The following is a 50,220-nucleotide window of genomic DNA, read 5'->3' on the forward strand; positions in this document are numbered from 1 at the left end:
GCTCCGGTTGGTGTCACGACTTTACGACTCCGGACGGCAGATCGACGCGCCAGCAGCGCTGAAGACCCAAGAACAGCACTATCAGGGGAATGATCGACAGCAGTGCCCGGTGATCACGAGGGTGCAGAGGGCGGGTCGAACCCTGTTGCAGCAGGGTGAACGGACAAACGCGAGTCACGTTCGTTTCGAAACCTGCGGGGACTTGTCTGTCCCATGTGGACATTTTGGTTCGACTGCATGTCCAGGCCACTGCTTCCGAAGTTCACGGAAGAAGTTGACTCAATCGTCTCAAAAGGACTTCGGAGTCGACGTCGGCGTGGGAGCATCTCGAATCATGGGCGAATCCTCCGACTCGGTCGCCGCACTGCTTCGAGACCTGGACTGCTTGCGTGTCGAGCTCGTGTACTGGGATGACGTGAGCGGTGCGGATCGTGTGCTCGACTTCATGACCGCGGCCGTCGCCGCGGACGAGGTGATGAGCGCACAGCGACGGGAGGACGACGAGGCGGCGCGCTTCCACGCGGGCGTGCTGCGGCGCCACGTCAAGTCGGCGTGCCTGCCGAGGCTCGACCTCAGACGATGAGCGTCGGGAAACACGTCACCGGACGCCTGGAGCTGACGGTCGCGCGCAGGCGCGTGCCTTCACGGCGCCGTCCCTGCTGCCCGCAGTCATGTTCTTCGTGCTGGCCGAACGCCCGATGGTCAGTGGTCTCACCGGTTCGATGACGGCCTGATATCGCCGCTGTCCCGGATCGCCGGAGAGCACGAGGATGTCACCGGCTCCCCAGGGGCGATGACGAAGTTGCGCACACCGCGGCGGGACAGGCTGTTCCCGCGTCGGCTGCAGGGCCGTTGAAACAGGGTGTTGCCTTGACGTCCGGTTTCAGCGGAGTCGCATTCTTGTTTCAAATTCGAAGAGCTGCGGTTTCTGGTCTGCGCGGACGAGGTCGTGGAGCAGTTGTGGCTCGCCCACCCGGTGTGAAGCGCTCTCATGTCCCGGCCAACGCTCGCGGCTCGGCGCCTGGCAAGCGCTTTGCCGAACTGGCTGAGTATTTTTCGGAGAAGATTGGCGAGTCATTTCGCGCGGCTGTGTTCGGTGTTATCTTCCGCCGCGTGAACCGCTTCGCCCTCGACGTCGCGGATTCTGTCGAATGAGTGCGGAAGGAAGAGTTGATGACCAAATTCGCGCGTTCTTTGGTTGTTGCGGTGGCGGCCGTGCTGGCGGTTTCGCTCGGCGCGAGCACCGCGCTCGCCGCGACCTGGACGTCCTCCGATCAGTGGGGAAGCTGGTCGAACGGCGGGTACACCGTGCGGAACAACGTGTGGGGCGGTGGTCGCGGACCCCAGACGATCTGGGCGAACTCCTACAGCAACTGGGGGGTCCGGTCGAACCAGCCGAACACCGGCGGGGTGAAGTCCTACCCGCACTCGGAGAAAATGGTGAACCGCAGGCTCAGCGCGCTCGGGAGACTGACGAGCAACTTCAACGTCTCGTACCCGAACGCAGGTTCCTACACGACGGCATATGACATCTGGGCCAACAACAACGCCTACGAAATCATGCTGTGGATGAACAAGGTGGGCAACGTCGGGCCGATCGGCTCCTTTCAGACGTCGGTGTCGGTGGGTGGCCACAGCTGGAACGTCTACCGCGGCTCGAACGGCGCGAACGCGGTGTTCTCGTTCGTTCGCACGTCCAACACCGGATCGGGCTCCGTCGACATCAAGGCGGTCATGAACTGGGTGCGCAGTCGCGGCTGGTTCGGTGACGTGACCGTCGGTGCCGTGCAGTTCGGCTACGAGATCACCTCGTCCAGTGGCGGTCTCAACTTCACCACCAACAGCTATTCGGTTTCCGCCGGCTGACCACCGGCAAGGGGAAGCGCCGTCCGCCGGGTTGTCCGGCGGACGGCGCTTCGTCTGCTCGATGCCGGGATTGGCGTACCGATGGCCGACGCCCGGCGACCTGGTGCGGGTGGTCGTTCGGCGGGCGGTGCCCAGGGTGCCGGTCGTGGTCGGCGCAGGACGGCGTACCCGGCGACGACGCGCGGCATTGCGGTTCGGACGTGTTCTGCTCGCGGCGGGTCATCGCCGCGGACTTTCCCTTGGGCGGTGATCTGACGTGGTGCGGGAGACCTGCGGGTGGAGACGCGGCCGGTGCCCGAGCCGGGACCGGGCGAGGTCGCCGTGTCGGTGCACTGCGGAGGAGTCGGCGGTTCGGACCTGCGCTGCGGTGGTGCGGTGGGCGGCTTCCGGCTGCGGGACTGACGGACGCGACACTGGGCGCGGGGGAGTGGGCGCACTGGCACAGCGCCGCGGGTGACACCTTCACGGCGGTGCAGCAGTGGTTGTGAGGTTGTCTGCGTCTCACGCTGGGTGTCTGGCTTGCTCTCGATGTTCTCGCACGATTCGCGGGGTTCGTCCTGTGCGCCCAGGCCGCCGGCATGGCCGTGTTCCGGCTCAGGCGGGCTGTCCCCTGCCTGATGGTGGCACTGGGAACTGCGCTGTGCTCGTTCACGGTTTCGGAGCCCGATGGAGCGTCGACCACCCGTGTTGCCCGCGGCGGTGAGTACTGGCCTCGACCGCGATACCTGCTCGGACCGGCTGACGTTCGCCTGTGCGTGTTCCGGATGCGGGCGCTATCCCCATTGTGCGGAAACCCTTCCGTCAGGTTCTGGGTTAAATCAAGGTGAAGACCCCTCCTCACCAGCGCATTGGCGCCTTTATCGTCATGCCTGCCTGATCTCAGGCAGGGCGAGCGGTTGGCCGTTGGCGCGAACATGCGGTTCCGCTGATGGAACGGTGCGCCAGATACCGAACCATTGGCCGCTTGCGGGCGGCCTGGGTGAGTCGAACCGAACCGTCCGCGGGTGCGGAGCCACAGTGTTTACGCGTCATGTGTTGACGCTGTGAACGTTCCCAACCTAGCTTGAGCGTGTCCGCAAGGTTGCTCTGAAGGGGTGAACGATGCCTGGTCTGAAAGGGCCTGCGATTGCGGACCGTAGTGACGCGAGCGAGAACGCCACAATGCGGAACCGACAGCCCTGTTCGGGGGTTGTGGCTCGGCCCAACTGCTTCACGGTGAGTGACGAGGAGTGGTCATGACAAATCCCGCAACCAAGTGGGAAGAGCCAGTCGACGTTGAGTCCGCGCGAACGCTGCGCGTGGCCGGCGAGCACGAGCGGCGGCTCGCGGAGTTCCGCGCCAAGGTGCGCGCGGTCGGCGAGCGGTGGGAGGGCACCCGGCCGACCGGGTTGACCGAGGTGCTGTGCGCGGCCGCGGCCGACGACCCCGAGCTCTCCCGGCTCGCCCTCGTGGGCGGTCAGCTGCTCGAGGACTTCATGGAGGGGCTCATTCGCAACACCGCCGGGGCCTCTGGCGATCTCGCTGCCGACCTGATCGACGGCAGGCGGCTGCCGCAAGACGTGCTCGCCCGGCTCGCGGAAGAGTACGTCGTGGTGGTGGTCCGCGCGGCACGGCATGACGAGGGCTGGCCGGACCTCGCCGACCGTGGTGTGTTGTGGACCAAGAGGTCCGGTGCGCTGGTGCTGCTGGTGCCCGACGGCGACGCCGGAGCCACCGGTTTGCTCGACCAGATCACCGACGAGCTGACTGCCGCCGAGGGCTGGGTCGCCACGGCGAGAGGCTCGGTGGTCGGGCTCGCCAGCGCCTATGAGGAGGCGGCCGAAGTGTTGCGTCTCGTCGCCGCAGGATGCCGCCCTTTCGGGGTCTACCGGACGGCGGACGTGCTGGTTGAATACGCGATCATCAGGAACGGCTCGGTCGCCGCCAGGCTGGCGGAGGTGATCCGGCCACTGCGGGACAATCCGCTGCTGTGGCAGACCCTGGTCGCGCTCGTCCGCACGGACTTCAACCGCAACCAGGCGGCCCGCGACCTGTTCATCCACCGCAGCACGATGGACTACCGGCTGCAGCGCATCGCCAAGATCACCGGGTGTGATCCTGTCAGCGGTCGTGGTGGCCAGCTGCTGAGCGCGGCGCTGATCGCCGATGCGGTGGCGTGACCGCCGCGCGGCCGCCGACTCAGCGGTCCGATGTGGACGATGCGTCTCTCCTCTCGTGTGTCGGTTTGCCCCTGCTGGCGGCGTACAACAGCTGGCTGAGCAGTACTGGCAGCATCACCGCCGTCACGAGGACTCCTGCGAATGTCATGCCTTGACGGTAGTTCTGAGCGGTCGCGTCTGGAATGCGAGTATTGAGGAAAACCTTCTGTCGTGGGCACCGGCATCCTTTGCGGACGGATGGCTCAGTGATCTTCCGCAGGCCTCCGGCCGCTGCGTCGTGGTGACCTGGCACACCCTGACATCGGGTGGATTTTCGCCCCGGAACGAGCGCGAGAGGGAGCATCTTGAGCACGGCAGGGTCATTGCGTTCGGTCGACAGCAGGTCTCCTGCGGTGACCAGGGCCGTCGCGCTGATGGAGGAGCTGGCGAGACAGCGCAGGCCGGTCGGGATCGCCGAGCTGGCGCGTTCGCTGGACCTGGCGAAGTCGACGGTCGCGAACCTCTGCACCGCGCTCGAGGGAACCCACATGATCCGCCGGGTCGACGGTGGCTGGGCGCTCGGCTACAAGGCGGTCGAACTGGGACAGGCCTTTCTGGCCGGTACCGACGTCGTCGAGGAGTTCCGCCGCACGGCGGGCACCCTGCCCCTCGGGGCGCAGGAGACGATGCTGCTGGCCGTGCTGGAGGGAGTGGAGGTCGTCTACCTCGCCAGGCACGACGGCACCCAGCCCGTTCGGCTCGCGAGCGACATCGGCAGGCGCATGCCCGCCGTCGTCACCGCCTTGGGCAAAGCCATGTTGGCGAGCCTGCCCGATGACGAGTTGAAGAAGCGGCTCGGCCTGGTGGACGAGCTGCCGGTGATCACGGCGAAGTCGCACCGCACGCTGGACGAGCTGCGCCGTGACCTCGACAGGACCAGGGAACGCGGCTACGCGCTCGATGACGAGCAGAACACCGAGGGCATCACGTGTGTGAGCGTGGCGTTGCCGGGATGTCCGACCACTCCGACGGCGGTCAGTGCCACCCTGTTGACCGCGCGGATGACGTCGGAGTTGTGCGAGGGCCTCATCACGGACCTCACCGTGCTGGCCCGCGAGCTGTCCCGCACCGCCTCCCTCTAGCGCCTTTCGCTTCGAACAACACATGGGGACGAACCGTCGGTGCATGCCACATGTGCCGCGTTGCGCCCGATCGCATCGGCCTGCTCGTTGGTCTGAACGGACTAAGATCACCTTGGTGGAGGAGAGCTGAACGTCGTGTCAGCCGCGCAACGAGAACGCAGTGCGAGCCGGTCAGAGGAGCGGCATGACGGAGGTTGGACCGGTTCGAGACCTGAAGTCCGGGCGGCTACCTGGCAGACGAGCTCAGGTGGAGCTGGTTCAGGCCAGGGTGCGCGAGACGGCCGCGGGCCGGCCGGGGGCGTTGATCGTGCGCGGCGGGGCGGGCATCGGGAAGTCGGCGTTCCTCGCCGAGTTGTGCGAGGTGCTGCGGGACGAGGCCGAGGTGCTCAGCGCGGTCTGCGGAGATGACCGTGCTTCCTTCTCGGTCGCCCGTGCACTGTTCGGTGCGGCGGCCGACGAGGTGCTGGCAGCAGGTCAGGACGAGCACGTCCGGCAGCGGCAGCTGCTGAAGCTCGCAGTCGGACGGGCGGGCGAACGGCCGTTGGTGCTCGTGATCGACGACGTCCACCGGTGCGACAGGGCGACCGCCCGTTGGCTCGGTCTGCTGGCGCGGCGGGCGAGCGGTGGGCGGGTCTTCGTCGTGCTCGCCAACCGGTGCGTCGACCGTGCGGCGGCGGACGCGCTGTTCGGCGAGCTGACCGGCGCGCTCGACACCACGACGATCGAGCTCGGGCCGTTGGCGGAAGCCGACGTGCGGGAGCTGATCCGGCGGCAGTTCGGCGCCGAGCCGCACGAGGAGTTCCTGCGGGCATCTGTGGAGCTCTGCAACGGCATCCCCGGCACGACGCTCGCGTGCCTGACTCGGCTCGCCGACCAGGGCGGACGGCCCGACGAGGAGTGGGCCGGCCGGTTGCGCGCGGAGGCGACTGCGGAGTCGGTCACGTCGTGGTCGGCCTGGCTGGGCCGGCAGGAGGAGCCGGTACTGCGCCTCGCGACCGCGGTGGCGATCCTCGGCACGGACGGGGCGGACGCCGCCGGAGCGCTGTTCGAGCTGCCCGCGGCCGCCGTCGACTCGGCGCGCACGACACTGCGGCTCGCGGGTGTTCTCACCGAGCGCGGGAGCTTCTGCTCGGAGCCGTTGCGAGCGCACCTGCTCGCGGCGTTCGGCCAGGAGGAGCTGGCCGACCTGCGGGTCAGGGCGGCACGGTTGCTCAGCGACGAGGGACGACCCGCGCGGGAGGTCGCCGAGCAGATCGCCGCGCTGCCGGTGGTCGCCGAACCGTGGATGGCCGCCACGCTGAGGGAGGCAGCGCGGGAGTGCGATGACGCGCCCGGTGACGCCGAGCACTACCTGCGCCGCGCGCTCGAGGTGATACCCGATCACGTGGGCATGAGGCTGGAGCTCGCGAACCTGCTCCTCGACGTGGACGCTGAGGGCGCGAGCAGGATCTACTCGGAGGTGCTGCGCGACCTCACCGCGGTCGACGAACGTGCCTTCGCCGTGACCAGGCAGGGCGCGGCGGCATTGCGGACGGCGCACGTGTCCGAGGCGTTCGGCAACCTGGTCGACGAGTGGCTCTCGTTGCCCGTCAGCGCGGATCCGCAGCTGCGCGCGGTGATCGAGGTGCTCCTGTTGATGGTGGGGCTGGCCGGTGCCACCACGGTGGCCACCGCGCTCCGCCACGCCGAGCAGATGGTGCCGCCCGCCGACATCAGGACGCGGTTCGAGCGGCGCCTGGTCCAACAGCTGGGCCGCGCCGAGCTGTACCGGGGCGAGTCGGTCGAGCGGGCGCTCGAGCTGACGAGGTTGTCGATACCCCAGCCTGGTGCGGTGCACGACTGGTGGGACACGTTGTCCGCCAAGGTGTTGCACTTCGCCGGCTACCCGGAGGAAGCGGCCGCCGTCGTCGATCAGGTCCTCGCCTCTGCCTCTGCCCGCGGTGACGAGTCCAGCCACGCGGTCGCGCTGTCGGCCAGAGCCGCGTGGCGGTTGGACCTCGGCGACCTGCCCGGCGCGGCCGCGGACGCGGAAGCGGTGGTCGCCCACCCGCTGGGCGGCGCGCAGACCGCAGCGGGGCGATGGGCGCGGATGATGCTTGCCGCGGTGTGCGCGCAGAACGGCGATCACGCCGGCGTGCGGGAGTTTCTCGGTGAGCTGCCTCATCTGCGTGAGCCGGAGGTGCGTGCGCTGCGGTTGACGGCGACGGCTTGCCTGCTGCACGGCTCCGGCGAGCCCGACCAGGCGCTGACCGCGTTGCTGGAATGCGGTGAGGAGCTCGACGCCATGGGCATCCGCAACCCGGTGCTCGTGCCGTGGTGGCTCGACGCCGTCGCGGTGCTGGTCGAGCTCGGGCGTCTGGACGAGGCAGCCGATCTCGCCACGTTCGGCGAGGCGGGGGCGGCGTGCTGGGACACCCCGGCCTCGCGCGGGTATGCCGCTTTGGCCCGTGGACTCGTCACCGGCGACGCGGAGGGGCTGGCCGACGCCTCGCGGCGTCTGGAGCTGGCGGGCTACCGCCTCCGCGAGGCACAGGCGCTGACCGCACTCGGTCTCACGCTGCTTCGGCAGGGCGACGACAGGGGCGCTCGCGGTCACCTGCGCAAGGCCGTCGGGCTGGCGGTCCGCTGCGGTTCCTCCAGCGCGGTGGCCGCCGCCCGCGCCGCGCTCGTGCGCGCGGGCGGCCGGATGAGCGAACTGTCCACGAGAGACGTGCTGACCGGCGGCGAGCGACGGGTCGCGGAGCTCGCCGTCCAGGGCCTGACGAACCGGCAGATCGCCGATGGTCTCTTCGTGACCGTGCGGACCGTGGAGAGCCATCTTTCCAACGTCTACCGCAAACTCGGCGTGCAGACCCGCGCGGACCTCGCCGCGCGGTTGGGCTGAGGTCACCGTCGTGTCCGCGGAGCTGCTCGACCGCACCGCCGAACTGGCCGCGCTGGGCCGCGCGGTGGGCGCACTCGCCGCCGGCGAGCCGGCGCTCGTGGAGATCAGCGGCGGTAGCGGCACGGGCCGCAGCGCCTTGCTCGCCCGCGCGGTCGAGCTGGCCCGCGGGGCGGGGGCGCTGGTGCTGGCGGCGAACGGGCTGCCGCTCGTGCCCGGCCAGGGCCCCCGGATCGTCGGAGAGGTGATGGCGCAGGTCGCCTGGTCCTCGCCGAAATGTGCGGAGGCCGCGTCGACCGGTTGCGTGGTGGCGATCGGGCCGCCATCGGGCGTCCTGGTGACCGCGGAACCCTCCCCGCCGCTGCCCGGCTCTGACACCACGCCCGGCGAGGCCCTCATGGCGGTGCTCGACCTGGCGAGGGCAAGGCCAGTGCTGCTCGCGGTCGACGACGCTGATGGTTACGACGACCTCTCACGGGTGTGGCTCGCTCGCCTCGGCGAGCGAGCCGGCGGCAGGCCGATCGGGATCGTCGTCGTCACAGGGCCGGCTCGACGGTTGCTGGCGGGTGCGGAGGTGTTGACCGCGCGCCCCCTGTCACCTGCTGCGGTGGCAGAACTCGCACGGCGAAGACGGACGGTGCGCGGAGACGTTGCCGATGTGCTGCACAGGTGCACCGGCGGGTTGCCGTCGGTGTTGCACGCGGTGCTGGACGGGATCGGCCCCGAGGCCGACGCCGAGGAGGTCGCCGAGTCGGCGGCGGAGGCGTTCGTCGGCATTGTGGTGCGGGCGGTGGCGGCGCTGCCCGCGGAGGCGGCCGGGTTGCTGCGGGCGATCGCGCTGTGCGGGCCGGGGTTGGACTTCGAGCTGACCTGCGCGGTGGCCGGCCTGCCGGGCCTCGGATCCCGCTGGGCGCTCGACCTGCTCGCCGGGGCCGGCCTGGTCAGCGGTGAACCGCCCGCCCTGGCAGGCGGGTTGTCCGCCGAGAGGGTGCTGATGGGCCTGGCCAGGAAGGTTCGTGACGAGCTGCACGTCCGCGCCGCGCGGCTGGCATATCGCGGTGCGGCGGACGTGGCGGAGGTGGCACGAATCCTGGAGTCCGCGCCGCCGCTCGGTGACCCGTGGGTGGTGCCGGTGCTGCGCACCGCTGCCCGTCGTGTGGTGGAACGGGGTGATCCGGAGGCCGCGGTGCGGTATCTGGAGCGAGCCTTGCGCGAACCCGGTGATCCCACGATCGCGGCCCAGCTCGTGCTGGAGATCGCGCTGGTGGAGAGCCGGTGCTCACCAGAGGTCGGTGATCGCAGGCTCTCCAGGATGCTGCTGGAGAGCCAGCCGCCGGAGTGCGCGCGAGTCCGGCTGGCCGCGGCGGACCAGCTCTTCGCACGTGGCGATTCCGCCCTGGCGCGGCGGACGTTCGGTGCGATGCCGACCACCGGTGTGGAGCGAGACAGCATCACGGCGTTGTACTGGCTGGTCGACGACGCGCCGCTGGAGGTGCCCGAGCTGGGACTGCTCGACGTGGCACCGCTGCCCACCGCGCCGCCGGAGCCGGAACGAGCCGGAGCGGCGGCGTTGCTGTGCGTCGCGCAGGGCACGGACTCGGCACTGGCCAGGGTCCTCGCCCGCACCGCGCTCGCCGCTCCTTCCACCGTGCTGATCCCGAGGATGATCGCCGCGTGTGCGCTGGCGCTCACCGGCGACCTGGACGAGGCCGTCGCCGGACTGGACGATGTCCTGGTCGAAGCGCGTGAGCTCGGCCTGAACGCGGTGGAGAGCCAGTCGCTGGCGGTGCGGGCCAAGATCATGCTGGGCGCGGCGAGGCTGATCGAGGCGCGGGCGGATCTGGACGCCGCCACAGCCGCACTGCCGCTGCGGGACTGGCATCCCGACGCGCGACCGCTGCTGGTCGCGGTGGAAGCCCAGCTGTGCATGGAGAACGGGTTCGAGGACCGCGCGGAGGAACTGTCCGCGGCCGTGCTGGACCACGAGCTGGGTTTCGGGCACGCCCGCATGTTGATGATGTACGTCCGGGCGGAGCTCGCATTCAGGCGTGGCGATGCCCGCACCGCGCTCGCGCTCGCGGAGGAGTGCGGACGACGCATGCTCGCCAGGGGGTGGCGCAACCCGGCGTCGCTGCCATGGCGTTCCGTGGCCGCGCGGGCGTCGCTCCAGCTGGGAAACCACGATCACGCCGAGATCCTGTGCGCCCAGGAGGTCCAACGCGCACGCGAGTGGGGCGTGCCTGGCCTGCTCGGCATGGCGCATCTCAGCCGTGCGCCGGTGTCGGGCGACCGCCACGACCTGACCGAGGCGGTGCGGTTGCTGAGCGACTCGCCGTACCGGCTGGCGCACGCGGTCGCGCTGCTCGCACTCGCCGAGGTGAGCGAGCCTCACGAGGCGGCACCTCTGGTGCGCGAGGCCGCCGGGATCGCGGTGCGCGGCCGGGCCTTGGTACTGCTGAACCGGGCGCGGCGACTCGGATGGGTTCCCGGCACATGACGAGAGAGGTCGCGGGGGCAGTGCTGTTCGAACGCGAGGGCGAGCTGGACCTGGTGGGCCGGTCGCTGCGGAATGCTGCGGACGGCGCGGGCAGCGTCATCGTGGTGGCCGGTCCGCTCGGCAACGGCAAGACCGCCTTCTTGCGGGCGCTTGCACACCATCGCGAGGCAACAGGATTCGCGGTGCTCCAGGCTTCGGCGTCGCCGATCGAACGCGACTTCCCACATGGCGTCGTGAGCCAGCTGCTGGACGGCCCCGCCGAGCTGAGCGCCGACGGGCGGCTGCTGGTGCTCGTCGACGACGTGCAGTGGGCCGACGACGAGTCGCTCGCGGTGCTCGAGAAGTTCGCGGGACAGGTCGCGCACCGGTCTGCCGTGCTGGTCGTGACCCTTCGCGAGGGGGATTCGCTCGCGAGTCGTCCTGCCGTGGTGTCGATCGTTGCGGGCGCCGCCCATCGGATCCGTCTGAGACCGCTGCTGCTCGCCGGCTCGGCCGCGTTGGTGCGGGGGTTGCTCGGCCCGCACTGCGACGACGAGTTCACCATCGCCTGCCACGAGGTGGCGGGGGGCAACCCGATGTTCCTCACCGCGCTCGCGCTGTCGTGGAGCGTCGGCGGTCTGCCTCCGGTGGCGGCCAACGCCGCCACGGTGCGCGCGATGCCGCCCACCTGGGCCCGCGACCGCCTCGTCTCCTGCATCCGCGCGCAACCCGAGCAGGCCCAGGAGGTGTTGAGGGGGCTGGTCGTGCTGGGCGGCGGGCTGTCCGACGCGGCCGCGCTGGCCGAGCTCGACCGGTTCACGGCGTTCGACGTGATCCGGTCGCTGCGCAAGCTCGGCCTGCTCTCGGCGACCGGGTTCGCCCATCCCGCTGTGTCCGCCGCCGTCGAGGAGACGATGACGGCGGACGAACGAGAGGACGTGCAGATCCGGTCGGCGCGGTTCCTGCACGACAACGGCAGGCCGGCCGAGGAGGTGGCGCGGCTGTTGCTCGGGATCACGCGGCCGCTGGGTCGCTGGGTCGTCGAGGTGTTGCGCGTCGCGGCGGACACCGCGCTGCGCTCCGGTTCGCCGGAGACCGCCGCGCGCTATCTGCGACGGGCGTTGCTGGACACGTCGACCGACGGGGAGGATCGAGCGAAGGTGCTCGTCGACATCGCCACGGCGGTGCGCGGGTTCGACGTCCAGGCCGCGGTGCGCAGCATCTCCTACGCAGCCCCGTTGCTGAGAGAACCACGTGACAGGGCCGCGGCGCTGATCCGGCTCACGCCCGCGGTGATGGGCAACGCTCCGGAAGCGGTCCTGTCGATGATGAGGCAGGTAGCGGCGGAGCTCGGCGATCCGGCGGGACTCGATCCGGTCGGCCGGGAGCTCGCGCTGAGGCTCGAGGCACGGTTGCGTTACGCGGACTCGACCGATCGCGCCGAGCTGGCCCGTGCGGTCTCCCGGTTGACCGAGATGGGGCCGGATGCCCCGATGCAGACCGGCGCCGAGCGCGAACTGCTGGCCGTGTTGCTGCATTCGGCGGTGACCGGCGTCGGCAGGCGGGCAGACGAGGTGGCGGCACTCGCCGGCCGACTGCTGGCGTGCGAGCCCGCGTTCAGCCCGCACAGCAGCTCGGCCGCACCGTTGCTGGTCAGCTGTCTTGCGGCGGCCGACTCGCCCGGCGTCACGAAGCGGTGGCTCGACCAGGCGCTCGAGATCGCGCGCAGCCGCCATGACGCGGTGAGCGAGGCGATGATCCGCAGTGAGCAGGCGCTCGCGCACCTGATGTCCGGGCAGGTCGAGGCGGCGGCGCGGGCGGCGACGGACGCGGCGGCACTGGGGGCGGGCGACTGGAGCGCTGTCGGCACCTCCGCCGCGGTGGTGCTGGCCGGTGTGGCGCTGCAGTTGCGGCATCCCGTGCTGACCGACCAGGCGCTGACGTTCGCCGTGAACGTTCCTGTGAACGACTGTCTCGCCGCGGTGGTGGGGCTGCTGCGGTCCTCGGACGCGGCGCTGCGCGGCGATCTGCCGGGAGCGTCGATGACGTTGATGGAATGCGGGGTGAGGCTGGACCAGTCCGGCTGGCGCAACCCCGTGCTCTACCCGTGGCGAACCTTCCTCGCCCAGCTCAAGCATCGGCTGGGCGAGACGGAGGACGCGCTCGCGCTCGCCGAGGAGGAACGGCTGATCGCGCAGGAGTGGGGTGCGCCGTCGGGTATCGGCCGCGCCTGGCGCGTGCTGGGCGCGCTGACGGGAGGGGCCCGCGGGGTGGAGCTGACCAGCCGGGCCGTCGAGGTGCTGGAGGAGTCCGCGCACGCGCTCGAACTGGCGCTGGCACTGCGGCAGTGGGCCGAGCTGTCCGGCCGTGAGGACCTGTGGCGCCGGTGCCTCGACATCGCAACGGAGATCGGCGCGGGCAACATCGCCGCGCAGGCGCGTGCCGCTTTGGGCGGCCGGGCGCCAACGGGGGCAGGAACCAGGCTGACACCGTCCGAACGTCGCGTCGCCCTGCTGGCGGCGGGAGGCCGGTCGAACCAGGAGATCGCCATCGAGCTCGCGGTCACCCCTCGCGCTGTGGAGAAGCACCTCACGAACACCTACCGGAAGCTCGGAGTGCGCCGACGGGCGGAGCTGGCCTCGGCACTGCGGCAGGTGGCGGCGGATCCGGGCTGACCGAACTGCCGCGTCCCCAGCCGCACCGAATCCGTACCGAATCCGTACCGCCAGTGGAACGGGACCACAGTATTTGGTACGGGACGTTGATTCCTTGATCGCGGACTTCCTAGGCTCCAGCAGTGGGTTCGGGAGGTGCGGCGGGATGATGGAAGTTGTGGCGCGACAGGGTTTCGTTGCCGGCGGCGGACGCGGGAACGCGTTTCGTGCGAGGGTCCGGAGGGCCGGGCAGATGTGGTCCGGTGACGGGTCGGCCGACCTGAGGGATCTGCTCACGCAGGCGGCGGCAGGCGATCCGGAGCTCGCTGAGCTGGTCCACACCGGCGGTTCGCTGCTCGCGGACTTTCTGGAGGGCTACGACCGATCAGCCAAGCGCACGCGGGTGTCAGGGGATCTCGCGAAGGACCTGATCGAAGGACGTCCGGTGAGTCCGGAGGAGGCGACGACACTCGCCCCGCGGTACGTGGTCTCGGTAGTCGGCTGGTCCGGTAGAAGCCGGGTCGAAGCTCAGGCCGAGGAGAGCGAACTGCTGCAGGCCCTGGGGCCCGAGGTGCTCACGACCAGCGTCGACAACCGCCTGGTGCTGCTGGTCCCCGGAGTCGACACGCAGCGAGCGGCGAGGACCATCAGGCAGATCAGTCAGTTCCTCGGTGGGAACGGGTGGCTCACCACCGCCACGCGGCCGCGCGACGAGCTCCGCGACGGCGTCCGCGAGGCCATGGAGGTTCTGCGACTGGTCATGGCAGGGCGCAGGAAGTGCGGCGCCTACACGATGCTGGACGTCCTGGTCGAGTACGCGGTCGTGCAGGACGTGGCGGTCGCTGCCGAGCTGGCCGCCATGATCCGGCCACTGCGCGACCAGCCGATCTTGTGGGAGACGCTGATGGCGTTGATCGACACCGACTACCGGCGCAACAAGGCCGCGCAGAACCTCTACATCCACCGCAGCACGCTCGACTACCGCGTGCAGCGCATCGCCGACGTCACCGGGTGCGACCCGACCACCGGCAGGGGCGTGCAGCTGCTGACCGCCGGGGTGATCGCGGACGCGGTGCGGAGCAGACTCCAGTAGAAGGCCAGGGCGAAGGCCTCGCCGGGGTCGAAGGCCTCGTAAAGCGAGGCGATGCCGTGGGTGTTGAGGCTGTGCATGACCAGGACCACGGTCTGGGCGTCGGGGTAGTCCATTGTCAGGAGTTGTTCCACTTGGCCGGCCCAGTCGATTTTGGTTCGCTGGGCCGAGCCGGAACCTGCCGTTTGCGCGCGCGGACACCTCCAAGACTGGCGCAGCACTTCCGGGTTGTGCGGAGGAGGTACCCAGTCAAGACCCGCGTACGGCGCTTGCCACCCCTCGAACCGTGGGGTGCCGGTAGAGCTCGCGCAACCGCACCGTAGGCAGTCCTTCCGCCCGCATGGCCGCGCCGATCCGGACCGCGTACAGGGAGTTGCCGCCCAGCTCGAAGAAGTCGTCGTCGATCTCGACCGGCACGCCGAGCACGGTGCTCCAGATCGTCCTGAGCTGGTCGGCGAGTTCGTCACCGGTCGGCGTGCTGTCCACAACGGACGGCGCGGGAGCCGGGTGGGGCAGACGCTCCTGGTCGATCTTGCCGTTCACGGTCAACGGCAGCTCGCTGAGCGCGGTGATGGTGGACGGCACCATGTGGTCCGGCAGGATCCGAGCCGCCCGTTCGCGGATCTCCCTGGTGTCCGCGGGCTCGATGAGCACGACGTAGCCGTCGATGCGGGCGCTGGCGGCGTCGCCGGGGTCGTCCCGGCGCACCACTACCGTCGCGGCGCTCACCCGCGGGTCCTCGAGCAGCACGGACCGGATCTCGTCCAGCTCGATGCGGAAGCCGCGGATCTTGACCTGGTTGTCGATGCGGCCCAGGTGGTCGAGTCGCCCGTCGGGCCGCAACCGGCCGAGGTCGCCGCTGCGGTAGAGGACGCCTGGCCGGAACGGGTCCGGCAGGAACCGTTGTGCGGTCAGCTCCTCGCGGCGGAAGTACCCGGCGGCGACCCCGGCGCCGCCCACGCAGATCTCGCCCGCCACACCGGGTGGGACCAGCCGTCCGGACGCGTCCAGGACGTAGAGGTGCCAGCCGGGTAGGGCCGGTCCGACCGATCGTGAGCCGGCCAGGGCGTCCGCGCGGGTGACGGTCTGCGCGGTGACGTGGACGGTGGTCTCGGTGATGCCGAACATGTTCACCACCCGGCACCGGGTTTCCGGGTGCCGGTCGAACCAGCGCAGGAGGATCCTGGCGTCCAACGGTTCACCGCCGAACACCACGAGCCGCACCGCGAGGTCCGCGTGGTCGACCGACAGCAGCTGCGCGAACGCCGACGGCGTCTGGCTGAGCACCGTGACGCGTTCGGACTTCAGCAGGTCGCGGAAGGCGTCCGGCTCCCGCGACACGGCGTGCGGCACGACGACGAGCCGGCCGCCGGTCAGCAGGCAGCCCCAGATCTCCCACACGGAGAAGTCGAAGGCGCTGGAGTGGAACCAGGTCCACACGTCGCCCGGCCGCAGCTCGTACTCGTCACGGGTCGCGTCGAGCAACGCGATCACGTTGCGGTGCGGCACCACGACACCCTTGGGCCGGCCGGTCGAGCCGGAGGTGTAGATGATGTAGGCGGCCGTGTCGCCGTCGGCATCGCCGAGCACCGACTCCTCCTGGGGGAGAACGATTTCCGGCGTTACGACGAGCGTCAGGCCGGCGTCCTCGGCGGTGTAGTTCCGCCGGTCCGCGGGGTGAGCCGGGTCCATCGGCACGTAGGTCGCGCCGGCCTTCAGGATTGCGAGGGCCGTCACCACGAACGACGTGGACCGGTCGAGGCACACGCCTACCCGGTCGCCGTCGCGCACGCCGTGGGCACGAAGGCTCCGCGCGACGACGTCGGAACGTTCGTCCAGCGCGCGGTAGCTGAGTTGGTCAGTGCCGTCGGTTACGGCGATCGAGTCCGGTGTGGACAGTGCGACTCGCTGGAACGCCGCGTGGATCGTGCTCGCTGTGGGGATGGGCGGCGGAGCGGGCCGGCCGAGCTCGGCGACGCGGAGCACTTCGTTGTCGTCCATCAGCAGGACGTCGGCCACCTCGGCGTCCCGGCGGCGCAGGACCTGGCGGTGCACCAGGCGCAGGTGCCGCGCGAACTGCTCGGCGATCTCGGGGGCGACCAGAGCGGCCGAGTGGTCGAGCCGCAGCCGCGGCCCGCGGTCGTCGTGGTAGACCGAGACGGTGAGCGGGAACGGCGGCGCGAGGCAGGGGAGGTACTCGCCTTCGACCCGGTTTTCGCAGAACAGCAGGCCGACCGCGGCCGGTTGGTCCGTCGGCACCAGGCGGACGGCACGCACAGGACCCGTGAGGTCCGCGCTGAACGCGCCACGCGGGGTGCCGACGACCGGAGCCGACTCGGGGTCGTACCGCTGCAGCGTCACGAGCAGCGCGACGAGCCAGCCGGTCTCGTCGCCGGTCTCGTCGATCGCGTCTAGGCGGGAGGTGGGGCCGGATCCGTCGCCGAGTCCCCAGACCGGTCCGGCGGCGGTGGAAACGGAGATCTCGCGGCGTGTCACGACGACGAGATCGGTCTCGCCGTCGTCGTAACGCAGCAGGACGCGACGCGAGTCCAGGGCCGGACGTGAGAGCTCGGTGGCGCGGCGGCGTTCGGCGGCGGCGCTCGTGGACGCGGCCGGCACGTCCTCCACCCACAGCCCGGCCGGATCGACGTCCGCGGGGGAGCGCAGGAGCAGGCCGTCGTGGAGATGGGGCATGGTTCGTTCCTTGTCAGCGAGACTCAGCGGGCACTGAAGCCGCCGTCGACGGTCAGCATCGATCCGGTGACCTGCTTCGCGTCGTCGGAGGCGAGGTAGACGACGGCGGCGGCCACGTCGTCAGGCTCGATCAGCGCGTTCATCGGTTGTGCTTCCACGAACGTCTTTTCGTGCTCGTGGACGGGTACCTCGAGTGCGCGGGCGATCTCGGCGAGCATCGCGCCCTCGAACTCCGGCACGTCGCGCACCGAGCCAGGGCACACGGCGTTGACCCGCACCTTCATCGGCGCGTAGTCCAGCGCGGCGGCCTTGGTCAGGCCGACGATGCCGTGTTTGGCGGCGACGTAGCCCGCGAAGTGGCGATAGCCGACCAGGCCCGCGGTGGACGCGACGTTGATTATGCTGCCGCGCCGTCGTTCGCACATGCCCTCCGCGACCTCGCGCATCACCCGCCACGCGCCGGTGAGGTCCACGTCGATCATCAGCGACCACTCGTCCTCGGTGATCCCGTGGACCGGTCTGCCCGACGGCGCGGCGATGCCCGCGTTGTTCACCACCACGTCGATCTGCCCGAACCTGTCGATCGCCGACGCGACCATCCGCCGCACCGACTCGCCCGAGCGCACGTCGGTCTCCTCGACCAGAACGGCGGAACCCTCGTGGCGGCACAGCTTCGCGGTGTGGTCGAGCTGGCTGCGCGAGCCGAGCGGGTACGGCACGCCGCCGACGTCCGCGCAGACGTCGGAGAGCACGAGGTCCGCACCCTCCTGAGCGCACCGCACGGCGATGGCCCTGCCCAGGCCGCGGGCCGCGCCGGTGACGAGCACGACCTTGCCGGTCAGCCTCATCGGACCCTCCTCACAGGACAGTGCTGCTGATCAGCCGGAGCAGCGCGGGCGCGGCCTCGGTCAGGTACATGTGGCCACCGGGCACCTCGACGTGCTCGAAGTCGGCGGAGGTCGCTTTGCTCCACCCGGCGGCGTCCTCATAGGACACGAGCTCGTCGTCCTCGCCGCGGATCACCGTGATGGGTGCCGCCAGCGGCAGATCGGTGCTGGGCACGTAGTTCTCGTGCATCTCGACGTCCGCGCGCAGCGTCGGCAGGATCATCTCCCGCATCTCGGGGTCCTCCAGCGCCTCGTGGGTGTAGCCGGCGAACTCGGAGACCCGCGCCAGGAACGCGTCGTCGGTCAGGCCGGTGGCGCGGTGTTCCCGTCCGGCGGCCGGTGCGGGTGAGCCGCTGGCGAACAGGCGCACCAGGGTGAGATCCGGGTCGGTGACCAGCCGGTGCGCGAGCTCGTGGGCCAGCACGGCGCCCAGGCTGTGCCCGAAGAGAGCGATCCTGCGTTCCTCGCCGAGGAGCTCGGGCAGCCGCGCGTGCAGGTCGTCGACGGCGAGGCCGACGTCGCGGTGCGGGTCGAGGTCGATGAGGCGTTCACGGCCGGGCAGCTGCAACGGCACGACGCGCAGGGCGTCGCCCGCGATCGCCTGCCACGGTTGGAAGAACGAGGCGCCCGCACCCGCGTAGGGCAGGCACACCAGGGTGGTCATCGAGTGGTCCTCCTGCGGTAGCGCCACACGGACAGTGCGGCGAACAGAACGATGAGCAGTGCGCAGACGCACACGGTGTAGGTGACCGGGTGCACGGCCGCCCAGCCGTGCGGCACCCGGAAGCCCGGTGGCGCCGGATTGCCGAACAGAGAGCGCAGGGCGTCGCCCAGGCCGCTGACGGGACTCCAGCTGGCGACGGCCTCGAGCGGGCCGGGCAGCGTCGTGGTGACCACGAAGCCGGACGACACGAAACTGGCCGGGAACAGCCAGATCAGGCCGAGACTGCCGGCCACCTGGACGTTCGGCGTCACCAGCGCGATGAACGCACCCACCCACGACAGGGCGAACGCGAAGAGCAGGCACAGTGCGAATCCGGCGGCGATCTCCAGCGGCCCGGTGTGCGGGCGCCAGCCGATCGCCAGGCCGCACAGGGCGGTGACGGCGAGGCTCACGGAGGTGTTGACGAGGTCGGACGTCGTGCGTCCGGCCAGCACCGCGAGCCGTGGGATCGGCAACGTGCGGAACCTGTCGACCATGCCGTCCTGCAGGTCCAGCGCGAGACCCACGGCGGTGTAGGACGCCGTGAAGATCGCGGCCTGGGTGAGCAGACCGGCGACGATGTACTCGCGGTAGGCCTGGCCGCCCAGGCTGCCGCCGAACACGAAGCCGACCAGCGTCGTGAACATGACCGGCTCGATCAGGGTGGACGCGATCAGCATCGGGCGGCGGCGCAGGTGCAGCTGGTTGCGCCAGAAGATGTCCGCACCGGCCGACAACACGGAGGTGGTCACGCCCGCACCTCCTGGCGCGCGGTCAGGCGGAGGAAGACGTCGTCGAGCGTCGGTCGTTGCACGCCGATCTCCACGATCGCCTCTTTGTCCACAGTAGACAGAACGATGGCGAGTGCGGCGGGGCCGTCCGCGGTGGTCGCGGCGATCCGGCGGATCCGCGGCTCGACCTCCGGAGCCGAGCCGGTGGCGTCGGCGACCGCGGCCGCGGCGGCGGCGAGGCTGTGGCCGTCGGCGAGCCGGAGCACCAGGCGGGTGAGGCCGGCGGCCGACTTCAGCTCGTCGGTGGTGCCCTCGGCGACGATCCGGCCGTGGTCGACCACCGTGACGCGGTCGGCGAGCCGGTCGGCCTCCTCCAGGTACTGGGTGGTGAGCAGGACGGTGGTGCCCGCGGCGGTGAGGCCGCCGATCGACTCCCACACGTCGAGCCTGCTCTCCGGGTCCAGCCCGGTGGTGGGTTCGTCGAGGATCACCACCGGTGGGTTGCCCAGCAGTGCGGCGGCGAGGTCGACCCGGCGCCGGGTGCCACCGGAGTAGGTCGACACCAGCTGGTTCGCCTTGAGCTCCAGGCGGAAGCGGGCGAGCATCTCCTCGGCGGCGCGCCTCGCTGCTCGTCGGCGCATCCCGCGCAGCTTGGCGATGAGGTGGAGGTTCTCCAAGCCGGTCAACAGGCCGTCGACGGCGGCGTACTGGCCGGCGACGCCGACACTGGCGCGGACCTCGTCGCCCTTCGTCACCACGTCCCAGCCGTTCACCACCGCGGTGCCGGACGTGGGTGGCAGCAGCGTCGTGAGCACCCGCACCAGCGTCGTCTTCCCGGCACCGTTGGGTCCGAGCAAAGCCCGCACCTCGCCCGCGTTGATATCCACGTCAATGCCGGCGAGTGCTTCCGTGCCGCCTGGATATCTCTTTCTCAGATTTCGGGTGCGAACCACCGGTCCGTCCGATTCGCGCACGGTCCACCAACTTCTGTGCAGCGTTGAATTGCCCATCTTCCGAAACTTCCGAAGAAAGCTCAACGCTTCTCCGAGAGTTTCGGACAGGCCCTGTCTCAACTGGTGTTTTGCTTGCCGGATGCCGACGTTAGCACTGCTTCCTGACGAGATCCTGAGGGGATCCTGTGATGCGGATCTCGTGGCGAGAACAGTCGAATTCGGGTCTATCGTTGGTGCGGAAAGGCGGGGGTGGAAATGGTAAACGGGACTTTAATCTCCGTTCTGGGAACTCGTGTCGAATGCGATTCGACAAGCGATGCGCTGCTCTATATGTCCGATTTGGGAGACATTCGGCGGAAAGATTACGTAAACCTGGACAGAACGGCGCGTGCCGTGGCGGTATGGCTGCGGGAGCACTGCGCGCCGGGCGACCGGGTGCTGCTGCTGCATCCCGCCGGCCTTGAGTTCTCTTCCGCGTTCTTCGGGAGCTGCTACGCCGGGACGATCGCCGTGCCCGCGCCGGTGCCCGGCAGGTACCAGCACGAACGCCGCCGGCTCACCGGCATCGCCAGGAACGCGGGCGTCCGCGTGGTGCTGACGGACCGCGCCAGCCTGCCCCAGGTCGAGAAGTGGGTGGCCGAAGCGGGCCTGTCCGACGTCGTGTGCCGGGCCACCGACGACGAGATGGGTGACCCGGGGGCGTGGCGGCCGCCGGAGATCTCGCCGGACGACATCGCGTTGCTGCAGTACACCTCCGGGTCGACCAGCGAGCCCAAGGGCGTGATGGTCAGCCACCGCAACCTGCTGTCCAATGTGGACGCGATCATGACCGCGGCCGGTGTCGACTCCGGCTGCCGCAGCGGTGGCTGGATCCCGCACTACCACGACATGGGACTGATCGGCCTGCTCCTGACCGGTGTGCTGCGCGGCAGGGGATTCGCCTTCATGGCGCCGATGGCGTTCCTGCGCAGGCCGCACCACTGGCTGCGGATGATGCAGGACCTCGACGTGAACATGAGCGCCGCACCGGACTTCGGTTACGACCTGTGCGTGCGCCGGGTCACCGACGAGCAGCTCGCCGAGCTGGACCTGTCCGGCCTGCGCGCCGTGGTCAACGGCTCCGAGCCGATCCGCTCGGCCAACCTCACCCGCTTCTGCGACCGCTTCGCCGCCGCGGGGTTCCGCGCGGAGGCGTTGCTGCCGATGTACGGCCTGGCCGAGGCGACGCTGATGGTCACCGGCACGTCCGGGCGTCCGCCGCTGCGCCGGTCGTTCGACGTCGCCGCTTTGGAACGCGGCAGGCTGGTAGCCGACGATCAGGGGCGAGAGCTCGTCGGATGCGGAGGCCCGAACGAGGTCGACGTCGCGATCGTCGACCCGCGGACACGTGCAACGCTGCCGTCCGGGCGGATCGGCGAGATCTGGGTGCGTGGCGGCTCGGTCGCCGGCGGTTACTGGGACAACCCCGACGCGACCGCCGCGACCTTCGACGCCAGGACGTCCGGTGGTGACGGGCCGTATCTCCGCACCGGCGATCTCGGCGGCTTGCACGACGGCGACCTGTACGTCACCGGCCGGCTGAAGGACACGCTGGTGCTGCACGGGCGCAACCTCCACCCGCACGACATCGAGGACGTCGTACGGACGGAGCACGAGGAACTGCACGGGTTGCACGGCGCGGTCTTCACGGTGCCGGGCGCGCACGACGAGGAGCAACTCGTCGTGGTGCACGAGATCCGCACCACCTGGGGTGAGCAGCGGCTCGCCGAGGTCGCCGCGTCGATGAAGCAGACGGTCACCCGCGAGTTCGGGACGGCGGTCGGGTCGGTCGTGCTGGTGCGGCCTTCGGCGGTGCGCCGGACGACCAGCGGCAAGATCCAGCGGTCGGCGATGCGCGACCTCTACCTCGCCGATGAGCTGGAACCGGTGCTGCGCAGCGAGGACGCCCAGCTGACGGCCGCACGTGCGGTGGTGGCCAGATGAAGGTCGCCGAGCTGGAGGCGTTGCTCAGCGCCCACGAACACGACGCCTGGTCGCCGGAGTTCCTGGCGGCACACGACGATCACGACAGGTTTCCCGCCGAGGCCGTCGCCGTGCTGGACGAGGCCGGGTTCGGGCGGAACTACGTGCTCGACCGCGACAGCTCGTTCCCCGGGATGACCGCGCTCATCCGCGCGGTGGCGCGCCGGGACCTGACGGTGGCGATCGCGCACGGCAAGACGTTCCTCGGTTCGGCCCCGGTGTGGGTGGCGGGCACGGCCGCGCAGGTTTCCGCGCACGCGGACCGGGTGCGCGCCGGTGAGGTCGTCTGCTGGGGCCTGACCGAACGGGACCACGGTGCCGACCTGCTCGCCGGCGAGTTCGCCGCGGCTCGCCTCGACGACGGCTGGCGGCTCGACGGCGAGAAGTGGCTGATCAACAACGCGACCCGGGGCGGCACGGCATGCGTGCTCGCCAGGACCGATCCCCAGGGTGGCGCCAGGGGTTTCAGCGTCTTCCTGGTCGACAGGAGCCGCCTCCCGGAGGACGCGTGGCAGCCGTTGCCGAAGGTGCTGACCCACGGCATCCGGGGTGCGGACATCAGCGGATTCGCGGCGCAGGGCGCTGTCGTCGGCGACGACGCGCGGGTCGGCGAGGCCGGCGACGGCATCACCGTGGTCCTCAAAGCCCTGCAGCTCACCAGGATCGCGTGCAGCGGCCTGTCGCTGGGCGCCGCGGACCACGCGCTGCGGATCGCCCGCGACTTCGCCACCGGCCGAAAGCTCTACGGGAGGCTGCTCGCCGACGTGCCGCACGTGCGGCAGATCCTCGGCCGGGCGGCTGCCACCGCGCTCACCGCGGAGGCCGTCGCCGTGGTCGCGACCCGCTCGGTGCACGCGCTGCCCGGCGAGCTCAGCGTCGTCTCGGCCATCGCCAAGGCGTTCGTGCCGACGCAGGTGCAGCGGCTGCTGGGATCGGTGGCCGAACTGCTCGGCGTGCGCGGGTTCCTGACCTCGGCGCCCGGCACGGGGTTCGCGAAGCTGGAGCGCGACCACCGCATCTGCGGCATCTTCGACGGCAGCACCGCGGTCAACCGCGCCGCGCTGCTCGCCCAGATGCCCCGGCTCGGCCGGTTGCTGCGCGCCGAGCGCCTCGACGCGGACGGCTTGCGGACCACTGCCCGCCTGGACGCCGGACTTCCCGCGTTCGACCGGGACCGGCTGGTGCTCACCTCGCCGACCGGCTGCTCGCTCGTCCAGTCGTTGCCAGCCGTCGCGTCGTGGGCGCCGGACGTGCTGACCGAGGTGGACGGGTTGGCGGAGACCGCGGCGGCGTTCGTACCGGCGATCGGTGGACTGCCCAGCGAGGCGTTCGACCTCGCCGCACGGTACGAGCGGGCGTACGCCATCGCGTGCTGCCTGCACCTGTGGTCGGAGAACCACCAGGACAGTCTCTTGTGGACGGACGGGCTGTGGTTGCGCGCCTGCCTGGCGGTGCTGCTCGGCCGGGACGACGAGGAGGCGTTCGACGCGATGGCCGCGGTGCTGCTGGACTGGAAGACGCCGGCCTTCTCGATCCTGGGAGAGGCGGCGTGATGCAGCTCGAGAAGCTCTTCGGCGCCCTGGACGACCCGGCGAACCCGACCGGTGCCGCCGCGATCCTGGCCGCCGACGAACGTGGCGAGATGCTCGCCGCCGGTGAGGCCGTGCTGGCCGACTACTGCCTGAACGCGGAGTTCGTCCCAACGGCGCTGGGTGGCCGTCTCGACGACCTGGAGCGCCTCGTCGAGGTGATGCGCACGGTGTACCGGCGTGATCCGGTGCTCGGCCTGGGCTACGGCGCCAGCTCGCTGATCGCCGGTGTGCTGGCGTGGACCGCCGGTTCGCCCGCACAGACCGAGAAGGCTGCGAAGCGACTGCTTTCGGGCGAGAGGATCGCCGTCGCGGTCCACGAGCTGGCGCACGGCAACGACATGACCGGCATGGAGCTGGCCGCGACCCCGGCCGCCGACGGCTGGTTGCTCAACGGCCGCAAGGAAGTCGTCACCAACATCCAGCGCGCGCAGGCGGTCGTGGTGTTCGCGCGGACCGATCCGAAACCGGGACCGCGCAGCCACACGCTGATGCTCGTCGAACGCGCTTCCGGTGACGGGACGACGGACCTGCCGAGGTACGCGACGTCCGGGATGCGCGGCCTGCAGCTGGGCGGGCTGGAGTACGACGACACGCCCGCGTCCGCGCTGGGACCGGTGGGATCCGGGCTGGAGCAGGCGCTGCGGGCGTTGCAGGTGACCCGCACGGTCCTGCCCGCGATGGCCACCGCCGTGCTCGACACCGGCCTGCGTCTCGCGGTCACCCACCTGTCACGGCGAAAGCTGTACGGCGGGACGGCGATCGAGCTGCCGCACGTGCGGTCTGTGCTGGCCGGGGTGTTCGCCGACCTGCTGAAGGCCGAGGCGATCGCCGCGGTCGGCACCCGCGCGCTGCACGTCGTCCCCGGTTCCACCGCCGTGTACTCGTCGGCGGTCAAGTTCGCGGTGTCCAAGCTGGTGCTGGACGCGATGGATCGGCTGTCCGAACTGCTCGGCGCGCACTTCTACCTGCGTGAGGGACCGATCGCGCTGTTCCAGAAGCTGCTGCGGGACCTCGCACCCGTCGGCTTCGGGCACATCGCGCGGGCGGCGTGCCAGATGAGCCTGCTGCCGCAGCTGCCGTTGCTGGCCCGCCGGTCGTGGCGGACCGAGGTCGAGCCCACCGGCCTCTTCCGCGGCGACCTGCCGGAGCTGCGGTTCGACCGGCTCGCGCTGCACGCCGCCGGCCAGGACCCGCTGGCCGCCTCGCTGGCAGCGACGTTGCAGGACAACGGGATCCCGCGCGAAGTGCGGGCCACCGCCGAGGCGGACCTGGCCGACCTGACCGGCCTGGCCGAGATCTGCGCGCGGCTGCCCATCGCGGAGCTCGGCGTCGACGCCCCCTCTCGCTACTACGACCTCGTCACGCGGTACGTCGACCTGCTCGTGCGGATCAGCCGCGTGCAGCTGTGGCGGCACAGCGACGACGGGTTCCTCGCCGACCCGGCGTGGTTGTCCTCGCCCGGCGCGTTGCTGGCCGAGCTGCTCGACCGCCACCGCGACCACCGCTACTTCGGCCTCTCCGGCCACCAACTCGTCTGAACTCTCCAGAGGGAACCATCATGCAGGACGTCCGCACGTGGCTGATCCAGCGCGTCGCCACCTACCTCCGCCGTGACGCCGACGGCATCGACACCTCCCAGCCGCTCACCGAGTACGGGCTCGACTCGCTCACCGCGCTCGCCATCTCGACCGACATCGAGGACGAGTTCGGGCTCGAGCTCGACCCGGCGCTGACCTGGGACCACCCGAGCATCGACGCCCTCGCCACCGTGCTGACCGCGATGATCGAGGAGAAGGTGTCGTGACCCTGCCCCTCACCGCGGCGCAGCACGCCGTCTGGACCGCGCAGCAGCTCACCCCCGATGATCCGCTGTTCACCTGCGGCGTCAGCTTCGACCTCCGCGGCCCGGTCGACGCCGAGCTGCTGGACGCCGCCGTCCGGCAGGCGGTGGCCGAGACCGACGCGCTGCGCGTGCGGTTCGCCGGAGACCCGGTGCGGCAGGTCGTCGACGACTCGATCGCGGGCGGACTGCTCGTGATCGACACGGCAGCGGCGGACGAGTGGATCGACGCTCGTCAGGCCGAGGTGATCCCGCTCGACGGCGAGATGTTCCAGCACGTTCTACTCCGGATCTCGCCTCGCGAGCACCGCTTCTACCTGCGCTACCACCACATCCTGCTCGACGCTTACGGTCAGGTGCTGCACTGCCGGCGCATCGCGGAGATCTACACCGCGCTGGTCGCCGGGCAGCGGCCCGGGGCGTGCGAGTTCGGCTCGCTCGCCGCCGTTCTGTCCGAAGAGGACACCTATCGGGCATCGGTCCGCTGCCAGCGCGATCGCGAGTACTGGACCGCGGAGTTCGCCGAGCTGCCCGAACCCGTCGAGCTGGGCGGCCCCGGCACCGGACTGGGCCTGAGCCTGCCCGCGTGGACCGCGCACGTCCACGATCTCGCGGGGCCGCGCTGGCCGCTGACCGTCGTCGCGGCGATGGCCGCGTACACCCATCGCGTCACCGGCGCGCAGAACGTCGTGCTGCGGGTGCTCATGGCCGGCCGGCTCGGCCCCATCGCGCTGGCGACGCCGTCGATGCTCGTCAACGAGGTGCCGCTGTGGCTGACCGTCACGCCTGCCACCACGTTCGCCGACCTCGTCGCCCAGGTGGCCGGGCGGCTCGGCACGGCCGCGCGGCACCAGCGCTTCCCGGCCGCCGAGCTGCGCCGCGAGCTGGGCGGCGAGGCACTGGGACCCGCCGTCAACGTGCTGTCGTTCGCCGCGGCGGGCCTGCGGTTCGGTGACGTCGAGTCGACCGCCTGCCAGCTGTCCGCCGGACCGGTGCGCGACCTGGCGCTCAACGCGTTCGGTGACCCGCGGGCGAGTGAGGGTGTCCAGCTCCTGCTGCGCGCGAACCGTGCCAGGTTCACGCCGGAAAGCGTGGCCGGTCACGGTGGGCAGTACCTGAAGATGCTGGCCGCGGCCGGCAACCCCGATCTGACCGTCGGTTCGGTCGATCTCGTCGAACCGGACGAGCTCACCCGCTGGAACGACACGGCGCACGACGTGGAACCGCGTGGCTTCGTCGAGCTGCTCCAGGCTCAGGACCCGGATGCCGAGGCGGTGGCGTTCGAGGGTGAGCGGATCACCTACCGGGAGCTGAACGTCCGCGCCAACCGGATGGCACACGCGTTGCGCCGCAGGGGGATCGGCGTCGAGTCACGGGTAGCGGTACTGCTGCCGCGCTCGATCGACCTGATCGTCTCGTTGTGGGCGGTGTTGAAGGCCGGTGCCGCGTACGTGCCGGTCGAGACCGGCTACCCGGCGGACCGGATCGCGTTCGTGCTGGCCGACTCCGGTGCCGCGGTCGTGATCTCCGAGGAGAACTTCGCGGAGCTGGGGGAGGGTGAACCGGGCACCGACCTGAACGTCCCGGTGCGCGGCGGCAACGCGGCCTACCTGATCTACACCTCGGGGTCGACCGGCCGTCCCAAGGGGACCGTCATCACGCACGCGGGCATCGCGAACATGCTGTCGTGGATGCAGGACGAGTACGTGCTCACGCCCGCGGACCGCGTGGTGCACAAGACGCCCATCGGGTTCGACGTGTCGGTGTGGGAGATCTTCTGGACGCTGACCCGCGGGGCGACGCTCGTGGTGGCACGTCCCGACGGCCACCGCGACCCGGCGTACCTGGCGCGGCTCGTCCGCGACGAGCAGGTCACGATCATCCACTTCGTGCCGTCGATGCTCGGGCCGTTCCTCGACGAGTACACACACACGCCGTCGTTGCGGATGGTGAGCTGCGGCGGTGAAGTGATGCCCGCCGGTCTGGTGGCACGGTTCGTCCGCGAGTGCGCGGCGCAACTGCACAACTCGTACGGCCCCACCGAGTTCTCCGTGACCGCGACGTCGTGGGCGTGCGAGCAGCAGGACGTCATCCCGATCGGCACACCGACGCACAACACGCGGGCGTACGTGCTGGACTCGGCGCTGCGTCCGGACTCCACGGGCGAGCTGTACCTCGCGGGGCCGCAGCTCGCGCGCGGCTACCTCGATCGGCCGGCGTTGACGTCGGAACGGTTCGTCGCCGACCCGCACGGGCCGCGCGGCAGCCGGATGTACCGCACCGGTGACGTCGTGCGGCGCCGGCCGGACGGGTTGCTGGAGTTCGTCGGACGGGCCGACCACCAGGTGAAGGTCAACGGCCAGCGGGTCGAGCTGGGCGAGATCGAGGCCGCGCTGGCGAACGTGCCGGGTGTCCAGCAGGCGGTCGTCGACCTGCGCGGGAGGCGGCTCGTCGGCTACGTGACCGGTACGCCGCGGACAGATCCGCGGGACTGGCTGGCCGAACGCCTCCCCGCGTTCATGGTGCCGCAGGTCGTGCTGACCCTGGCGGCGATTCCGGTGACGCCGAACGGCAAGGTGGACCGCGCCGCGCTGCCCGAGCCCGCCGCGACCGGCAGGGCTCCCGTGACGGAGACGGAGGAGGTGCTGCAGGCGATCGCCGCGGAACTGTTGCAACGACAGGACCTCGGCATTGACGACGACCTGTTCGCGTTGGGCGCGGACAGCATCACGGCCATCCAGTTCGCCAGCCGGGCTCGTGGCCGTGGCGTCGGGGTGCGGGCCGGGGACGTGTTCGACCAGCGGTCGGTGGCCAAGCTCGCCGCGATCGCCGAGGTGGCCGTCGAAGCGGAGGTCACCGACGAGGCGGTCGGCGAGTTCCCAGCCACGCCGTTGATGCGCGAGCTCACCGGGCCGGTCGACGGGTTCGCCCAGGCCGTGCCGCTGCGCCTGCGGCCCGGCACCCGGTTCTCCGATCTCGTGCCCGCGCTGCAGGCGGTGCTGGACCGGCACGACGCGCTTCGGTTGCGCGGCACCGAGATCAGATCGGTCGGAGCGGTGCGCGCGGAGGACTGCCTGTTCCGCGCCGAGAGCGACGACCTCACCAGCCAGCTCCACCAGGCACAGCGCGACCTCTCGGTGCACGACGGTGTCGTCGTGCGGGCGGTCTTCAGTGAAAGCCGCCTTCTGCTGGTGCTGCACCACTTCGTGGTCGACGGCGTCTCGTGGCGGATCCTGCTGCCGGACCTGGCCGAGGCGCTCACCGCGGCGGCGGAGGACCGCACCCCGGTGTTGTCCGCTCGTACGACCTCGATGCGGCACTGGGCACGGCACATCGCGACCGAATCCGGCGACGACGTCGCCTTCTGGAACGAGCTTCTCGCCGGTGTTCCACCGCTCGCCGCCCGTGAGCTGGACCCGGCGACCGACCTGCGCGGTACGGCCCGCACGGTCACGGTCAGCGTGTCCCGCGAACTGACCGAGACCGTGCTGACCACGTTGCCCCACGCCTACCGCGCCACTCCGGACGACGTGCTGCTGGCCGCGCTGGCACAGGCCGTGCGCCGTCACCGGGGCGACGGTCCCGTTGTGGTGGAAAGGGAAACGCACGGCCGAGACGGCTTCGGCTTCGACCTGTCCGCGACCGTCGGCTGGTTCACCCGCACCCATCCGGTGCGGCTGGAGGCGGGCGGGCACCCGCTCAAGACCGCCAAGGAGGACGTGCGCCGGGTCCTCGGCCACCGGTTCGACGAGGTCAGGGACCGGGTCACCGGATCGCCGCAGATCGCGTTCAACTACCTCGGCCGGTTGGAGCCGTCGGCGCTGGGCTGGGAACTCGACGGCGACGTGCGGCTGCTGACCGACCCCGGGATGCCGTGCACGCACAGCCTGGAGATCAACGCGCACGTGCGGGACGGCGTGCTGGTCGCCGAGTGGACGTTCCCCGGCGGCCTGTTCACCGAGGAGACGGTGCGCGAGCTCGCCAACGAGTGGTGCGCGGCGCTGGCCGAGCTGGCCCAGGACACCTCCGGTGGGCTCACCCCGTCCGACGTCCCGCTGGTCCACATCGGACAGCAGGAGCTGGACCGGTTGCGCGGGATCGACGACGTGCTGCCGCTGTCACCGTTGCAGGAAGGTCTGCTGTTCCTGGCCCTGTACGAGGCGGAGGACCCGTACGTCGGTCAGCTCGTGCTGCGTTTCGACGGTGGCTTCGACCGCACCCGGATGCGCGCTGCCGCCGGTGAGCTGCTGCGACGGCACCCGAACCTCCGCGCCGGGTTCCGCAGCCGGTCCACCGGCGCGCCAGTGCAGACGATTCCGGCGGCCGTGACCGTGCCGTGGGACGAGCGCGACGACTTCGAGGCGTTCCTGGTCGCCGACCGGGCGCGGGGGTTCAGCGTCGTGCGGCCGCCGTTGCTGCGCTTCACCGCGATCGGTGATCGTCTCGTCCTGACGCATCACCACCTCCTGCTCGACGGCTGGTCGTTGCCGTTGCTGGTGCGCGAGCTCGTGACGCTCTACCACGGCGGCGAGCCGCTGCCCGCCGCGCCGTACCGCGACTACCTGGCCTGGCTCGCCCGGCAGGACCGCGACTCCTCCCTGGCCGCGTGGCGATCCGCGCTCGCCGGGCTCACCGGTCCGACCAGGATCGCGCCGCAGGGCCGTGCGGTGACCGGCCACGGCCACGTGGAGGTCGTGCTGCCTGCGGACGTGACCGAGGCGCTGCTGAGGACGGGCACGGAGCAGGGGGTCACGCTCGGCACGATCGTGCAGAGCCTGTGGGCGGTCGTGCTGCGGACCTGCACCGGCCGTGATGACGTGGTGTTCGGCTCGACGACGTCCGGCCGCCCCGCCGAGCTGCCCGGCGTCGAGTCGATGATCGGCCTGTTCGTCAACACCCTGCCGGTCCGGGTCCGGCTCGCCACCGGCGACACCTTCGCCGACGTGATGACCCACCTGCGGCACACCGAGGACGAGCTGCGCTCGCACCAGCACCTCGGCCTCGCCGACATCACCCGCACAACTGGCCTGGACGCCCTGTTCGACACCGTCCTCGCCGTGGAGAACTACCCGCTGGGTAGCGACCTCGGCGCCGGTGACCTGGTGCTGGCCGAAGCCGAGCTGACCGAGCGGTCCCACTACCCGGTCACGGTGTCGGTCTTCCCCGAGACGGGCCTGCGGATCCGCCTCGCCTACCAGACCGGGGTGTTCGACCACGAGCGGGCCGAGTCGGTGGCGGCGATGTTCGGCCAGCTGCTCACCACCGCGTCGACCGGGTTCGGCCATGCGCTTCCGGAGGTGGAAGTGCTTGCCGGGCAAGTGGTCGAGACCGCGCTGCGGACCTCCACCGGACGGGCGCCGCGCACGGAGGCGGAGGAGAAGCTCTGCCACATCGCCGCGGACGTGCTGGGCGTGGACGAGATCTCGGTCGACGACGAGTTCTTCGCGCTCGGCGGCACGTCGATCATGATGATCCGGCTCGTGCACCGGGTGCGCGACGAGTTCGGCGTCGAGCTGTCGTTGCGCGAGGTGTTCGCGGCACCGACCGCCGCCGGTCTCGCCGGTCTGCTCTCCGGCTCCCGCCCGCGCCGCGCCGGGATCACCGGCGGTTCGCGACCTGAGCGGATTCCGCTGTCGTTCGCGCAGGAACGCATGTGGTTCCTGCAACGGCTGCAGGGCGCCACGGGCACGTACAACATCCCGGCCGCGATCAGGCTCTCCGGTGAGCTGGACGTCCGCGCGCTGCAAGCGGCTCTGCGCGACCTGATCGCCAGGCACGAGGCGTTGCGGACGATCTACCCGGAGGACGAGCACGGTCCGCACCAGGTCGTGCTGCCCGCCGACGCCGAGTTCACGATGGCGTTGGTGCGTGATCCGGCACCGGATCTCGCCGCCGCCGCGGCGCACGCGTTCGACCTGGCCACCGATCTGCCGTTGCTGGCAACGCTGTACGTGGTCGGTCCGGACGAGCACGTGCTGCTCTTCGTCGTGCACCACATCGCGGCTGACGGTGTCTCGTTGCGGCCCATGGCCGAAGACCTGTCGGCTGCCTATCGCGCGAGGGCAGCGGGTTCCGCGCCGGAGTGGACTCCGCTCGCGGTGCAGCACGCCGACTTCGCGGTGTGGCAGCGAGACACCGTGGCGGTGGACCTGCCGCGCCAGGTCGAGTACTGGACGCGCACGCTCGAGGGGCTGCCCCAAGAGGTGACGTTCCCGGCGGACCGGACGCGCCCGGCCATCGCCACCCACCGCGGCGGTCACCTCGACTTCGACGTGGACCCGGAGCTGTACCGGCGGTTGCTCGACCTCGCCGGTCGCACCCGCACGACGCCGTTCATGGTGTTGCAGGCCGCGGCCGCCGCGCTGATGACCAAGCTCGGCGCGGGCGAGGACATCCCGCTCGGCGGCGCGATCGCGGACCGCCCCGACTCGGTGCTGGACGACGTCGTCGGCGTCTTCATCAACACCCTGGTCTACCGGATCGACACCTCTGGTGACCCGACGTTCGACGCCCTGCTCGGCCGGGTGCGTGAGGCCGGTCTGGGCGCGTTCGCCCACCGCGAGGTGCCGTTCGAACGGCTGGTGGAGGAGCTGAGCCCGGAACGGTCGCGGTCGCGGCACCCGTTCTTCCAGGTGATGCTCGCCTGGCTGGACCTCACCGAGGCCCAGATCGACCTGCCGGGTGTCCGCGCGCAGGCCGGGCCGGTGACCAGCGGCACGGCGAAGTTCGACATCCACTTCGACTGCCAGCTCACCGAGACCGGCGGGCTGCTCTGCACGCTGGAGTACGCCACCGACCTCTACGACCACACCACGATCGAGAGCTTCGCGCGGCGGTTCACGAAGGTGCTGACCGCGGTGGCCGGTGACTCCTCGCTCCGGCTGTCCGAAGTGGACGTTCTGGAGGAGGACGAGCGTTCGCTGGTGCTGGAGCGCTGGAACGACACGATCGTCAAGACCGACGGCCAGTGGGTCGTCGAGCAGCTGGAGTCGCAGGACCCGGAGGCCGTCGCCGTCGTCTTCGAGGGCGAACGGGTCACCTACGGCGAGTTCAACGCGCGGGTGAACCGGTTCGCGCGGTCGTTGCGGAAGCGAGGGGTCGGGCCGGAGTCCCGGGTGGCGGTGATGCTGCCGCGCTCGGTCGACCTGATCATCGCGCTGTGGGCCGTGATCAAGACCGGTGCCGCGTACGTGCCGATCGACACCGGGTATCCGGCGGACCGGATCTCCTACATCCTCGAAGACTCCGGCGCCGCGCTGCTGGTGTCCGAAGTGGACTCGCTTGACGAGTCGCCGGAGAACCTCGGCGTGCGGCCGCACGCCGACAACGCCGCGTACATCATCTACACCTCGGGCTCGACCGGCCGGCCGAAGGGCACGGTCAACACTGTCGCGGGCATGGCGAACCGGTTGTGGTGGATGCAGCGCGACCACGCGTTGCGGCCCGGTGAGCGGGTGCTGCAGTCCACGCCGGTGAGCTTCGACGTGTCGGTGTGGGAGGTGTTCTGGACGCTGGCCCGCGGCGGCACGCTCGTCGTCGCGCGTCCTGACGGTCATCGCGATCCGGTGTACCTGGAACGTCTGATGCGCGAGGAGTCCGTCTCGGTCGTGCACCTGAGCTCGTCGATGCTCGCGGCGTACCAGGACGAGGTGCCGCTGCCGGAGTCGGTGCGGCTCGTCGTCTCCGGTGACGAGGCACTGCCCGCCGACCTGGTCCGGCGGCACCGCGCCGGTTCGGATGCCGTGCTGCTCAACGCCTACGGCCCGACCGAGGCCGCGGTCGACGTCACCGCCTGGGCGGCTGTGCCGGACGCCGAGGTGGTGCTGATCGGCGGTCCGGTGCCGAACACGTCGGTCCACGTGCTGGACCGCTGGCTCGAGCCGGTCGCGCCCGGTGTGCCCGGCGAGCTCTACCTCGGCGGAGTGCAGCTGGCGCGGGGTTACCTGGACCGTCCGGCGCTGACCGCGGAACGGTTCGTGGCGAACCCCTTCGCGGCCGGAGAGCGGTTGTACCGGACCGGGGACGTGGTGCGCTGGACCGCTGGCGGCGAGCTGGAGTACCTGGGCCGCGCGGACGAGCAGGTCAAGCTGCGCGGGTTCCGGGTCGAGCTGGGCGAGGTCGAGGACGCGATGGCCGCGCATCCCGCGATCGCCCGTGCCGCCGCCGCGGTGCACGACCAGCGGCTCGTCGGCTACCTGCTCACGTCCGGCCCGGTCGACCACGACGACCTGCGGGAGCGGATGGCCGCGCGGCTGCCCGAGTACATGGTTCCCGCGCGGTTCGTCGAGCTGGACACGTGGCCGCTCACGCCGAACGGCAAGCTGGACCGCAAGGCGCTGCCGGTGCCGGAGTTCGCGGCCACCGAAGGACGTTCTCCCCGCACGCCCGACGAGGAGATCCTCTGTGGACTCTTCGCCGAGGTGCTCGGCGTACCCGCGGTGTCGATCGACGACGACTTCTTCGCGCTCGGCGGGCATTCGCTGCTGGTGACCAGGCTGGCCGGGCGGATCAGGTCGGTGTTCGGCCGGGAGGTCGAGCTGGCCGTGCTGTTCGAGGCGACCACGGTGGCGGCGCTCGCGCCGAAACTCGCCACGGCTTCGGCCAGGCGGGCCGGCGTGGTGGCGGTGGAACGCGGTGAGCGGGTGCCGTTGTCCCACGCTCAGGAGCGGTTGTGGTTCCTGCACAAGATGGAAGGTCCGTCGGCGACCTACAACCTGCCGGTCGCGCTGCGGTTGCGCGGTGCGCTGGACGTGGCGGCGCTGTCCGCTGCCCTGGCCGACGTGGGGCAGCGCCACGAGGTGCTGCGGACGGTGTTCGCCGAGGACTCGCTCGGCCCGCACCAGGTGTTGCTGCCCGAGATCCCGGCGCTGCGGATCGGTTCCTCCCTGGAAGAGGAGGTGGCGCGGCCGTTCGACCTCGCTGGTGAGGCACCGGTGCGTGCCGTGTTGTTCCCCGCCGGCCCGGACGAGCACGTGCTGCTGATCGTGCTGCACCACATCGCGGGTGACGGTGCCTCGATGGCTCCGCTCGCGGCGGACCTGACGGCGGCCTACACCGCACGGGTGCGCGGTGCCGAACCGGACTGGCGGCCGCTGCCCGTGCAGTACGCGGACTTCGCCGTGTGGCAACGGGAAGCGCCGGACGTGTCGTTCTGGACGTCCGAGCTGGCCGGACTGCCGGAGGAGATGGCGCTGCCGTACGACCGGCAGCGGCCTGTCGTGCCGTCCCATCACGGCGAGACCGTGGAGTTCACCGTTCCTTCTGACGTCCACAGTGGACTAATCGAGCTGGCTAGAGCGCATCACGTCACGCCGTTCATGGCGGTGCACGCGGCGATCGCCACGTTGCTGCACCGGCTCGGTGCGGGCGAGGACGTGGTCGTCGGGTCACCGGTCGTGGGCCGGCCGGACGAGGCGCTGCGCGACCTGGTCGGGTTCTTCGTCAACAACGTCGTGCTGCGCACCGACCTGTCCGGCGATCCGGCGTTCACCGAGGTGCTGGACCGGGTGCGGACCGCCGACCTGGCCGCCTACGCGCACCAGGACGTGCCGTTCGAGCTGGTCGTCGAGGCGGTGAACCCGCGCCGCTCGACCGCGCGGCACCCGTTGTTCCAGGTGAACCTGAACTGGAACAACGCCGACGAGACCATCGCGGTCGACCTGCCGGGCGTGACCGCGGAACCGCTGCCGCTCGGGCTGGCGGCGGCGAAGTTCGACCTGTCGTTCTTCCTGGCCGAGCAACCGTCCGGCGGCGTGCGCGGCGTGCTGGAGTTCGCGACCGACCTGTTCGACCGCGCGACCGCCGAACGGATCGTGGCGTCGTTCCAGGAGGTCCTGGCCGCTGCCGTCGCGGCTCCTTCGCTGCCGATCAGCTCCTTGCGCGCGGAGGAACGCCGTCTGCTCGCCTCGTGGAACGACACGGCGCACGAGCTGCCGTTCGGCACGCTGGTGTCGCTGTTCGAGGCCCAGGCCGACCGCACCCCGGACGCTCCCGCGGTGGTCTTCGGCGACACGACGCTGACCTACGCCGAACTGGACGCGCGCGCCAACCGCCTGGCGCACCACCTGGTGGGGCTGGGTGCGGGGCCGGAGCGGTTCGTCGGCGTGCTGCTGCCGGTGTCCGAGCAGGTCGTCGTCGCGGTGCTGGCGGTGCTCAAGACCGGTGCCGCGTACCTGCCGCTCGACCCAGCGCATCCGGCTGAGCGGCTGGGCTTCATGCTGCGCGACATCGGCCCGGTCGCGGTGGTGACCACCGAGGAACTCGCCCAGCCGGGCTTTCCGGTGGTGCTGTCGGACGTCGTCGGTGAACTCGCGCAGCCGGGCTCTCCCGCCGCGCCGCCCGGCGCCACCGGTGAACCGAGCTCGCGCGTCACACCCGGTCCGTTGCCCGACAACGCCGCCTACGCGATCTTCACCTCGGGCTCGACCGGCACGCCGAAGGCCGTGGTGGTGCAGCACCGCTCGGTGATCGCCTACCTGGCCTGGGTGCTGGACGAGTACGCGAGCCTGCGCGACCACGCGCTGGTGCACTCGCCGATCTCGTTCGACCTCACGGTCACCGGCATCTACGGTCCGCTGATCTCCGGCGGCCGCGTCGAACTGGTGAACTGGACGGCGAGCGGGCCCGCCGGCGCGGTCACCAAACCCTCCTACGTCAAGGCGACCCCGAGCCACCTCGCGCTGCTCGACGCGGTGCAGGACGAGTTCTCGCCGTCGCGGGAGCTGGTGCTCGGCGGCGAGTCGCTGCTCGGTGACGCGCTGGACGCGTGGCGTGCCCGCAACCCCGAGGCGACCGTGCTCAACGAGTACGGCCCGACCGAGACCACCGTCGGCTGCACCGTCTTCCGCATCGCGCCGGGCGATCCGGTGCCGTCGGGCGTGATCACGATCGGCCGGCCTGCCTGGAACACGCAGGTCCACGTGCTGGACGCGCGGCTGCGTCCGGTGCCGATCGGCGCGGTGGGGGAGCTGTACGTGGGCGGCGCGTTGGTGACGCGCGGCTACCAGGGTCGTCCGGGGCTCACGGCCGGACGGTTCGTCGCCGACCCGTTCGGGTCCGCCGGCTCGCGCATGTACCGGACCGGCGACCTGGCGCGGTGGACCTCCGAGGGGCTGCTGGAGTTCGCCGGGCGAGTCGACGACCAGGTCAAGATCCGTGGTTTCCGGATCGAGCTGGGCGAGGTCGAGGCGGCGCTGTCCGCCGAGTCCGCCGAGGCGGCGGCCGTGGTGCGGGACGGCGTCCTGGTCGGGTACGTCGTACTGCGGGCGGGCCGGACCGTGGACGATGTGCGTGCCGCGGTGGCGACGACGCTGCCGGAGTACATGGTGCCGACGACGTTCGTCGCGCTGGACGTGTTGCCCCGCACGCCGAACGGGAAGATCGACCGGGCCGCGCTGCCCGCACCGGCGCACGCAGCCGCCAGTGCGGTGGCGGACGGGCGGATCGCCGCCGCGTTCGCGGAGCTGCTGGGTGTGGCGGAGATCGGGCCGCACGACGACTTCTTCGCACTGGGCGGCCATTCGCTGCTCGCGGCGCGGTTGGTGAACCGCCTGCGGGACGAGTTCGCGGCGGACGTGTCGATCCGGGACGTGTTCGAGAACCCGACGGTGGCGGCGCTGAGCGAGGTGCTGGGGGAGCCGGTCACCGAGAAGGAAGTCGTGGTGCCCCAACGCTTGTGCCGCGCGCCGCTGTCCGCGGCTCAACGCCGGATGTGGTTCCTGTACGAGCTGGAGGGCCCGTCCGCGACCTACACCATCCCGATCGCCCTGGGCCTGCGCGGCGAGCTGGACGTTCCCGCACTGCGCGCCGCGTTCGGCGATGTCCTGGCCCGCCACGACATCCTCCGCACGGTCATCGACCCCGAAGGCCCGCAGCAGGTCGTGCTGGAGAACGTCGAAGTCCCGTTCGAGGTGGTCGACCACCTCGACGACCACGCGGAACGGCCGTTCGCGCTCGACTCCGAGATCCCGATCCGCGCGGTGCTGGCCGGTGGTGGGCACGAGCACGTCCTGCTGGTGACCCTGCACCACATCGCGGGCGACGGCGGCTCGATGCGGCCACTGGCCCACGACCTGCAGACCGCCTACGCGGCAAGGCGATCCGGCCAAGCTCCACAGTGGACCGGGCTGCCCGCGCAGTACGCCGACTACGCCCTGCGCCACCAGGACGGGCAGGACGAGGCGCTGAGGCACTGGACCGCCGTGCTCGCCGGGGTGCCGGAGGAGATCGAGCTGCCCACCGACCGGCCGCGACCGGCGGTGCAGTCGTTCCGCGGGGACGCGGTGCCGTTCCAGGTGCCGGAGTGCACGCGTGCGGCGCTGGCCGCGTTGTGCCACTTCGGCATCAGCGAGTTCATGGTGCTGCAGGCCGCACTCGCGGTGCTGCTCGGCCGGCTCGGCGCGGGGGAGGACATCGTGCTCGGCGCCCCGGTCGACACCCGGCGGGACACCGTGTTCGAGGACCTGGTCGGCCTGTTCACCAACACCGTGCCGCTGCGCACGGACCTGTCGGGCAACCCGTCGTTCAGCGAGCTGCTGCTGCGGGTGCGGGGCGCGAACGTCGACGCCTACACCCACGCGGACGTGCCGTTCGACCGGCTGGTGCAGGCCGTCAACCCGGCGCGGTCGGCGGCGCGGCACCCGTTGTTCCAGGTGATGCTGTCGATGGACCACGGCAGCGGCGCGCCCGAGCTGCCAGGGCTGGAGACCGAACTGCTCGAAGCCGGTGGCGGGCAGGCGAAGTTCGACCTGCTGATGGCGCTGCGCCCGGACGGTGCGGGGTCCGTGCAGTTCGCGACCGACCTGTTCGACCGAGGCACCGTCGAGGCGCTCGTCGAGCGGTTCCTGCGGCTGCTCCACACGGCGGTCACGGATCCGCGAACTCGGATCGCCGACCTGCCGTTGCTCTCGGAGGCCGAGCGCGAGGACCTGGTGGTCACGCGCAACGCCACCGCCGCGGAACTGCCCGGTGCGCTGCTGCCCGAGCTGTTCGAGCAGCAGGTGGACCGCACACCGGACGCGATCGCGGTGCTCGATGACACGAAGGCGCTGACCTACGCCGAACTGGACGCGCGGGCGAACCGGCTGGCGCGCAAGCTCGGTCGCGGCGAGCTGGTCGCGGTGGTGCTGCCCAGGTCGGCCGACCTGCTGGTGGCGTTGCTCGCGGTGCTGAAGTCCGGTGCCGCTTACGTGCCGGTTGACGACTCGTACCCGTTGGCGCGCATCGAGCAGATGACCGCCGGTGCCCATCAGGTGATCACGCCGGACACGTTCGACGGGCTGGACGCCCACGACGCGGAACGGCTCGACGTCGCGGTGCACCCGAGGTCCGCGGCGTACGTGATCCACACGTCCGGCTCGACCGGACGACCGAAGGGCGTCGTGGTCGAGCACGCGTCACTCGCCGCGTACCTGCACGAGGCGGTCCGGCTCTACCCGGCCGCGGCCGGCGAGTCGGTGATCCACTCATCGGTCGCGTTCGACATGCCGGTGACCACGCTGTTCACCCCGCTGATCACGGGTGGCCGCGTGCGGTTCGGCGGGCTCGACCGCGACACCGACCTGCTCAAGGTCACGCCCAGCCACCTGCGGCTGACGGACCTGCCGCGGGCGAAGAACCTGGTCGTCGGCGGTGAAGCGCTGGACGGCGAGGTGGTGCGGCGCTGGCGGGAGCGCAACCCGGACGCGCTGGTGATCAACGAGTACGGGCCCACCGAGGCGACCGTGGGCTGCGTCGTCTTCGAGGTCGGGGAGGGCGACGGCCCGGTGCCGATCGGCACGCCCATCGCCAACGCGCGGGCCTACGTGCTCGACGGGTGGCTGCGGCCCGTGCCCGAAGGCGTCTGGGGTGAGCTCTACCTGGCCGGAGCCGGCATCGCGCGTGGCTACCGCGACCAGCCAGGACTCACCGCTGAACGGTTCGTCGCCGACCCGTTCAGCTCCGGCACGAGGATGTACCGCGTCGGCGACCGGGCGCGCTGGGCGGACGGCCGGCTGGAGTACGCGGGCCGCGTCGACGACCAGGTGAAGATCCTCGGGTTCCGGGTGGAACCGGGCGAGACCGAGGCCGTTCTGTCCGAAGTGGACGGTGTGCGGCAGGCCGCCGTGGTGGTGCGGGACGGACGGCTGGTCGCCTATGTCGTGCCGTCGCGGCCCCTGCGTCCTGGCGAACTGCGGGCTGCCCTCTCGACGCTGCTGCCCGCACACCTGGTGCCGTCGGCGTTCGTCGAGCTGGATGAGATCCCGTTGAGCCCCAACGGAAAGCTCGACCGCTCCCGGCTGCCCGAGCCGCGCACGACCTCGGGGCGCGTCCCCAACGAGGCCGAACGGGTCGTGTGCGAGATCTTCGCCGAGGTGCTCGGCCTGGAACAGGTGGGTGTGGACGACGACTTCTTCGCGCTGGGCGGGCATTCCCTGCTCGCCGCACAGGTCGTCAACCGAGTACGTGCCCAGCTGGGCGGTGACATCGGCGTCACGACGCTGTTCACCGCGCCGACTCCCGCGTTGCTGACCGCGGCGACGGACGGCGAGGTGCGGGCGAAGCGACCGGAGCTGGGGTCGTTGCCCCGGCCGGAGCGCGTCCCGCTCGCTCCTGTCCAGCGCGGCCTGTGGTTGCTCAACCGCCTCGACCCGGCCTCGGCCAGGTACTCGATGCCGGTGGTGGTGCGGCTGTCGGACGAGGTCGACCTCGGGGCGTTGAAGTGGGCGCTCGTCGACGTGGTGACCCGGCACGAGGTGCTGCGCACGCTGTTCCCCGAGTTCGACGGTGAGCCCTGCCAGCTGGTGCGACCGGCGGCGCTGGACGTCGAGACGGTGCGGGTGGACGACCTGGCCGAGGCCGTGCGGGCCGAGATCGCCCGCGGGTTCGACCTGACGCGGGAGACGCCGTTGCGCGCGACCGTGTTCCGCTGCGGTGACGAACTCGTGCTCCTGCTGGTGCTGCACCACATCGCGGGCGACGACTGGTCGTTCGGGCCGCTCGCACGTGACCTGGCCACCGCCTACCGCGCCCGCGTCGACGTGACCGCGGCCGCGCTGGCGCCGTTGTCTCTGCAGTACGCGGACTTCGCGTTGTGGCAGCAAAGCGTGTCTTCGGACGACGGGATCGCGTTCTTCCGCCGCACGCTGGAAGGCGCGGCGGAGCAACAGCTGCCGGTGGACCGGCCGTTGCCCAGCGGTGCCGCGGAACGCGTCCCGGTGACGCTGCCTTCGGTCGCGGACTTCGCCAGGGAACACGGTTGCACGGAGTTCACCGTGCTGCACGCGGCGCTCTCGGTGTTGTTGCAGCGTCTCGGTTCCGGTGACGACGTCGTGATCGGGACGCCCGTGTCCGGTCGTCCGGACCGGCGGCTGGAGGACCTGGTCGGCTACTTCGTCAACACCGTCGCGCTGCGCACGGATCTGACCGGTGACCCGACGTTCCGCGAGGTGCTGCACCGCGTTCGCGCCGCGGACCTGGCCGCGTTCGCACACGCCGACGTACCGTTCGACGCGGTCGTCGCCGAGCTGGCTCCCGGTGGCGCACCGCTGTTCCGCGTGTTGCTGTCGGTGCTGCCGCCCGCCGCGGAGCTCGGCGACCTCGGCGTGGTGGTGGAGAGCGCCGGTGGTACGGGCGCCGCGAAGTTCGACCTGACGCTGAAGCTGACGCCGGCCGGTGACGGCGTGACCGGCGTCGTGGAGTTCGACACGGGGTTGTTCGACGTCGAGACGGCCGAGGCGATCGCGGCGAGCTTCACGGCGTTGCTCACCGCGCTCGTGACCACGCCGGACCAGCCGGTGCGACTCGCCGACCTGGTGCGACGACCGGCCGGGCCGACGCCGGTGACCGTGACCGGGACGTTGCCGGAACTGCTGCTGGCCCAGGTGATCCGGACGCCGGACGCGGTCGCGGTGGTCGCCGACGAGACGCTGACGTTCGCGCAGCTGCAGGAGCGTGTCCTGCGGCTGGCGCGCGTGCTGGCGGGACGCGGCATCGGTCGTGGCGACGTCGTCGCGGTGCGGTTGCCGCGATCGGCTGCCGTGATCGTCGCGATGTTCGGCGTCATGGCCGCTGGGGCGGCGTATCTGCCGATCGACGTGACGGCGCCCGAGGCAAGGGTGCGGCGGTTGCTGGAGGACGCGACGTTCGTGCTCGACGCGGAGCTGGCCGGTCCCGAGGCCGAGCCCGCGGTGCCCGTGCCCGGCGATCTGGCCTACGTCCTGCACACGTCGGGCTCGACGGGGACACCGAAGGCAGCCGCCGTCGAGCACCGGGCGATCGTCAACCTCTTCCACCAGCACCGGGCGAACCTGTTCCGCGACCACCGGTGCCGGGTCGCGCTCGTCGCGCCGCTGACGTTCGACGCGTCGTGGGTCCCGGTGCTGTGGATGCTGGCGGGTCACGAACTGCACGTCGTCGGCGACGAGGTGCGGCGTGACCCGGAAGCACTGGTCGCCCACCTCGCCGAGCAGCACATCGACGTCATGCAGAGCACCCCTTCGCACGTCCGGTTGTTGCTGGCGACCGGGCCGCTGCCGCTCGAGGTGCTCGCGCTCGGCGGCGAGGCGGTGGATCGGGACCTGTGGCGGACGTTGCGCGACAACGGCGTCACCGCGATCAACCTGTACGGCCCCACCGAGTGCGCGGTGGACGCCGTCACGGCGTGGCTGGCCGAGCACCCCAGGCCGGTGATCGGACGGCCGATCGGCAACGTCGCCGCGTACGTGCTGGACCGGAACCTGCGGCCGTTGCCGGACGGCGTCACGGGTGAGCTGTACCTGGCCGGCGCGGGGCTCGCCCGCGGGTACCACCGGCGGCCCGGTGACACGGCGGCGCGGTTCGTGGCCGACCCGTTCGGTTCCGGCACCCGGATGTACCGCACCGGCGACCTGGCCCGGTGGCGCAAGGGAGTGCTGGAGTACGTCGGGCGCACCGACGACCAGGTCAAGGTGCGCGGGATGCGGGTCGAGCCCGGTGAGGTCGAGGCGGCGCTCACGGCCTGCGCGGGCGTCTCTGCGGCCGCCGTGGTGGTGCGTGACGACCTGCTGGTCGGGTACGTGGTCGGTGGCACGGACGTGCGCGCCGAGGTGGCCACGATGCTGCCGGAACACATGGTGCCGCAACGGATTGTGGTTCTCGACGCGCTGCCTTTGACGACGAGCGGCAAGATCGACCGCAGGGCGCTGCCCGCTCCCGCCGCCGAGATCCGGCCCTGTGCGGAGCCGCGCAACAACGCCGAAGCCGTGCTGTGCAAGGTGTTCGCCGAGGTGCTGCAGCTGGGTTCGGCGGGCCGGGACGACGACTTCTTCGCCCTCGGCGGGCATTCGATGCTGGTGCCCAAGCTGGTCAACGGCGTCCGTGCCCGGCTGGGTGCGGAGGTCTCGGTGCGGGAGGTGTTCGAGGCCCGCACTCCCGCACGGCTGGCGCCCAGGCTCACCGGGATCACCCTGCCCGCGCTGGTGGCGGGGGAGCGGCCGCAGCGGTTGCCGCTGTCGTACACCCAGGAGCGGTTCTGGTTCCTGCACCGGCTGGAAGGCCCGTCCGCGGCCTACAACATGCCGCTCGCGCTGAGGCTGCGCGATCTGGACGTCGCGGCGTTGCGGCTCGCGTTGACCGACGTGGCCGACCGGCACGAGGTGCTGCGGACCGTGTTCCGCGACGACGAGCAGATCGTGCTGCCCGCGGGCACGGCACCCAGGCTGACCGAGGCACCGTGGGACGACCGGGCCCTGGCCTCCGCGGCGGCGCACCCGTTCGACCTCGCGGCCGAACCTCCGTTGCGCGCCTGGGTGTTCCACGACGGCGGCGAGGCCGTGCTGCTCCTGCTGCTCCACCACATCGCCGGTGACGGCCAGTCGATGGCACCGCTGACCCGTGACCTGATGACCGCCTACCACGCCCGGCTCACGGGCGAGGCACCGCGGTGGACGCCGCTTCCGGTGCAGTACGCGGACTTCGCGCTCTGGCAACGGCGACTGCCGCTGGACGAGCGGTACTGGGCGGACACCCTGGCCGGGCTGCCGGAGGAGCTGAACCTGCCCGCCGACCGCCCGCGGTCCGTACTCGTGGCGGGTGCGGGCGCCGTGCCGCTCGAGATCAGCCGGGAGCTGCACGCGAGGCTGGCCGGGATCAGCGCCGACGCCACCACGTTCATGGTCGTGCTCGCCGGTCTGTCCGCCCTGCTGACCAGGATGGGCGCTGGCACCGACCTGCCGATCGGCGTGCCGGTGCACGGACGGTCCGACGCGGCGCTCGACGACCTGGTCGGCTGCTTCCTCAACACGCTGGTGCTGCGGACGCGGACGGACGGCGACCCGACGTTCGCCGAGTTGCTCGGCAGGATGCGGGACACCGCGCTCGACGCCTACGAACACCAGGACACGCCGTTCGAACGGCTTGTCGAGGTGCTCAACCCGCCACGTTCGGCCGGACGGCATCCGCTGTTCCAGGTGATGCTGTCCTACCGCGTCGGCGGCGGGGACACCCGGCTCGACGGTGAAGCGGTCGAGGTGAGCCTGCCGTCCGCGCGGTTCGACCTGTCCGTCGGCCTCACCGAGCATCCGGACGGCGGACTGACCGGCGAGATCCAGTACCCGGCCGGGCTCTTCGACCACGACACGGTCGCGTCGCTCGCCGAACGGTTCCTCCGCGTCCTCGACCAGGCGGCGACCCGTCCGGACGCGCCGATCAGCGAGCTGGACGTGCTGCTGCCGGGTGAACCGGTGCGGCACGGGACAACCGTCGCACTGCCGGAAGCGACGCTGGCCGACCTGTTCGCCCGCGCTGTCCGTGAAACCCCGGACGCGATCGCCGTCGTCAGCGACTCCGAGGAGCTGACCTACGCGGAGCTGAACCGCCGGGCGAACCGGTTGGCGCACCTGCTGATCGCCGAGGGTGCCGGCCCCGAGTCGGTGGTGGCGCTCGAGGTGCCGCGGTCGGCGGACTTGGTCGTCGCGGCCCACGCGGTGATCAAGACCGGTGCCGCCTACACCCCGGTGGACGCCCCGGCCGACCGAGCCGAGGCGATGCGCGCGGACGCCAAAGTGTCCATTGTGGTCACACCGGACGTCGTGACGGCCAGCGTGAAGTTCCCCGACCACGACCCGGAGGTCCGGATCGACCCGGACAACGCGGCGTACGTGCTGTTCACCTCCGGCTCGACCGGCAGGCCCAAGGGTGTCGTGGTGTCGCACAGGTCGGTGGTGAACCACCTCGCGTGGTTGCAACGGACCTACCGGCTGGAGCTGGGTGACCGCGTGCTGCACAAGACGCCCGCCGGGTTCACGGTGTCGGTGTGGGAGCTGTTCTGGCCGCTGCAGACGGGCGCGACCACCGTCGTCGCGGAGGCGGGCGGGCACCGCGACCCGGGATACCTCGTCGAGGTGATGAAGCGGCACGGCGTGACGACCGTCCACTTCGTCCCGTCGATGCTGGAAACAGTGCTGGCGCTGGGCGAACTGCCCGAGCTGAAGCGGATCTTCGTCGGCGGCGAGGCGCTCACCCGCGACCTCACCGACCGGCTCGGCGGCCTGTACTACAAGTACGGCTCCACCGAGGTCACCTGCGACGCCACCGTCTGGGACGGCGACCCCGGCGACCGCCCGCTCGTGCCGATCGGCGCCCCGATCGACAACGCCGGCGTCCACGTGCTGGACGACCGCCTCCGGCCGGTTCCGCCCGGTGTCCCCGGCGAGCTGTACGTGACCGGTCTCCCGCTGGCCCGCGGTTATGTGAACGCCCCGGCACTCACGGCCGAACGTTTCGTCGCCGACCCGTTCGGCTCGGGCACCCGGATGTACCGCACCGGCGATCTCGCCCGCTGGGACCGCCACGGCCGGCTGCACTTCGCCGGCCGCGCCGACCACCAGCTCAACGTGCGCGGCGTGCGGGTCGAGCCGGGTGAGATCGAGGCCGCACTGGTCGCGGCGCCCGGTGTCGAGCAGGCCGTGGTGGTGCTGCGCGACGACCGGCTCGTCGGCTACGTCACCGGCGACGTGGATCCCGTGCGGCTGAGGCACGATCTCGCCACCAGGCTGCCCGCGCACCTGGTGCCGGCTGTTGTGACGATCACCGAGTTTCCGCGCACCACCAGCGGTAAGATCGACAGGGCGAAGCTCCCCGCTCCACAGTGGACCGTCGGGAGCCGTGGCCCGGAGAACGACATCGAACGGGCGTTGTGCCCACTGGTGGCCGAGCTTCTCGGCCTGCCGGAGGTCGGCGCGGAGGACGACTTCTTCGCGCTGGGAGGGCATTCGCTCACCGCCGCGCGCCTGGTGACCCGGATTCGTGCGGAGCTGGGTGGCACCCTCACGCTGCGTACGGTGTTCGAGTCGCCGACGGTGGCCGGCCTCGCGACGAGGCTGCACGACGCGCCGGATCCGCTGGCACCGCTGGTGAAACTGCGCGACGGCGGCCCCGTGTTGTTCTGCGTGCACCCGCTCGGCGGCCTCAGCTGGCCGTACACCAGGCTCGGCCGGCACGGCGCGTTCGGGTTGTACGGCTTGCAGGCCGACGGTCTCGACGGCACCGGACGCCTGCCCGGCAGCATCGCCGAGATGGCTGCTCGCCAGGTCGAGCGGATCCGCAGCGTGCAGCCGGACGGGCCGTACCGGATCGTCGGCTGGTCGTTCGGCGGGCTCGTGGCCCACGAGATCGCCGTGCAGCTGCAGGAGTCCGGTGCCGAGATCGCCTTCCTGGCCCTGCTCGACCCGTACCCGCGGGATCCGTTCGCGCCGCGGCGCTCCGAGTCCGACCTGCTCGACGGAGTGCGGGTGCCGGAGGAACTTGCTGATCCGCGCCTGCTGCGGGCGGCCAGAGCGGTGTTCGTCAACAACGACGCCATCGCCGCCCGGCACGTCCCACGCGTTTTCGACGGTGACGTCGTGTTCGTCCGGGCGACCCGCCTCGCGGACGGCGACACGCCGCGCTCGCCAGAACTCTGGCGCCCCCACGTGACCGGGCACGTCGACGTGCACCCGGTCGACGCCACCCACGACGGACTGCTCGACGAGCGGCCCGCCACCGAGATCGGCGGGCTGCTCGCCCGCCTCACCGAGAGGACGAACCCGTGACCAACCCCTTCGACAACCCCGACGGTGTGTTCCTCGTGCTGGTCAACGACGAGGGCCAGCACTCGTTGTGGCCCGAGTTCGCCGCTGTGCCGGACGGCTGGCGGGTCGTCTTCGGCCCGGACAGCCGCGCCGCGTGCCTGGAGCACGTCGAGCGCAACTGGACCGACCTGCGCCCCCAGAGCCTGATCGAGGCGATGGCCGAATGATCACCGCGGAACACCTGCTCGGTGCCGACGACCTCGCGGTTCTCGACGGGGTCGCCCGCACGCTCGCCTCCTACGGCGACCGGGTCGACGCCCCGTGCTGGGTCGCACGGGCGCGGCGGTCCTGGGAGGACACCCCGGCTGCACTGCGCCGTGAGATCAGCGACTTCCGCCGGCACTCCGGACCCGACGGGCGGCTCGTCCTCAGCGGACTGCCGATCGGGGACGTCCCGCCGACGCCGATGGTGAAGGGGTCCGTGCAGCACACGCCGACCGTCGGCGCCGCCGTGCTGGCACTGGTCGCACACGGCCTCGGTGACCCGGCCGCGTTCGCCGCCGAGAAGTCCGGTGCCCTGGTGCAGGACGTGGTCCCGGTACCCGGTGAGGAGAAGGTGCAGGGCAACACCGGGTCGGTCGAGCTGACGTTCCACACGGAAAACGCCTTCCACCAGCACCGGCCGGACTTCGTGATGCTGCTGTGCCTGCGCGCGGACCACGACGGCGTGGCCGAGCTGCGCACGTTCTGCATCCGCACCGCGCTGGCCGAGCTGAGCGCCGCCACCCGCGCCGCGCTGGCGAAGCCGGACTTCCTCACCGCCGCGCCACCGTCGTTCGGCGGCAACGGGCGAGGCTCCCTGCACGCCGTCCTGGCCGGCGACCCCGCCGACCCGGACCTGTGCCTCGACGAGGTGGCCACCAGTCCGCTGACCGACCAGGCCGCCACGGCATTGGCCGACCTGCGCGCCGCGATCGCGCGGCACTACACCGGCATCAGGCTGCGTCCGGGCGATCTCGCCGTCGTCGACAACCGCGTGACGCTGCACGGCCGTTCCGAGTTCGTGCCCCGCTACGACGGCGCGGACCGCTGGTTGCAGCGGACCTTCGCCTTCGCGGACCTGCGCCGGTCGCGTGACCACCGGCCGGGCGACACCACCGTTCTGGAGAAGTGAGATGCACGAGATCTTCGCGGCGCGCGAGTCCGCCGTGCGCAGCTACTGCCGCAGCTTTCCGGTCGTGTTCGAACGGGCGAGCGGGCACCACCTGTGGGACACGTCCGGCCGCCGGTACGTCGACCTGCTGTGCGGCGCCGGAGCGCTGAACTACGGGCACAACCACCCCGAGATGGTGCGCCGGGTCGTCGACTACCTCACCGCGGGCGGCCCGGTGCAGTCACTGGACCTGCACACCCGCGCGAAAGCGGAGTTCCTGGAGAAGTTCGCCCAGCTGCTGGACGCCAAGGGGATGAGCGACTACGTGGTCCAGTTCCCCGGACCCGCCGGCACGCTCGCCGTCGAGGCGGCGCTCAAGCTCGCTCGCAAGGTCACCGGCCGCACGCACGTCGTGGCGTTCCGCGGTGGTTTCCACGGCGCCTCACTGGGTTCGCTGGCCGCGACGACGTCACCGCTGCTGCGCGGCGGGGCGGGCACGCCGCTGCCGCACGTGACGATCCTGCCGTACGACTCGACTCCCGAGCTGGAGTCCGCTGTCCTTTCCGGACCGGTGCCCGCCGCGTTCATCCTGGAGACCGTCCAGGGCGAGGGCGGCCTGAACGCCGCGACCCGGCCGTGGCTGGGCCGGGTGCGCCGACTGGCCGACCGCCTCGGCGCCCACGTGATCGTGGACGACGTGCAGGCGGGCTGCGGGCGCACCGGCAGGTTCTTCAGCTTCGAGGAGTTCCCCGAGCTGCGACCCGACCTGGTCTGCCTGTCGAAGTCGTTGAGCGGCATGGGGTTGCCGATGGCGGCGCTGCTCATCCGGCGCGAGCTCGACCGGTGGGCGCCCGGTGAGCACAACGGCACGTTCCGCGGCCACAACCTGGCGTTCGTGGCCGGTTCCGCCGCACTCGATCTCTGGGCGGACCCGGACTTCGCGGGCCGGGTGGCCGACCTCGCCGGGGTGATCAGGCAGACGCTGACGGAGATCGTCGCGCAGCTGCCCGGTCACGGGCTCACCCTCGTCGGCCGCGGCGCGATGAGCGGACTTCGGTTCCCGGACGCGGATCTTGCGGGCGCCGTGCGCGACGGGCTGTTCAGGGCCGGGGTCATCGCGGAGACTTCGGGCAACGGCTCGGTCCTCAAGCTGTTTCCGCCACTCACGCTCACCCCCGCGCAGTGGTGCGAGATCGCGGACCTGATCAGGGACGTCATCGCTGATGCTGCTGACACCGCCCGCGGGTCCGCGGTCGTGTCGGCGGTCGGTTGACGGGGTGTCAACGGAACACCGCTGCCCGTGATGTCCTCGAGCCGCTGTCAGGTGGTCGGCGTCGCAGGGCGATGGCCGCGCCGACAGCCCATTTCGCACCGTTCGGGCCGGCCACGGTCAGGCTGCGTGGCGGCGGCTGACCGGCCGTAGCCGGATGCGGCGGCGGGGGCTTGGCTGTTCGGCCAGCCGCGGGGTGTCGGATGAGCCGGTGGTGTCGGTGGAGTCGGTGTCCTGCAACGGTGTGCGGCCGCCGGGGTCCCGGTCGCGGAAGTGCACCAGTGCCAGCAGAGCGAGTGCGGCGACCAGCAGCGAGTGGGTCAGGACGCGGCTCGCGGTGGCGGTGCCGTTGATCAGGTCGCTGGTCGAGTAGGGGATCAGCACGGCGACGAACGCCGCTGTGACAGGCAGCATGCCCGCGGTCGCGGAGGGGCGCAGCGCGGTCCAGAGCAGGCCGAGGCCGAGTGCGAGGTTCCAGGCGGTGCTCTCGTTGAAGAGGTGGCTGCTGTCGACACCGGTGGCGTGGGAGCCGTGCACGGACGTGCCGGTGCCCAGCACCTGGGCGAGTCCGAGGGTCAGCTGGGCGACCGCGACACCGCCCAGCAACGTCCTGGGCAGCCAGCCGCTTGGTGCGGGCGGGGTGATCGGGGGTGCCGCGTCGAGGATCGCCGCGGCCAGGTCCGGCACCGGAGTGGCCGGACGCACGCGCAGTGCGCGGGTCAGCGTTGTGGAGGCCTCCTGCCACTCCTGGCAGGACGTGCACGTCTCCAGGTGCGCGTCCACCTGGTCGGTGGGCACGCCTTCGTCTTCCCCGTCGAGTCGGGCGGACAGGGCTTCACGGCAGGTGCTGCAGTCCACGTGGAGATTGTCGGTCATGCGGCCTACTTGGTTCCCGGCGATCTGTGAGTGGTTCCAGCGGACCCGCACCGGGCACGCGGCCCGGCGCGGGTGGCGCGGCGATGACATCGGCGCAGTGGAAGAGACCGCGCCAACGTGGCGTCTCCAGTGGTGTGGCCCGGAACGTTGCCGGGAATTCGCGGCGAGCCGTCCCACTGAGCGTGAATTACCTGCCAACGTTCTGGGTCGCGTCGCTAGTAGTGCT

At 71.1% G+C, this 50,220-nt stretch carries 24 protein-coding genes; 18 read left to right on the plus strand and 6 right to left on the minus strand.

Translation table 11 applies throughout. The features are described from left to right. The first annotated feature begins 334 nt into the window (after positions 1-334). From UK23_RS21080 to UK23_RS21115, 10 genes are all read left to right on the plus strand, one after another. Entirely contained in the window at positions 335-583 is a 249-nt protein-coding gene (locus UK23_RS21080) for a hypothetical protein (protein ID WP_045313303.1), read from the plus strand. A 377-nt stretch (positions 584-960) separates the two neighbouring features. Then, on the plus strand, positions 961-1,155 hold the full coding sequence (locus tag UK23_RS51765; protein ID WP_156213270.1) for a hypothetical protein: 195 nt from the start codon (positions 961-963) through the stop codon (positions 1,153-1,155). Positions 1,156-1,173: 18 nt separating this feature from the next. Further along, positions 1,174-1,866: a GH12 family glycosyl hydrolase domain-containing protein gene (locus tag UK23_RS21085; protein WP_045313320.1), complete on the plus strand. Its 693-nt coding sequence runs from the start codon at positions 1,174-1,176 to the stop codon at positions 1,864-1,866. A gap of 276 nt (positions 1,867-2,142) precedes the next feature. Next, positions 2,143-2,268 (plus strand): hypothetical protein, encoded by a 126-nt coding sequence (locus tag UK23_RS54625; RefSeq protein WP_269112294.1) that lies wholly within the window; start codon positions 2,143-2,145, stop codon positions 2,266-2,268. Between the two features lie 833 nt (positions 2,269-3,101). Beyond that, positions 3,102-4,025 (plus strand): PucR family transcriptional regulator, encoded by a 924-nt coding sequence (locus tag UK23_RS21090; protein WP_045313304.1) that lies wholly within the window; start codon positions 3,102-3,104, stop codon positions 4,023-4,025. A 392-nt stretch (positions 4,026-4,417) separates the two neighbouring features. Continuing rightward, positions 4,418-5,146, plus strand: a complete 729-nt coding sequence (locus UK23_RS21095) for an IclR family transcriptional regulator (RefSeq protein WP_045313305.1) — start codon at positions 4,418-4,420, stop codon at positions 5,144-5,146. Between the two features lie 184 nt (positions 5,147-5,330). Further along, positions 5,331-8,030: an AAA family ATPase gene (locus UK23_RS21100; RefSeq protein ID WP_082114838.1), complete on the plus strand. Its 2,700-nt coding sequence runs from the start codon at positions 5,331-5,333 to the stop codon at positions 8,028-8,030. A gap of 10 nt (positions 8,031-8,040) precedes the next feature. Next, on the plus strand, positions 8,041-10,524 hold the full coding sequence (locus UK23_RS21105; protein WP_045313307.1) for an AAA family ATPase: 2,484 nt from the start codon (positions 8,041-8,043) through the stop codon (positions 10,522-10,524). Then, positions 10,521-13,178, plus strand: a complete 2,658-nt coding sequence (locus UK23_RS21110; RefSeq protein ID WP_156213271.1) for a LuxR C-terminal-related transcriptional regulator — start codon at positions 10,521-10,523, stop codon at positions 13,176-13,178. The genes UK23_RS21105 and UK23_RS21110 overlap by 4 nt, the downstream gene beginning before the upstream one ends. A 145-nt stretch (positions 13,179-13,323) precedes the next feature. Further along, positions 13,324-14,250, plus strand: a complete 927-nt coding sequence (locus UK23_RS21115; RefSeq protein ID WP_045313309.1) for a PucR family transcriptional regulator — start codon at positions 13,324-13,326, stop codon at positions 14,248-14,250. 246 nt (positions 14,251-14,496) lie between these two features. On the opposite strand, the gene UK23_RS21120 is transcribed toward UK23_RS21115, so the two are convergent. Genes UK23_RS21120 through UK23_RS21140 form a run of 5 tightly spaced genes read right to left on the minus strand, consistent with a single transcriptional unit; the run spans position 14,497 to position 20,272 of the window. Next, a complete protein-coding gene (locus UK23_RS21120; RefSeq protein ID WP_045313310.1) occupies positions 14,497-16,941 on the minus strand; it encodes an amino acid adenylation domain-containing protein in 2,445 nt (814 codons plus the stop codon). Positions 16,942-16,964: 23 nt separating this feature from the next. Beyond that, positions 16,965-17,789 (minus strand): SDR family oxidoreductase, encoded by an 825-nt coding sequence (locus UK23_RS21125; RefSeq protein ID WP_045313311.1) that lies wholly within the window; start codon positions 17,787-17,789, stop codon positions 16,965-16,967. Between the two features lie 10 nt (positions 17,790-17,799). After that, the gene (locus UK23_RS21130; protein ID WP_045313312.1) at positions 17,800-18,492 is read right to left on the minus strand and encodes a thioesterase II family protein; all 693 of its coding nucleotides are present in this window, start codon (positions 18,490-18,492) and stop codon (positions 17,800-17,802) included. Beyond that, positions 18,489-19,283 carry an ABC transporter permease gene (locus tag UK23_RS21135; RefSeq protein ID WP_045313313.1) on the minus strand — a complete coding sequence of 265 codons (795 nt, stop codon included), beginning with the start codon at positions 19,281-19,283 and terminating at the stop codon, positions 18,489-18,491. Before UK23_RS21135 ends, UK23_RS21130 begins: the two co-directional genes overlap by 4 nt. After that, on the minus strand, positions 19,280-20,272 hold the full coding sequence (locus tag UK23_RS21140) for an ABC transporter ATP-binding protein (protein ID WP_082114839.1): 993 nt from the start codon (positions 20,270-20,272) through the stop codon (positions 19,280-19,282). Before UK23_RS21140 ends, UK23_RS21135 begins: the two co-directional genes overlap by 4 nt. Before the next feature lie 273 nt (positions 20,273-20,545). Here UK23_RS21140 and UK23_RS21145 point away from each other — a divergent pair, with 273 nt between their 5' ends. Genes UK23_RS21145 through UK23_RS21180 form a run of 8 tightly spaced genes read left to right on the plus strand, consistent with a single transcriptional unit; the run spans position 20,546 to position 49,121 of the window. Further along, positions 20,546-22,198, plus strand: a complete 1,653-nt coding sequence (locus tag UK23_RS21145; RefSeq protein ID WP_052684879.1) for a fatty acyl-AMP ligase — start codon at positions 20,546-20,548, stop codon at positions 22,196-22,198. Further along, positions 22,195-23,790 (plus strand): acyl-CoA dehydrogenase, encoded by a 1,596-nt coding sequence (locus UK23_RS21150; RefSeq protein WP_045313315.1) that lies wholly within the window; start codon positions 22,195-22,197, stop codon positions 23,788-23,790. Before UK23_RS21145 ends, UK23_RS21150 begins: the two co-directional genes overlap by 4 nt. Then, positions 23,790-25,367 carry an acyl-CoA dehydrogenase gene (locus UK23_RS21155; RefSeq protein ID WP_045313322.1) on the plus strand — a complete coding sequence of 526 codons (1,578 nt, stop codon included), beginning with the start codon at positions 23,790-23,792 and terminating at the stop codon, positions 25,365-25,367. The genes UK23_RS21150 and UK23_RS21155 overlap by 1 nt, the downstream gene beginning before the upstream one ends. A gap of 20 nt (positions 25,368-25,387) precedes the next feature. After that, on the plus strand, positions 25,388-25,633 hold the full coding sequence (locus UK23_RS21160) for an acyl carrier protein (protein ID WP_045313316.1): 246 nt from the start codon (positions 25,388-25,390) through the stop codon (positions 25,631-25,633). Beyond that, positions 25,630-46,716: a non-ribosomal peptide synthase/polyketide synthase gene (locus tag UK23_RS21165; RefSeq protein ID WP_052684882.1), complete on the plus strand. Its 21,087-nt coding sequence runs from the start codon at positions 25,630-25,632 to the stop codon at positions 46,714-46,716. The genes UK23_RS21160 and UK23_RS21165 overlap by 4 nt, the downstream gene beginning before the upstream one ends. Beyond that, a complete protein-coding gene (locus UK23_RS21170) occupies positions 46,713-46,922 on the plus strand; it encodes an MbtH family protein (RefSeq protein ID WP_045313317.1) in 210 nt (69 codons plus the stop codon). Before UK23_RS21165 ends, UK23_RS21170 begins: the two co-directional genes overlap by 4 nt. Beyond that, the gene (locus UK23_RS21175; protein ID WP_045313318.1) at positions 46,919-47,869 is read left to right on the plus strand and encodes a TauD/TfdA family dioxygenase; all 951 of its coding nucleotides are present in this window, start codon (positions 46,919-46,921) and stop codon (positions 47,867-47,869) included. Before UK23_RS21170 ends, UK23_RS21175 begins: the two co-directional genes overlap by 4 nt. A gap of 1 nt (position 47,870) precedes the next feature. Then, positions 47,871-49,121 carry a diaminobutyrate--2-oxoglutarate transaminase gene (locus UK23_RS21180; RefSeq protein ID WP_045313319.1) on the plus strand — a complete coding sequence of 417 codons (1,251 nt, stop codon included), beginning with the start codon at positions 47,871-47,873 and terminating at the stop codon, positions 49,119-49,121. A gap of 117 nt (positions 49,122-49,238) precedes the next feature. Here UK23_RS21180 and UK23_RS21185 read toward each other — a convergent pair whose 3' ends face one another. Then, a complete protein-coding gene (locus tag UK23_RS21185; RefSeq protein ID WP_052684884.1) occupies positions 49,239-49,994 on the minus strand; it encodes a zf-HC2 domain-containing protein in 756 nt (251 codons plus the stop codon). Between the last annotated feature and the right edge of the window lie 226 nt (positions 49,995-50,220).

The organism is Lentzea aerocolonigenes (genome assembly GCF_000955955.1).
GTDB classification, from domain to species: Bacteria; Actinomycetota; Actinomycetes; order Mycobacteriales; family Pseudonocardiaceae; genus Lentzea; species Lentzea aerocolonigenes_A.

Coding starts and splice junctions, on each gene's coding strand:
- UK23_RS21080 (WP_045313303.1), top strand. CDS start 335: ATGGGCGAATCCTCCGACTCGGTCGCCGCACTGCTTCGAGACCTGGAC.
- UK23_RS21085 (WP_045313320.1), top strand. CDS start 1,174: ATGACCAAATTCGCGCGTTCTTTGGTTGTTGCGGTGGCGGCCGTGCTG.
- UK23_RS21090 (WP_045313304.1), top strand. CDS start 3,102: ATGACAAATCCCGCAACCAAGTGGGAAGAGCCAGTCGACGTTGAGTCC.
- UK23_RS21100 (WP_082114838.1), top strand. CDS start 5,331: ATGACGGAGGTTGGACCGGTTCGAGACCTGAAGTCCGGGCGGCTACCT.
- UK23_RS21110 (WP_156213271.1), top strand. CDS start 10,521: ATGACGAGAGAGGTCGCGGGGGCAGTGCTGTTCGAACGCGAGGGCGAG.
- UK23_RS21115 (WP_045313309.1), top strand. CDS start 13,324: ATGATGGAAGTTGTGGCGCGACAGGGTTTCGTTGCCGGCGGCGGACGC.
- UK23_RS21120 (WP_045313310.1), bottom strand. CDS start 16,941: ATGCCCCATCTCCACGACGGCCTGCTCCTGCGCTCCCCCGCGGACGTC.
- UK23_RS21125 (WP_045313311.1), bottom strand. CDS start 17,789: ATGAGGCTGACCGGCAAGGTCGTGCTCGTCACCGGCGCGGCCCGCGGC.
- UK23_RS21130 (WP_045313312.1), bottom strand. CDS start 18,492: ATGACCACCCTGGTGTGCCTGCCCTACGCGGGTGCGGGCGCCTCGTTC.
- UK23_RS21140 (WP_082114839.1), bottom strand. CDS start 20,272: ATGGGCAATTCAACGCTGCACAGAAGTTGGTGGACCGTGCGCGAATCG.
- UK23_RS21145 (WP_052684879.1), top strand. CDS start 20,546: ATGTCCGATTTGGGAGACATTCGGCGGAAAGATTACGTAAACCTGGAC.
- UK23_RS21150 (WP_045313315.1), top strand. CDS start 22,195: ATGAAGGTCGCCGAGCTGGAGGCGTTGCTCAGCGCCCACGAACACGAC.
- UK23_RS21155 (WP_045313322.1), top strand. CDS start 23,790: ATGCAGCTCGAGAAGCTCTTCGGCGCCCTGGACGACCCGGCGAACCCG.
- UK23_RS21160 (WP_045313316.1), top strand. CDS start 25,388: ATGCAGGACGTCCGCACGTGGCTGATCCAGCGCGTCGCCACCTACCTC.
- UK23_RS21175 (WP_045313318.1), top strand. CDS start 46,919: ATGATCACCGCGGAACACCTGCTCGGTGCCGACGACCTCGCGGTTCTC.
- UK23_RS21180 (WP_045313319.1), top strand. CDS start 47,871: ATGCACGAGATCTTCGCGGCGCGCGAGTCCGCCGTGCGCAGCTACTGC.
- UK23_RS21185 (WP_052684884.1), bottom strand. CDS start 49,994: ATGACCGACAATCTCCACGTGGACTGCAGCACCTGCCGTGAAGCCCTG.